This is a genomic window from Planococcus sp. YIM B11945, from assembly GCF_050864155.1.
In the GTDB taxonomy this organism is placed as follows: Bacteria; Bacillota; Bacilli; order Bacillales_A; family Planococcaceae; genus Planococcus.
The window spans coordinates 1-53,115 of the sequence record NZ_JBOZWR010000010.1 but is presented as its reverse complement, the minus strand read 5'-3'; the positions used below and the strand labels follow the sequence as shown (position 1 = coordinate 53,115).

Below are 53,115 nucleotides of genomic sequence, written 5' to 3'. Positions count from 1 at the left end.
TGCACACAAAAAAAGCCCTCTTCTCGTAATGAGAAAAGGGCTTTAAACATTGCTGTATTAGCGTTTTGAGAACTGAGGTGCGCGACGAGCTGAACGAAGACCTGGTTTTTTACGTTCTTTCATTCGTGGGTCACGTGTTAACAATCCTGCAGATTTCAATGCTGGACGGAAAGCAGGGTCTACTGTAAGTAGAGCGCGCGCGATTCCGTGGCGAACTGCTCCAGCTTGTCCTGTGAATCCACCACCGCGTACGTTTACTAGGACATCATAGCTTCCTAGAGTTTCAGTAGCAACTAGTGGTTGTTTGATGATTTGTTCAAGCGTTTCGTAAGGAACATAATCCGATACGTCACGGTTGTTAATTGTAATTGTGCCATCGCCAGGTACTAACCGTACGCGAGCTGTTGAGTTTTTACGGCGACCTGTACCTAAATATTGAACTTGTGCCAAAGGTGTATCCTCCTCTTATTTACTAATGATTATCCGCGAAGTGTGTATGCTTCCGGTTGTTGTGCTTGGTGGTTGTGTTCTGGTCCAGCGTAAACGTGAAGTTTTCTGAACGTTTGGCGGCCTAAAGAGTTTTTAGGAAGCATGCCTTTGATAGCCAATTCAAGCATTTTCGTCGGGTATTTTGTGCGCATTTCAAGTGCAGTACGCTGTTTCAATCCGCCGCTGAACTGAGTGTGGCGGTAGTAGATTTTGTCTGTAAGCTTTTTGCCTGTAAGGTGAATCTTGTCAGCGTTGATGATGATCACGTGATCTCCAGTGTCAACGTTTGGTGTGAATGTTGGTTTGTATTTCCCGCGTAAGATTGAAGCGACTTCAGAAGCTAAACGTCCAAGAGTTTGCCCTTCTGCATCGACAACTAACCATTTACGCTCTACTTCGTGACCTTTAGCCATGAATGTTGTACGCATGTATATTGTCCTCCTAATAAATCGTCTCTTTTTTTAAATCAAATCTCTTCGTTCCGTTGTTCCGTTTTTTCGTTATCCCTAGCACTAATAACCTTCCGGGGCATATCGTGGGGGTAATGAAAATACCATACATCATGTTATAACGCCAGCGCTAGAAAGTCAAGCGTTTTTCTTAAAACACCTGGAAAAGTTGTTTCAGTGGCTATAGGTCACTTTTTCCAAGTACAGGCCATGTGCAGCCGCCGTTTTTCCAGCAGTGCTCCGGTCAGCAGCTGCCACAATAGAAGCAAGCTCATCGGCCGTTCTTCTGCCAAGCCCAACTTCCATTAATGTGCCCGCGATGATTCGGACCATATTGTATAAAAACCCCGATCCTTCGATCACCATGTGCAGTTCTTCCCCGTGCTCTTCGAAATCCAATCGCCGAACCGTCCGGACTTTATCAACGACGCCTGTATTCGCTGCACAAAAACTGGAAAAATCATGCGTCCCTAAAACGGATGCTGCCGCTTTTTTCATTGCTATTACATCCACTTGCTGTTTCACATGCACCATGTAATTACGCGTGAACGGCGAAATGATTTTGCTTCGGTCCCATTTATAGCGGTAGGTTTTCCCGCTCGTATGGTAGCGCGCGTGAAAAGTGGCATCCGTTTCTCCAATCTCCAAAACGCGGATATCCTCCGGCAGCAAAACATTCAATGCCTTTAGCCATCCCTGCATCGGAATCGACAGCGGCGTGTCAAAATGGATCACTTGCCCTGTCGCATGGACTTTGGCATCTGTGCGCCCGCTTGCCACTACTTGAACCACTTGCCCTTTATGAATGGTCGCTAAGACTTTCATCAGCTCCTGTTGCACTGTGCGGGAGTCTGGCTGCACTTGGTAGCCTGCAAAGCCAGATCCGTCGTAGGCAATTGTCGCTTTCATTCGTTTCATACATTCTCTCCTTAAATCCGTAAATACCACAACAAAACAGCAAGTCCGCCGAGCAGCACCAAACTCAGCGTGTCAACAAACCGCCAGTTCAGCTGCCGGTAGCGCGTTCTTCCTTCGCCGCCTCGGTAGCCCCGGACTTCCATTGCCGTCGCCAAGTCTTCCGCACGTTTAAAGGCGCTGACAAACAGTGGAATCAATAAAGGCACAACTGCCTTCACCCGCTCTTTTACCGGGCCTGAGCTGATGTCCGACCCTCTAGCCATTTGCGCTTTCATGATTTTGCCCGTTTCATCCATCAAGGTAGGGATAAAGCGCAGCGAAATCGACATCATCAACGCTAATTCATGAACGGGCAGCTTCACTCGTTTGAATGGCCCAAGCAGCACTTCAATGCCATCCGTTATCGAGATGGGAGAAGTCGTCAGCGTCAAAATGCTTGTGATGAACACCAGCACCAAAAAGCGGATCGAAATGAAAATCCCTTGGCGCAGCCCTTCTTCATAAATTTCAATAAACCCAAAATTGAGGAGCAGATCCCCTTCTTTTGTAAAGAAAATATGCAATAAAAACGTAAAAACCACTAAAATAATGACGGGTTTTAAACCGGTAATCAAAAAATACAGCCGGATTCTCGATAAAAACACTACCATCAACGTAAAAGCCAATAAAATTCCGTATGTCACTGCGCTATTCGCGATAAAGACAATCGCAATAAACAAGAAGACAAACAAAATCTTCGTTCGCGGATCCATTCGATGAACAAAGGAATTTCCTGGAATAAATCGGCCGAATATCATTTTTTCCATCATTGAGAGCCACGCTCCTTCAAAAGCGCGAGCGCAATGTTTTTGGCCAAGGTTTCTTCGGTCAATGAAATTCCATCTAGTAGAAGACCGGTTTTTTCCTCGAATTTGCGTTGAAGCTGGATTGTGCGCGGTGGTTCCAGCCGATAATCCGCCAGCTGCTCATCGTTAGTAAAAATGTCTCTTGGTTCGCCTGCAGCTACACAGCGTCCGTTATGCATAATGGCGACTCGATCCGCATATCGCGCAGCATCTTCCATGCTATGTGTCACGAGAACAGTCGTCAATCCTTTTTGAATATGAAGCTGATGAAAGAGATCCATAATTTCCCGGCGCCCTTTTGGATCGAGTCCAGCAGTTGGCTCATCAAGCACCAACACATCCGGGTCCATGGCAAGCACTCCGGCAATTGCCACTCTTCGCATTTGCCCGCCCGACAAGTCGAACGGAGACTTGTCCAAGACATCCGCCGGCAAGCCCAATTGCTCCACGAGCTCATGCGCACGCCGGCTTGCTTCTTCCTCAGGGACCCCAAAGTTCAAGGGGCCGAACATGATATCTTTTAACACCGTCTCATCAAACAGCTGCTGCTCCGGGAATTGGAACACGATGCCGACTTGGCGGCGTACATCCCGCAGATTCTTCGCTTTCGTGCCTGACTGGATTTTGCGGTCGCCAATGACAACCGATCCTTCTGTCGGCTGCAGCAATGCGTTTAAATGCTGCAGCACAGTGGATTTGCCTGATCCGGTATGGCCGATAATCGCCGTGTACGATCCAGATGGAATATGCAGCGAAACATCATGCAGCGCTCTTTTTTCAAAAGGCGTATCTTGCGCATAGCTGTACCCTACTTCTTGAAGTAAGATGTCCATAACTCTTCCACCAACTCATCTTCTGACATATGTTCCTTGTGGATTTCCACTCCAGCCTCCTGCAGCAAATGCGTCATACGCATCGCAAAAGGCAAGTCGAGTCCAAGATCTGCTAAGGCATTGCTTGAGACAAATACCGCTTCCGGCGTGCCTTCTGCGTGCTTATGCCCGGTATTCATCACAATGATGCGATCTGCGAGTGCCGCTTCTTCCAAATCATGCGTAATCGAAATGACCGTCAGGCCCGTTTCTTTTCGCAGTTCCCGGATCGTTTCAATCACTTCCACTCGCCCTTGGGGATCGAGCATGGACGTTGCTTCATCCAAGATCAATAATCGCGGGCGCAAAGCCAAGGCGCCGGCAATCGCCACCCGCTGTTTTTGGCCGCCCGATAAATGATGAGGTTCCTGATCCAAAAACTCTTCCATCTTAACTTGGCGCAGCGACTCTTTGACACGCACTACCATGTCAGCGTGGGGCACGCCGTTATTCTCGAGCGCGAATGCCACGTCATCTTGTACGGTAGCTCCAACAAACTGGTTGTCTGGATTTTGGAACACCATCCCCATTTGAGAACGGATGTCCCATAAACTTTCTTCAGACATCGTCAAGCCCATCGCGTTTACGCTCCCGCTTTGCGGAAACAACAAGCCGTTCATCAATTTGGCTATGGTCGACTTGCCAGATCCATTATGGCCAACCAGCGCGATCCACTCTCCCGCATTGATTTCAAACGACAAGTTCTCCACGGCGGGCCGTACAGTTTCGTTATCTGGTGCATATGTAAATGTCACATTTTTAAATGACAATATGGTCGAATTCATCTCAACTAACCTCCTCTAACTCCTGCTAGCTCTACTCTACTCGGTACCCTGTAGGTATGTAAATATAACAAATTTCCAATCGGGAAATTTTTACGATTTCTCAAAAGCTCTGTAAATAAAAAAAGCGCGCACCTCATTCAGAGAAATGCGCTTTTCTGTCTCTATGGCTTCCCCGGTTGCTTAAGCCGGGGTTGAATGAGGTGCGTAGAGCTAGACAAGACGCCGCCTTTCGGCTCGCTCATCATAACACTCAGCTTTTCATATTGTCGTATAAATCATGATGCTAAAAGAAGAGGGCGCAAACCCTCTTCCACTGGATTAAACTAATTCAATAATTACGATTGGTGCGCCGTCTCCGCGACGAGGCCCCATTTTCATGATGCGAGTATATCCGCCTTGGCGTTCTGCGTAACGTGGTGCAACGTCATCAAATAGTTTTTGCAAAGCAAAAATTGTTGATTCGTTACCTTCCTCATCCGTAGATGTTACCAATTCACGACGCATCCATTCTGCTGCTTTACGGCGAGCATGAACGTCTCCGCGTTTCCCAAGAGTAATCATTTTTTCTACAGTTGAACGCACTTCTTTCGCACGAGCTTCAGTCGTTTGAATGCGCTCATGTACGATTAAGTCTGTTGTAAGGTCACGTAATAGTGCTTTACGTTGAGAACTTGTACGTTGAAGCTTTCTCATTGAAGTTTCCCTCCTTTGGTAAATAGTTCAGAACCTTAAGGCAATCAGTCTTCTTTACGAAGTCCTAGTCCTAAATCTTCCAACTTCACTTTTACTTCTTCAAGTGATTTGCGTCCAAGGTTGCGGACTTTCATCATATCGTCTTCCGACTTGCTTGCCAACTCGTGCACCGTGTTGATGCCCGCGCGTTTTAAGCAGTTGTAAGAACGGACCGAAAGATCTAATTCTTCGATAGTCATCTCAAGAACTTTTTCTTTTTGGTCTTCTTCTTTTTCAACCATGATTTCAGCCGTTTGTGCCTCGTCTGTCAATCCTACGAAGATGTTCAAGTGCTCAGTAAAAATTCTTGCGCCAAGCGCGATCGCCTCTTTTGGACCAATGCTGCCATCTGTCCATACATCAAGAGAGAGTTTATCAAAATGAGCCAGTTGACCCACCCGAGTATTTTCCACTTGGAAATTAACGCGTGAAACTGGAGTGTAAATAGAGTCAATCGGAATAACGCCGATCGGAAGATCTTCACGTTTGTTTTGATCTGCCCGGGCATATCCACGGCCTCTGTTCGCATACATGCGCATACGGAGATGGCCATTTTTTGCGATTGTTGCAATATAAAGATCCGGATTCAGAATTTCAACGTCACTATCGTGCGTGATATCTGCAGCCGTAACCGTTCCGTCACCTTTCACATCAATTTCAATGACTTTTTCTTCGTCAGAGTAAATTTTCAGCGCAAGTTTCTTAATGTTCAAAATGATGGATGCCACGTCTTCTTCAACACCTTCAACAGTGGAGAATTCGTGTAAAACACCGTCAATTTGAATCGAAGTAACTGCAGCGCCTGGTAAAGATGAAAGTAAGATTCGACGTAAGGAGTTTCCTAAAGTGGTTCCATATCCACGCTCAAGAGGTTCAATAACAAATTTTCCATATTTGGAACTGCTATCGATCTCAATCGTTTCAATCTTTGGTTTTTCTATTTCGAGCATTCATTTACCCTCCTTCAAAACGTCGGTGTTTATTTTCGCTTCATCAAGAACTCGAGAGTCTAAGACTTTCGCTACGATTCAGAACACATTCAGTAAGTCGTGATGTTCAAAAATCCGATTCAGATTAACGATTATACGCGACGGCGTTTTGGCGGACGGCAACCGTTATGAGGTACTGGAGTTACATCTTTGATAGCTGTAACTTCTAGTCCGGCAGCTTGAAGTGCACGGATAGCAGCCTCACGACCTGAACCAGGACCTTTAACTGTAACTTCTAAAGTTTTAAGGCCGTGTTCGATTGATGTTTTAGCAGCGGTTTCTGCAGCCATTTGAGCAGCGAAAGGTGTAGATTTACGTGAACCTCTAAATCCTAGAGCACCTGCGCTTGACCATGATACTGCATTTCCTTGCATATCTGTAATTGTAACAATTGTGTTGTTAAATGTTGAGCGGATGTGAGCAATACCAGATTCGATATTCTTTTTCACACGACGCTTACGAGTTTGTTGTTTACGTGCCATGTTAAGAAGAAACCTCCTTTACTGATTATTTTTTCTTGTTAGCTACAGTTTTACGAGGACCTTTACGCGTACGCGCATTGTTCTTCGTATTTTGACCGCGAACCGGTAGTCCACGACGATGGCGGATTCCTCGGAAGCTAGCAATTTCCATCAAGCGTTTGATGTTCATTGAAACTTCACGGCGAAGGTCACCTTCGATTTTGTATTGATCTAATTGTTCACGGATATTGTTCAACTCATCTTCTGTAAGATCACGAACTCGTGTTTCTTCAGAAATGCCAGCAGCAGAAAGAACTTTCTGTGCAGTTGTTTTACCAACACCGAAAATGTATGTTAATGAAATAACAACGCGTTTGTCGCGCGGAATGTCAACACCAGCAATACGTGCCATGTGTGCGATGCACCTCCTTCATTATTAGCCTTGTCTTTGTTTGTGTTTCGGATTTTCACAGATTACCATTACTTTACCGCTTCTGCGAATAACTTTACATTTTTCACAGATCGGTTTCACAGATGGTCTCACTTTCATCTAACCTAACCTCCTTAGTAGTCCGGAGTGCAAAAGATTATTTAAAACGGTATGTGATACGACCGCGAGTTAAATCGTAAGGAGAAAGTTCCACTGTTACTTTATCTCCTGGCAGAATGCGGATAAAGTGCATGCGGATCTTGCCAGATACATGCGCAAGAATCGTATGGCCATTTTCCAATTCTACTTTAAACATCGCGTTAGGCAAAGTCTCAACGACTGTTCCTTCGATTTCAATTACATCGTCTTTCGCCATCGACCCAGTCTCCCTTCTGTATACAAATCAGGTTCTCATCTTCAAACAGTATTTGCTGATTGAATAGTACTGCTACATTCATTCACCAGGATCGCATGAGTGACAGTTGAAGACAACTCCGAGTTCCGCTACCCGCGCTTTGTGCGGGTCGGGGGTAATCCGGTAAAGCCAGTCTGCCTCATGTATCCTCGGCCGCCCGGACTGCCTTGGATGAGTTCCAAACCCGTTACACAGATGCTTCCACGAAACCCATTATACAACGTCCGATGTTGAATTGCACGGCACAAAGACCAGAGACAATCTGCACCGAATGAAGTATAACCAGGCATTTTATGCTTTTGCAGCTCTCGAGAATTCATTTCTCCTGTGCCCCTTAAAGCCACATGGAGGCAACTAACTGCGCCCGGCGCCGAGTATTACCCTCGGTCGCCCTTTAGAAGAGCATCAATGTCAGCAAATACTTGTTGAATGTCCTGCTGTCCATTTATATTCCCCAGCACGCCTTTGCTTTCGTAGAAATCAAGAAGCGGCTGTGTTTGTTGCATGTTTACTTCTAAGCGTTTTATCACAGTTTCAGGTTTGTCGTCTTCGCGTTGGTAAAGCTCTCCGCCATCTTTGTCGCACACGCCTGCTGTTGCCGGCGGGTTAAACACAGTATGGTAAGCAGTTCCACAAACTTTGCAAATCCAACGGCCAGTCAACCGTGCAATCAACTCATTTTGTTCAACTTGAATATTTACGACATGCTCGATTCTTTTGCCGAGATCAGCAAGAAGAGATTCTAGCGCTTCAGCTTGAGGAACTGTACGTGGAAAGCCATCTAATAGAAAGCCTTCTTCACAATCTACTTTGCTAAGACGCTCACGGACGATACCGATAGTCACTTCATCAGGTACTAATGCACCTTGATCCATGAACGATTTTGCTTTCAAGCCTAGTTCCGTTCCACCTTTGATAGCGGCGCGAAACATATCACCTGTAGAAATATGAGGGATGTCGTACTTCTCAACAATTTTGTCTGCTTGAGTGCCTTTGCCGGCACCAGGAAGACCCATTAATACGATATTCATACGGTTTTGCCCCCTCAGACAAGTGGACAAGGAAACGCGCCAACGTTCCCCGGTTCGTCCATTGATTATTTCATAAAGCCTTTATAATGACGTTTTACAAGTTGTGATTCCAGTTGTTTCATCGTTTCAAGCGCTACCCCTACTACAATCAAAAGGCTTGTTCCGCCGATTTGTGCCGATTGAGGCAAACCTGCTAGGTTGATAAAGAAAATCGGCATAATAGCTACGATTGCAAGGAATAGTGCACCAACGATGGTCAATCGGTATAACACTCGCGTTAAGTAATCTTGTGTATTTTTACCCGGACGGATTCCTGGAATATAGGCGCCTTGCTTTTTCAAGTTATCCGACACGTTTTCAGGGTTTACCTGAATGAATGCGTAGAAATACGTGAATGCGACGATCAAAGCAACATAAATAATCATGCCGACAGGTTTCGTGTAATCAAACGTATTCTGGATCGCATCTGTAAACGCGTTGGCTCCAAAGAATGAAGCAATGGTTTGCGGCGTAATAAGGAACGCCACTGCAAAGATTACAGGAATAACTCCGGCCGCGTTCACTTTCAACGGTAAATGCGTTTGTTGCCCAGCGGTTGTTTGGCCACGGCCAGCAACACGCTTAGCATACTGAATTGGAATTTTACGCAGCGCTTGCTGAACATAAATAACCAAAACCGTAATCGCTAGAACTGCTAATGCAATCAACGCCAAGATGGCGATGTTGATTGGAAGCTGATCTCCAGCTCCTTCAATCTGTTGTGCATAAAGTTGGTTAATAGAACCAGGTATTGCAGCGACAATCCCTGCGAAGATGATAATCGAAATACCGTTCCCCACACCTTTTGCCGTAATCTGCTCACCAAGCCACAGTAAAAATGCTGTACCTCCGGTTAAAACGATGGCAATCACAACATACGTTGAGATTGTGTCATTCAGGATTAACGTTCCACCATACATTTGGTTGAACCCATAAGACATGCCGATCGCTTGAATGAAGGCAAGTACTATTGTGAAGTAGCGAGTGAATTGAGCAAGTTTCCGTCTTCCGACTTCGCCTTGTTTCGCCCACTCTGCAAATTTCGGTACAACATCCATCTGCAATAATTGCACGATGATTGATGCTGTAATGTAAGGCATGATTCCCATTGCTAGAATCGAGAAGTTAGCTAGGGCGCCTCCACCGAAAGTATTTAAGAATCCAATCAAACCCATTTGATCAGTAGCTTGCAATACTGATGCGTCAACGTTTGGTACTGGAATGAAAGTTCCGATACGGAAAACGACGAGCATCAATAGTGTAAAGATGATTTTATTTCGAATATCAGTCACGCGCATAAAATTGGAGATTGTCTGAAACATTATACCACCTCGGTTTGTCCACCGGCAGCTTCAATCGCTTCTTTAGCTGATCCAGAGAATTTGTGAGCTTTGACAGTAAGTTTTTTTTCTAAACTACCATTGCCAAGAATTTTAATTCCAGAACGTTCATTGCTCACAACACCTGTTTCAAGTAACAATGCAGGTGTGATTTCTGTGCCTTCTTCGAAACGGTTTAATACGTCTAAGTTAACTACTGCGTAGTCTTTACGGTTAATGTTCGTAAATCCACGTTTTGGCAAACGACGGAACAAAGGGTTTTGTCCACCTTCAAATCCAGGGCGAACACCGCCGCCTGAACGTGCGTTTTGACCTTTATGACCTTTACCTGATGTTTTACCAGTACCTGAACCGATACCGCGTCCGATACGCTTTCTTGAGCTGCGTGATCCTTCTGCTGGTTTTAATTCATGAAGTTTCATTTGGTTGGCACCTCCTTCTATAGAAATCAGAAATTAAACTTCTTTAATAGTAACTAAGTGAGCGACTTTATCAAGCATTCCGCGAACGGCTGCATTGTCTTGCTGCTCAACTGTTTGATGCATTTTGCGAAGGCCCAGAGCCTGAACAACTTTACGTTGGTTCGGTTTTGCGCCAATCACAGATTTTGTGAGGGTAATTTCTAGTTTAGTAGCCATGTAATTTTCCCTCCTTATCCTAATAGCTCTGCTGTAGTTTTACCGCGAAGTTTAGCCACTTCGTCAGCACTCTTCAGTTGAGTCAAGCCATCAATTGTTGCACGAACCATGTTGATTGGTGTGTTTGAACCTAGAGATTTAGACAAGATGTCTTGTACTCCTGCAAGTTCAAGTACCGCACGGACAGGTCCGCCAGCGATTACTCCAGTACCTGGAGAAGCAGGTTTGATGAGGATTTGACCTGCACCAAAACGGCCGATTACTAGGTGTGGAGTTGTACCTTTAACCATTGGCACTGCAATAAGGTTTTTCTTAGCATCTTCGATACCTTTACGGATCGCATCAGGAACTTCCTGTGCTTTACCAGTACCAAAGCCGACATTACCGTTTTTGTCTCCTACTACAACTAAAGCGGAGAAACGGAAACGACGTCCACCTTTTACAACTTTCGCTACGCGGTTAATCGTAACTACGCGTTCTTCAAGTTCAAGTTTGTTTGGATCAATACGACGCATGAAATGTGTCCCTCCTTCTTTTAAAATTGTAATCCATTCTCACGTGCAGCTTCAGCTAAAGCTTTAACACGTCCGTGATATAAATAACCACCGCGGTCAAAAACAATCGATGTCAATCCTTGTTCTACAGCGCGTTTAGCGATAGTTTCGCCAATTTTAGCTGCAGCTTCAAGATTTCCTGTCGAGCCTTCGAAATCTTTTTCCATTGATGATGCGCTAACAAGTGTTACACCGTTAGTATCGTCGATCAATTGAGCGTAAATGTATTTGTTAGAACGGAATACGTTTAAACGTGGGCGCATTGCTGTACCCGAAATTTTAGAACGTACACGTGCATGACGTTTTTTACGAGATGCGTTTTTATCGAGTTTCGTAATCACTGAGGTCACTCCTTTCAGCCTGCCTAAGCAGCATTATTTACCTGTTTTACCTTCTTTGCGGCGAACTGCTTCTCCCTCATAGCGAATCCCTTTGCCTTTATATGGCTCTGGTGGACGCACTTGGCGGATGTTAGAAGCAAGAGCTCCAACACGTTCTTTATCAATGCCTCTGATGATAACTCGTGTGTTTGCTGGCACTTCAACTTGAAGACCTTCTTCCGGAGTAAATTCTACCGGGTGAGAGTATCCAACGTTTAGAACCAATTTAGTTCCTTGTAATTGCGCACGGTAACCTACACCGACTAATTCAAGTGCACGTTCAAATCCTGCTGAAACTCCAGTAACCATGTTCGCAAGCAACGCACGGGTTGTACCGTGGATTGTGCGGTGTTCTTTCGAGTCAGTAGGGCGTGTCAATGTTAGAACGTTTTCTTCTAGAGCAATAACGATATCTTTGTTAAATGCGCGAGATAATTCGCCTTTAGGTCCTTTTACTGTAACGACGTTGTTTTCGCCGACAGTAACTGTAACTCCAGCGGGTACCTCGATTGGTTTTTTACCTACTCGTGACATTCTGTTGCACCTCCATTCGTTTGTGGTTTATTACCAAACGTATGCTATGATTTCTCCGCCGATTTGTTTCGCGCGGGCTTCTTTATCAGTAATTAGACCTTGTGATGTCGATACTAGAGCAATCCCTAGACCGTTCAGTACACGAGGTACCTCATTTGTTTTAGCGTATACACGCAATCCTGGTTTTGAAATACGTTTCAAGCCAGTAATAACGCGCTCGTTGTTAGCTCCGTATTTTAAGAAAATGCGGATCATACCTTGTTTGTCATCTTCAACATATTCAACGTCACGAACGAAACCTTCACGCTTTAAAATTTCAGCGATGTCTTTTTTCACGTTAGAAGCCGGAAGCTCTAATTTCTCGTGACGAACCATATTTGCATTACGAATGCGTGTCAGCATATCTGCAATCGGATCTGTCATTGTCATTACATTTACCTCCTTCCCAAATTAGGGGATTACCAGCTGGCTTTTTTGACACCAGGAATTTGTCCCACATATGCAAGTTCACGGAAACAAATACGGCAAAGTTTAAATTTGCGTATTACTGAATGCGGACGTCCGCAACGTTCACAGCGTGTGTATGCTTGTACATTAAACTTTGGCGTGCGTTTTTGTTTTGCGATCATAGATTTTTTAGCCACGTTTACGCCTCCCTCACGTTTACTTTTGGAACGGCATTCCGAATTGTGTTAATAACTCACGAGCTTCTTCATCAGAGTTCGCAGTTGTTACAATTACGATGTCCATACCGCGTACTTTAGAAACTTTATCATAATCGATTTCAGGGAAGATCAATTGTTCTTTCACGCCAAGTGTGTAGTTACCGCGTCCGTCGAAAGATTTTTTCGATACGCCACGGAAGTCACGTACACGTGGAAGTGAGATAGCAATCAATTTATCCAGGAAGTCGTACATACGCTCTCCGCGTAGTGTAACTTTACATCCGATCGGCATACCTTCACGAAGACGGAAGCCAGCGATAGATTTCTTAGCTTTAGTAATAACTGGTTTTTGACCAGTAATCGTTTGTAATTCTTCAACAGCCGCATCAAGCGACTTTGTGTTTTGTACAGCTTCACCAACACCCATGTTGATAACAATTTTATCTACTTGAGGTGTTTGCATAACTGACGTGTATTCAAACTTGCTCATTAGAGCAGGAGTGATTTCATTCACATATTTTTCTTTTAGGCGGTTCATGTGTGTACCTCCCTTCATTCAGGAATTTTATTTATTAAACTTGTCACCGGATTTTTTTGCAACACGAACTTTTTTGCCATCTTCAACCTTATATCCTACACGAGTCGGCTCGCCGGATTTAGGGTCAAGTAACATTACGTTAGAAACGTGAATCGCTGCTTCTTGGCTGACAATTCCGCCTTGCGGATTTGCCTGGTTCGGTTTTGTATGCTTTTTAACGATGTTGACACCTTCAACAAGCACACGTTCTTTCTTAGGTAAAGCAGTCAAAACAACGCCTGTTTTGCCTTTGTCTTTGCCTGAGATTACCTTAACTGTATCGCCTTTTTTAATATGCATTCTGTCGCACCTCCTTGGTATTGCACAATGATTTATTAAAGAACTTCAGGAGCAAGTGAAACGATTTTCATGAAATTGTTGTCGCGAAGTTCGCGTGCAACAGGTCCGAAAATACGTGTTCCGCGTGGACCTTTATCGTCACGAATAATGACACATGCATTTTCATCAAATTTGATGTAAGTACCGTCTTTACGGCGAGCTCCGCTTTTCGTGCGAACGATAACAGCCTTAACGACTTCACCCTTCTTAACAACGCCACCTGGTGTTGCTTTTTTCACGGTACAAACGATTACGTCACCGATGTTTGCAGTCTTGCGACCAGAACCACCAAGTACTTTAATCGTCAATACTTCACGAGCACCCGAGTTGTCTGCAACTTTTAAACGACTTTCCTGTTGGATCACTTAGGTAACCTCCCTCCGGAATTTCTTACGTTCCGAATTTATTTAAATTAAATGATAACCGCTTTTTCTACAACTTCCAATACGCGGAAACGTTTTGTAGCTGATAACGGACGAGTTTCCATGATGCGAACTACGTCGCCCATTTTCGCTTCGTTTAGCTCATCATGAGCTTTAAATTTCTTAGAGTATTTAACACGTTTGCCATAAAGTGCATGCTTCTTTTGAGTTTCAACCATTACTGTAACGGTTTTGTCCATTTTGTCAGACACAACACGGCCTGTGTATACTTTGCGTTGGTTACGCTCAGTCATACCTGCAAACCTCCTCTCGAATTATCAGTTATTTCCACTGATTTCTCTTTCATGAATCACAGTTTTCATACGGGCAATCGCTTTACGTACTTCGCGGATGCGAGCCGTGTTTTCTAATTGACCAGTAGCCAATTGGAAGCGAAGGTTGAAAAGCTCTTCTTTCAGTGATTTCACTTTTTGTTCGATTTCAGCAGTGGTTAAGTCACGGATTTCATTAGCTTTCATTCGATTCACCACCAATTTCTTCACGTTTTACGAACTTCGTTTTGATCGGAAGTTTGTGAGAGGCAAGGCGCAATGCTTCGCGTGCCACTTCTTCAGATACTCCTGCAAGTTCGAACATTATTTTGCCAGTTTTGACAACGGCTACCCAACCTTCAGGTGAACCTTTACCAGATCCCATACGAACCTCTAGAGGCTTTTTCGTATATGGCTTATGCGGGAAAATTTTGATCCAGACTTTACCGCCACGTTTCATGTAACGAGTCATGGAAATACGTGCAGCTTCGATTTGACGGTTAGTGATCCAAGAAGACTCTAATGCTTGAAGACCAAACTCGCCGAATGCGATTTCTTTGCCGCCTTTAGCTTCTCCGCGCATCTTGCCGCGGTGCTCTCTGCGATATTTAACGCGTTTAGGCAATAACATATTATTTGCCTCCTTCCTCAGATTTTCTCTTAGTCGGAAGGACTTCACCGCGATAGATCCATACTTTTACGCCAAGCTTGCCGTAAGTTGTATCGGCTTCAGCATGCGCATAATCGATATCAGCGCGAAGCGTATGGAGCGGAACAGTACCTTCACTGTAGTGTTCAGCACGCGCAATGTCAGCGCCGCCTAGACGTCCAGATACTTGTGTTTTGATCCCTTTAGCGCCAGAACGCATTGTGCGTTGGATTGCTTGTTTTTGTGCACGGCGGAAAGACACGCGGTTTTCCAATTGACGTGCTACGCTTTCAGCAACCAATCTTGCATCAAGGTCAGCTCTTTTGATTTCAATGATGTTGATGTGAACGCGTTTGTTAGTCATAGCAGTAAGTTGTTTGCGAAGTACTTCTACTTCAGAACCACCTTTACCGATTACCATACCTGGTTTCGCAGTGTGAATTGTCACATTTACGCGGTTTGCAGCGCGTTCAATTTCAATTTTGGATACAGAAGCTTCTTTTAAGCGAGCTTCGACGTATTCACGGATTTTAATATCTTCATGAAGAAGTGTCGCATAGTCTTTTTCAGCGTACCATTTTGACTCCCAGTCACGAATGATCCCGATACGCATCCCTATTGGATGTATTTTTTGTCCCACGAGTTACCCCTCCTTCTTTTCAGATACCACTAACGTGATGTGGCTTGTACGTTTGTTGATTGCACTTGCACGTCCCATTGCACGTGGACGGAAACGTTTCAATGTTGGTCCTTCGTCAACGAATACTTGGCTAACAACTAGGTTGTTAATATCCATTTCGTAATTATGTTCAGCGTTTGCAGCTGCAGATTTCAACAACTTCTCAACAACAATCGATGCTGCTTTCGGAGTATGGTTCAAAATCGCAACAGCTTCGCCAATTTGCTTGCCTCGGATTAAATCTACTACTAAACGGACTTTACGAGGAGCAATACGTACTGTTCTAGCGACAGCTTTTGCTTGCATGGGGAAATCCTCCTCTCAATTAACGTCTTGTTTTCTTATCGTCTGCGCCATGGCTAGCGTATTTGCGTGTTGGAGCAAATTCACCTAGTTTGTGGCCTACCATATCTTCAGTTACGTAGACAGGAATGTGTTTACGTCCATCATATACAGCGATTGTTTGTCCGATGAATGTCGGGAAAATTGTAGAACGGCGAGACCAAGTTTTGATCACTTGTTTTTTCTCAGAGTCCTTTTGTGCATCAACTTTTTTCATAAGATGATCATCAACAAAAGGTCCTTTTTTCAAGCTGCGACCCATTTGGGATCCTCCCTTCGTGATTGCACCACGGCTCTTTTGGCGAACCGCAGCGGAATCAAATTATTTTTTACGACGACGCACGATAAATTTATCGGATTTGTTGTTTTTCTTGCGTGTTTTGTATCCAAGAGTTGGTTTGCCCCATGGAGACATTGGTGATTTACGTCCGATTGGCGAACGTCCTTCACCACCACCGTGTGGGTGATCGTTAGGGTTCATTACAGATCCGCGGACTGTTGGGCGTTTGCCTAACCAGCGTGCACGTCCTGCTTTACCAATGTTGATCAATTCGTGTTGCTCGTTACCTACAGCACCGATAGTAGCGCGGCAAGTAGCAAGAATCATGCGAACTTCGCCTGATTGCAAACGAACTGTTACGTATTTGCCTTCTTTACCCAATACTTGAGCTGAAGTTCCTGCAGAGCGTACCAATTGTCCGCCGCCGCCTGGCTTCAATTCAATGTTGTGGATTGTAGAACCCATTGGGATGTTTGATAACGGAAGTGCGTTACCTGGTTTGATATCAGCTTCAATTCCTGACATGATTTGCGTTCCAACTTCGATTCCTTTAGGAGCCAAGATGTAACGTTTTTCCCCGTCAGCGTAATGAATTAATGCGATGTTTGCAGAACGGTTTGGATCGTACTCGATTGTAGCAACGCGTCCTGGAATGCCATCTTTGTTACGTTTGAAATCGATGACACGGTATTGGCGTTTATGTCCACCACCGTGATGGCGTACAGTTAACTTACCTTGGTTGTTACGGCCGCCTTTGCGCTTTACAGGTTGTAAAAGCGATTTTTCTGGCTTGTTCGTTGTGATTTCTGCGAAATCAGAACTCGTCATGTTACGACGACCGTTGGAGGTAGGTTTATATTTTTTAATCGCCATGTTGTTTCCCTCCTTCTTTGATTAGTTCCTTAAGAACTTATAGAGATTAAATTTCGAACAATTCGATGTCTTTTGAGTCAGCAGTCAATTTAACGATCGCTTTGCGGCGTTTGTTAGTGTATCCTGCGTGTTTGCCCATGCGCTTGAATTTGCCTTTGTAGTTCATGATGTTGACTTTCTCAACCTTCACGCCAAAGATTTCTTGCACGGCTTGTTTAACTTGAGTTTTGTTTGCGCGAGTGTCCACTTCAAAAGTGTACTTTTTCTCTGCCATTACTTCTGAAGATTGCTCAGTAATGACCGGACGCTTTAATACATCACGTGCTTCCATTAACTAAGCACCTCCTCTATTTTTTCTATTGCTGCTTTTGTCATAACAACTTTGTCATGTCCAAGCAAGTCTAAAACGTTGATGCCGCTTGCTGTTACTACTGTCATACCTTGAATGTTACGAGCAGACAATGCTACGTTTTCATCTAGGTCAGCAGTTACGAACAATGCTTTTTTACCGATTGAAAGGTCTTGCACTAATTTAGTGAATTCCTTTGTTTTCGGTGCATCAAATGATAAGCCTTCAAGCACCATCAAGTTCTGGCCTACTACAGTTGAAGAAAGAGCAGAACGAAGAGCTAAACGACGGACTTTTTTAGGCAATTTATAGCTATAGCTACGTGGTGTTGGTCCGAATACGATACCGCCTCCACGCCATTGTGGCGAACGGATCGACCCTTGACGAGCACGTCCAGTTCCTTTTTGCTTCCATGGTTTTTTACCACCACCAGCTACTTCAGAACGATTTTTTACTTTATGGTTACCTTGACGAAGTGAAGCACGTTGCATCACAACTGCGTCAAATAACACGGCTTCATTTGGTTCGATACCGAATACATAGTCGTTCAATTCGATGTCGCCAACTTGTGAACCTGTTTGATTTAATAAAGCTACTTTAGGCATTCTTATTTCCTCCTTTCTCTAAAAAAATATTATTTCGCTTTAATTGCTGATTTAACACGGATCAACGCTTTGCGTGAACCAGGAACATTCCCTTTAATAAGAAGCAAGTTACGTTCAGTATCAACTCTCACGATGTGAAGGTTTTGAATCGTAATTGTCGTGCCACCCATTTGACCAGGCAATTTCTTTTGTTTGAATACACGGTTTGGAGCAACCGGACCCATTGAACCAGGACGACGGTGGTAGCGTGAACCGTGAGCCATTGGTCCGCGTGATTGTCCGTGGCGTTTAATAACACCTTGGAAACCTTTACCTTTTGTTGTTCCTGTTACATCTACTACATCGCCTTCTGCGAATACATCTACTCTGACTTCCTGACCAATCTCGTAATCAGCTAAGTTTACATTGCGAAGTTCGCGAATGAAGCGCTTAGGAGCAGTGTTTGCTTTAGCTACATGTCCTTTAGCAGGTTTGTTAGAAAGCTTTTCGCGCTTGTCTTCAAAACCTAATTGGATTGCTTCGTAGCCGTCAACCTCAACTGTTTTCTTTTGAAGTACTACGTTTGGAGCAGCTTCAATTACAGTTACAGGGATTAAATCACCGTTCTCAGCAAAAACTTGCGTCATACCGATTTTTCTACCTAAGATTCCTTTGGTCATGTTGTCACACCTCCTGTAATTATTTGTGTTTTTATATTTCGTTTACCGATTAAAGTTTGATTTCAATGTCAACGCCAGATGGTAAATCTAATTTCATCAACGCATCCACAGTTTGTGGTGTCGGGTTAACGATATCGATTAGACGTTTGTGCGTGCGCATTTCAAATTGCTCACGTGAATCTTTGTAAATGTGGACTGAGCGTAAGATTGTGTAAACAGACTTTTCAGTCGGCAACGGGATTGGACCCGATACGCTTGCACCTGAACGTTTAGCTGTTTCGACAATTTTCTCAGCAGATTGATCAAGAATTCGGTGATCATATGCTTTTAAACGGATACGAATTTTTTGTTTTGCCATTATTTTCCCTCCTTTTCGCCTATTTTTGATAGACATTCTCCACGAAAATTTTCCAATCACTCGCCATGGCAAAGCGGCCGGGTGTATCGGTAACCTCTCGCTTCATCGCAGTCAAAGACCAACGTTCACTAGTATACAAAATTAAAAAGAATTCCGCAAGTGTTTTTACGAAATTCTTTTAATCACTTTTATTAGTATAGCAGGATTTATTTTATATTCAACCGATACGCTAATAGTTCGAACATTTTTATCTTAAGCGAGCCACATGACAGCAACCCAGCCAAAAACTAGCATCGGAATATTATAATGGATAAACGTCGGCACGCATGTGTCCCAAATGTGGTTATGCTGTCCATCTATGTTAAGCCCTGCTGTCGGGCCAAGCGTCGAGTCAGAAGCCGGAGACCCGGCATCCCCTAACACTGATGAGGTTCCGACTAACGCAATGATGGCTAGCGTAGAAAAACCAAACTCCACGCTCATTGGCACAAAGATGGCTGCGATGATCGGAATGGTTGCAAACGATGAACCAATGCCCATCGTCACCATTAATCCCGCCACCAACATAACGAAAGCGGCCATGCCTTTATTGCCAGCAAACACTTCGGACATGCTGGCCACGAGCGGCTCAATAGCTCCCGTAGCTTGAATGACTGCAGCAAAACCATTTCCTGCGATGATGACAAAACCAATGAACGCCATCATCCGCATCCCAGCATTCAAAACGTCATCTGCTTCCCGCCATTTCATAGCGCCTAAAAGATACAAGACCACAATTCCTGCAAGAGCCCCCATGATCATGGAGTCCGTTTGAATCTGCCCATAGAGCGCAGCAAGCAGCGCCAAGATGGTTACTACTATATCTTTCTTGGAAGCCGTCTTTTTCTGTGTTTCTTCTATATTAGTTGGAGCAATATGATACTCACGCGGCCGGCGGTAAGAAATGAATACCGCAATCACGAGACCAGCCAACAGCCCAAGAACAGGAATTAGCATCGCTTTTGGCACATCCGCCATATCAATCGGCAAACCGGCTAGTTTCATTTGAGTTGCGATGATGCCGTGGAAAATCAAACCAAAGCCGTAAGGCAACAACGCATAGGGCGCGACCAATCCAAATGTTAATACCGAAGCGATTAGACGACGATCGATACGCAATTCGTTCATGATGTGCAATATCGGCGGCAAGAGCAATGGAATAAAGGCAATGTGAATTGGAATCAAGTTCTGCGAGAAAATGGCCATGATCAATAAGGCAAAAATAATTAACGCCTTCGCCAAGGTTTCCCGCGTCGCTTCTCCTTCTTTATTGACAAGCTTCAAAACGCTCGAGACGAGAAGCTCTGGAATTCCGGTACGGGAAATTGCTACCGCAAATCCACCAAGCATGGCATAGCTAAGAGCAATGGTTGCACCTTCCCCTAAGCCATCCGTAAACGCCGTAACTGTGTCTGTAAATGATAAGCCACCACTTAAGCCGCCAGCCAGCGCTCCAATCAGTAATGCAAAGACCACATTGACTCGAAGCAAGCTCAAAATCAACATGACTAAAACTGCAACAACAACTGCATTCATACTATCTATCTCCTTTAGTTTGCTAAAGCATTAAAGCATACACTTAAAATTAACAAACTGCTATTTGGATGTCAACACGAAAGAGCGAAAGGTATTATAGCTAAAAAATTCCGAAAATAACGGCTCTCCTTTAATATAGAAGGAGCCTGCACGCAGTCCTTGTAAATGCAGAGCTTTTTCAAGGCTTTCCTTCTTTCCATAATTAATAAAATAGGAATTACAGAAGCTACAGTACAATGTTGATTCATTATTTACTGCAAACAGTTAAGTTATGGATTTTTGTGTCGCCGTGGTTTAAAAGAGATCTTTGCAGTTAAGTTGAGGAAGCAGAAAAACCATTAAGATTTATAATAATGGCGGTGAGGTGAAAGAAGAAAAATTTCGTTGCTAAAGAAAAAGAAAAACCCCGATCTCCTTTTGAGAGATCGGGGTTTGCACTTAACAGAAATTACTTCTGGATAGTAGCAACAACGCCAGCGCCTACAGTACGTCCACCCTCACGGATAGAGAACTTAGTTCCTTCTTCAAGCGCGATTGGAGAGATAAGCTCAACATTCATTTCGATGTTGTCGCCAGGCATAACCATTTCAACGCCTTCAGGAAGGTTGCAAACACCAGTTACGTCAGTTGTACGGAAGTAAAACTGAGGACGGTAGTTTGTGAAGAATGGAGTGTGACGTCCACCCTCTTCTTTTGAAAGAACGTATACTTCAGCTTTGAAAGTTGTGTGTGGTGTAATTGTGCCTGGTTTAGCCAATACTTGTCCACGTTGTACATCGTCACGAGAAACCCCGCGAAGAAGTGCACCAATGTTATCGCCAGCTTCTGCATAGTCAAGCAATTTACGGAACATTTCTACACCTGTTACAGTTGTAGATTTTGGTTCTTCAGTAAGACCGATGATGTCAACAGTATCACCGATTTTAACTTGTCCACGCTCAACGCGTCCAGTAGCAACTGTACCACGGCCAGTGATTGAGAAAACGTCCTCAACAGGCATCATGAATGGTTTTTCAGTGTCACGTGGTGGAGTTGGGATGTACTCGTCAACTGCGTTCATCAATTCAACGATTTTTTCTTCCCACTCTTCTTCGCCTTCAAGAGCTTTAAGAGCTGAACCTTTGATAACAGGAATGTCATCGCCAGGGAATTCATATTCAGAAAGAAGGTCGCGAACTTCCATTTCAACTAGTTCAAGAAGTTCTTCGTCGTCTACCATATCGCATTTGTTCATGAATACTACTAGGTAAGGAACACCAACTTGGCGTGAAAGAAGGATGTGCTCACGAGTTTGTGGCATTGGGCCGTCAGCAGCAGATACTACTAGGATCCCGCCGTCCATTTGTGCAGCACCAGTGATCATGTTTTTAACATAGTCAGCGTGTCCTGGGCAGTCAACGTGTGCATAGTGGCGTGAAGCAGTTTCGTATTCAACGTGAGAAGTGTTGATTGTGATTCCACGTTCTTTTTCTTCAGGTGCGTTGTCGATTTGAGCATAGCTCATTGCAGTACCACCAGAGCGTTTTGCAAGTACTGTAGCGATAGCAGCAGTCAAAGTTGTTTTACCATGGTCAACGTGACCAATTGTACCAATATTCGCATGTGTTTTAGAGCGATCAAATTTAGCTTTTCCCATTAGAAAAATCCTCCTCAAAATGTAAGTTATTCGGTAATTTGAAGTGCCAGAGCAATAGGGCCCTACTACTCTAGGCATACAAATTATTTATACTTTATTAAAGATCAAAATTCAATTATTGACCTTTATTTTTTTTGATGATTTCTTCAGAAATTGATTTAGGTACTTCTTCATAGTGATCGAAGTGCATTGAGAACACACCACGGCCTTGCGTATTAGAACGCAATGAAGTTGCATAACCAAACATTTCAGCAAGAGGAACCATTGCACGAACTACTTGCGCGTTTCCGCGAGCGTCCATACCTTCTACGCGGCCGCGGCGTGACGTAATGTCACCCATGATATCTCCAAGGTATTCCTCAGGGATAACAACCTCAACACGCATAATTGGTTCAAGAATAACTGGGTTAACTTTAGAAATTGCATTTTTAAGAGCCATTGAAGCAGCAACTTTAAATGCCATTTCGTTCGAGTCAACATCATGGTAAGATCCGTCGAACAAACGAGCTTTGATATCAATCAAAGGATATCCGGCGATAACACCGTTGTCTAATGAGTCGCGAAGACCCGCTTCAACTGCTGGGATGTATTCACGTGGAACAACACCACCAACGATACCATTTTCAAATTCAAAACCTGCTCCTTCTTCGTTTGGAGAGAATTCAATCCAAACGTGTCCGAATTGTCCGCGTCCACCAGATTGGCGTACGAATTTACCTTCAACTTGTGCAGAGCTGCGGAATGTCTCGCGGTAAGATACCTGAGGCGCACCCACGTTAGCTTCTACGTTGAATTCACGGCGCATACGGTCAACGAGGATATCTAGGTGAAGTTCACCCATACCAGCGATGATTGTTTGGCCAGTTTCCTGGTCAGTATGTGCACGGAAAGTTGGATCTTCTTCTTGCAATTTCGCAAGGGCTTGACCCATTTTGTCTTGATCCGCTTTTGATTTCGGCTCAACTGACAATGAAATAACTGGTTCCGGGAAGACCATGCGCTCTAGGATTACTTGGTTTTTCTCGTCACTCAATGTATCTCCAGTTGAAGTATCTTTAAGGCCGATTGCAGCAGCGATATCTCCACAATACACTTCAGAGATTTCTTCGCGAGAGTTGGCGTGCATTTGCAGGATACGTCCTACGCGTTCACGTTTGCCTTTTGAAGAGTTCTGAACGTATGATCCTGATTTAAGAGTACCAGAGTATACGCGGAAGAACGTTAGTTTCCCTACGTATGGATCTGTCATAACTTTAAACGCAAGTGCAGAGAATGGCTCGTCTTCACTAGGTTTACGAATTACCTCTTCATCTGAATCTGGAAGAACACCAGTCATAGGTGGTACATCCAAAGGAGATGGTAGGTAATCAATTACTGCATCAAGCATTAATTGAACACCTTTGTTTTTGAATGCAGTTCCGCAAACCACTGGATAAAACTCAACGTCAAGCGTTCCTTTACGGATTGCCGATTTAAGTTCTTCTTTAGTGATTTCTTCGCCGCCAAGGTATTTTTCCATCAAGTCTTCATCAAGCTCAGCAACAGCTTCCACTAATTTAGTGTGCCATTCCTCAGCAAGCTCTTTATGGGATTCAGGAATTTCACCAGTAGTGATTTCAGTTCCTAAGTCGTTTGCATAAAACACAGCATTCATTTCAACTAAATCGATAATTGCTTCGAATTCATCTTCAGCACCGATTGGCAATTGAATTGGATGAGCATTCGCTTGTAGGCGATCATGCAAAGTTCTAACAGAGTAAAGGAAATCAGCACCGATTTTATCCATTTTGTTGACAAATACAACACGTGGAACGCCATAAGTTGTAGCTTGGCGCCATACCGTTTCAGTTTGAGGCTCAACGCCTGATTGAGCGTCAAGAACTGTAACTGCACCATCAAGTACTCGCAATGAACGTTCAACTTCTACAGTGAAGTCTACGTGTCCAGGAGTGTCAATGATGTTAACACGGTGGTTTTTCCATGAAGCTGTTGTTGCAGCAGAAGTGATCGTGATTCCACGCTCTTGCTCTTGCTCCATCCAGTCCATTTGAGAAGCACCTTCATGCGTTTCACCAATTTTATGGATTTTACCTGTGTAGTATAAAATACGCTCCGTAGTAGTCGTTTTACCGGCATCGATGTGTGCCATGATTCCGATATTACGTGTTTTGTCTAAGGAGAACTCTCTTGCCATGTTGTTTTTCTCCTTCCGTCTCGGATTAAGATGTTGCCATCTTGAAAGAAATTACCAGCGATAGTGAGCAAACGCTTTGTTTGCTTCCGCCATTTTATGAATATCTTCACGTTTCTTAACCGCTGCTCCAGTATTGTTGGCAGCATCAAGAATTTCGTTAGCCAAACGCTCTTCCATTGTTTTTTCTCCACGAAGACGCGAATAGTTTACAAGGTAGCGAAGGCCTAGAGTCGTACGGCGTTCAGGGCGAACTTCAACCGGTACTTGATAGTTAGCTCCACCAACACGGCGGGCGCGAACTTCAAGAACTGGCATAACGTTTGTTAACGCTTGTTCGTATACTTCAATTGGATCTTTGCCGCTGCGTTCTTTAACTAGTTCGAACGCTCCGTATAAAATCTTTTGAGAAGTACCTCTTTTTCCGTCGACCATCATTTTGTTGATTAAGCGTGTCACCAATTTGGAATTATAAATCGGATCTGGCAACACGTCACGTTTAGCTACAGGACCTTTACGAGGCATGTGTGTTCCTCCTTTCAACGAAATCACTTCGTTAATTTAATTAGATTATTTTTTTTCTTTAGGGCGTTTAGTTCCGTATTTAGAACGACTTTGCATACGGCCGTTTACTCCAGCTGTATCAAGTGCTCCACGTACGATATGGTAACGTACACCCGGTAAATCTTTTACGCGTCCGCCGCGAAGAAGAATTACACTGTGCTCTTGAAGGTTGTGACCTTCTCCAGGGATGTAAGCATTGACCTCAATTTGGTTTGTCAAACGTACACGTGCGTATTTACGCAATGCAGAGTTTGGTTTTTTTGGTGTCATCGTACCAACACGAGTACATACTCCACGTTTTTGAGGTGAGCTTGCATTAGTCTGAGACTTTTTGAAGCTGTTGTACCCTCTGTTCAACGCTGGTGAGTTTGATTTCGTGCTTTTCGGTTTACGAGGTTTTGCAACTAATTGATTAATTGTAGGCATCGATTTTTTCCTCCTCTCAAAAGGTGTTCTAATACCACATATCCAGGTGGTTCATTTTTTGGGTAAAAACAAAGTCTTTGTGCTTTTGCACAAAAACTGGCATCCAGCAATCATTAAAACCGATGCTTCGAAATAAATTCCGGGCATTGCCGTTTTTTAATGCACTTGCTGTTGTTTTGTACCGATGATCGTTTTACTTATCTGTAACTACTTTAATAGACAATTTTTTTGATGTTAAATTGCATAGCAACAGACCGTCAAACATCAACCCTCAATATGTTATCATTCCTGCTTATATGTGTCAACTGAATTCTTGAAAAATCCCGGAAAGTTTAAGTAAACTTTCCGGAATCTACAAGATTAGAAATTATGATTCTGTACTTACAGTTTCTGTTTGCGCTTGTTTAGCACTTTGCGCAATTTTAATTTGGCGGTAACGCTGCATTCCTGTTCCTGCTGGAACAAGTTTACCGATGATAACATTTTCTTTCAATCCTAACAGTTCATCACGTTTCCCTTTAATGGCTGCATCTGTTAAGACGCGAGTCGTTTCTTGGAATGATGCGGCTGATAGGAATGATTCTGTTTCAAGCGAAGCTTTTGTGATCCCGAGAATAACCGGGCGGCTGGTTGCCGGCAAGTTGCCTTCCAACACAGCTTTTACATTCGCTTCTGTAAATTGGTGAATATCCAAAAGTGATCCTGGCAGCAAATCGGTATCGCCAGCTTCAATGACACGAACTTTACGGAACATTTGACGAACCATAACTTCAACGTGCTTATCGCCGATTTCTACCCCTTGCATACGGTATACTTTTTGAACTTCTTTCAATAAATACACTTGAACAGCTTGTACATCTTTCACTTGAAGCAATTGTTTCGGATCGATTGAACCGTCTGTCATTACTTCTCCGCGCACGATTGGATCGTTTACTTGCACTTTTAAGCGTGCATTGTATGGAGCCAAATATTTGCGGGTTTCGACGTCTCCTTGAATTGTAATTTCTTTCAAGCCTTCACGAATTTCATCAATTTCAGTAATTGTACCTGTAATTTCTGAAATAACTGCTTGCCCTTTAGGATTACGTGATTCAAAGATTTCTTGGATACGCGGAAGACCTTGTGTAATATCGTCTCCTGCAACGCCTCCTGTATGGAATGTACGCATCGTAAGCTGAGTTCCTGGTTCTCCAATTGATTGAGCTGCAATAATACCTACTGCTTCGCCCACTTCAACTTCGTCGCCAGTTGCCAAGTTCGTTCCGTAGCATTTCTTACAAACGCCGTGTTTTGTATTACATGTAAACGCTGAACGAATAGTCACTTCTTTGATTCCCGCTTCTACAATCAAGCGAGACAAGTCTTGGGTGATCAATTCATCTTTCGCTACAATAACGTCTTTTGTTTCCGGATGGCGGATCGTTTTCTTCGCATGACGTCCAACAATACGCTCGTCCAGCTCTTCAATTACTTCCGTTCCTTCCATCAACGCGCTGACCAACAACCCTCGGTCCGTGCCACAATCTGTTTCGCGGACAATTGCATCTTGTGCAACATCCACTAGACGACGAGTCAAGTAACCAGAGTCAGCCGTTTTCAATGCTGTATCGGCAAGACCTTTACGAGCACCGTGAGTCGAGATGAAGTATTCGAGTACGGTCAAACCTTCGCGGAATGAAGATTTGATAGGAAGTTCAATGATACGTCCAGCCGGGTTGGCCATCAATCCGCGCATACCAGCAAGCTGTGTAAAGTTAGACGCATTACCACGGGCACCAGAATCACTCATCATGTAAATTGGATTCGTTTTATCAAGAGAAGCCATCAATTTTTCTTGGATGATGTCTTTCGCTTTGCTCCAATAAGAAATAACTCGTGAATAACGTTCTTCTTCTGTAATTAGTCCGCGGCGGAACTGTTTCATGACTTTATCCACGTTTGCTTGAGCTTCGACCAAGATCTCGCCTTTATCTGGTAGTACTACGATATCCGCAACACCCACCGTGATGCCGGCTTGAGTCGAGTATTTGAATCCAAGGCTCTTCATGCGGTCAAGCATGCGCGACGTTTCAGTAATATGGAACCGAGTAAACACTTCTGCAATGATTTCACCAAGGATTTTCTTTTTAAACGGCGTTACAAGTTCCGCTTCTTCAATGTGCTTGCGGACATCAGTTGTCGTCGGCACAAAATATTTCGCTGGCGTTTCCACTTGCAAGTTATAGTTTGTCGGTTCGTTAATATACGGGAATGACTTCGGCAGAATTTCATTGAAAATGACTTTACCGACTGTTGTCAGCAATAGCATTTTGTTTTGTTCTTCTGTGAACGTCGGGTTTTTAACCGATCCCGCTAAAATAGCAATACGTGTATGGAGGTGGACGTGTCCTGTTTGATAAGCGATCATCACTTCTTCTGGTCCAGAGAAAGTGGCGCCTTCTCCAGTAGCACCTTGACGCTCAAGCGTTAAGTAATAGTTTCCTAAAACCATATCCTGAGATGGTGTTACTACAGGTTTTCCGTCTTTTGGATTCAAAATATTCTGCGCTGCAAGCATCAAAAGACGAGCTTCCGCTTGTGCTTCAGATGAAAGCGGTACGTGAACAGCCATTTGGTCACCATCGAAATCGGCATTGTATGCAGTACATACAAGCGGATGAAGACGGATCGCTTTACCTTCAACTAGTGTCGGTTCAAATGCCTGAATACCAAGTCTGTGAAGAGTCGGTGCTCGGTTCAAAAGAACCGGATGCTCCTTGATGACATCTTCTAATACATCCCAAACTTCAGAATGAAGACGTTCGATTTTGCGTTTAGCGCTCTTAATGTTGTGAGCCAATCCGCGTTCAACTAATTCTTTCATAACGAAAGGCTTGAACAATTCGATCGCCATTCCTTTTGGCAAGCCGCATTGATACATTTTCAAGTTCGGTCCAACAACGATAACGGAACGGCCTGAATAGTCAACTCGTTTACCAAGAAGGTTTTGGCGGAAACGTCCTTGTTTCCCTTTCAGCATATGAGAAAGAGATTTCAATGGACGGTTACCAGGTCCTGTAACAGGACGGCCACGGCGGCCATTGTCGATCAACGCATCTACAGCTTCTTGAAGCATGCGTTTTTCGTTTTGAACGATGATGCTAGGAGCACCAAGGTCCAACAAGCGCTTCAAACGGTTGTTCCGGTTGATTACGCGGCGATAAAGATCGTTTAAATCGGAAGTCGCAAAACGGCCACCGTCTAATTGAACCATTGGGCGAAGCTCCGGCGGAATTACCGGAAGAACATCTAAAATCATCCAATCAGGGTTGTTTCCTGAGTTACGGAAAGATTCTACTACCTCAAGGCGTTTAATCGCACGCGTGCGGCGCTGGCCTTGTGCTGTTTTTAGTTCTTCTTTCAACGAATCCGTTTCGCGCTCAAGATCGATTTCTTGTAGAAGTCGTTTGATTGCTTCTGCTCCCATTGCAGCTTGGAATTTCTTGCCAAACTTATCACGGTATGCACGGTATTCTTTTTCAGAAAGAAGCTGTTTCTTTTCTAGAGGCGTATCGGCAGGATCGATTACTACGTAAGAAGCAAAATAAATCACTTCTTCAAGTGAGCGTGGGGACATATCTAAGATAAGGCCCATACGGCTCGGAATTCCTTTGAAATACCAAATATGTGAAACAGGTGCTGCTAGTTCAATGTGGCCCATGCGTTCACGTCTTACTTTCGAACGTGTAACTTCAACGCCGCAGCGATCACAGACAACGCCTTTATAACGAACGCGTTTGTATTTTCCGCAATGGCATTCCCAGTCTTTTGTAGGACCGAAAATACGTTCACAGAACAAACCATCTTTTTCAGGTTTTAATGTACGGTAGTTAATTGTTTCTGGCTTTTTGACTTCTCCATAAGACCATGAGCGAATTTTATCGGGTGACGCTAATCCGATTTTCATATACTCAAAATTGTTAACATCTATCAAGGAGCCTACCTCCCTTTTGTCTCGAGTTTCTGTACGGCTCTTCCTCGTTTATGACCCAATGAATGGATCCGAACGGCTGTTGTCAACCGTTCGGTTCCTCTAAAAATTAATCGATTGTTCCAACAGGAGCTTCTTTGTCCGCGATTGGCAAAATGTTCAACGAATCGGCTGGTTGAAGATCTTCTTCTTCATCCAAATCACGCAATTCAATTTCTTCATCATCAATCGTCAACATCTTAACATCCATACCTAAACTTTGAAGTTCTTTGATCAATACTTTAAATGATTCCGGCACACTAGGTTCCGGTACACTTTCGCCTTTGACAATCGCTTCATACGTCTTCACGCGTCCGACGACATCATCCGATTTAACCGTTAAGATTTCTTGAAGTGTATGAGCGGCACCATATGCTTCAAGTGCCCATACTTCCATTTCACCAAAGCGCTGTCCACCAAATTGAGCTTTACCGCCAAGAGGCTGTTGAGTAACCAATGAATAAGGACCCGTTGAACGAGCATGCAGCTTATCGTCAACCATGTGCGCAAGTTTGATCATGTACATGATTCCTACCGACACGCGGTTATCAAATGCTTCACCAGAACGTCCGTCATAAAGAACGGTTTTCCCGTCGCGAGACATCCCCGCTTCTTCCATTGTTTCCCAAACATCTTCTTCATTGGCGCCATCAAATACAGACGAAGCCATATGAATGCCAAGTGAACGGGCAGCCATGCCTAAGTGTAATTCCAAAACTTGCCCGATATTCATCCGTGATGGTACACCAAGCGGGTTAAGCATGATATCAACCGGAGTTCCATCCGGCATAAACGGCATATCTTCTTCTGGTAGAATGCGCGAAATAACACCTTTGTTACCGTGGCGGCCGGCCATTTTATCGCCGACTTGGATTTTACGTTTTTGAACGATATAAGCGCGCACCAATTGGTTTACACCAGGCGGCAGCTCATCGCCGTCTTCACGGTTGAAAATTTTCACATCAAGCACGATACCGCCGGCGCCGTGAGGCACTCGTAGTGAAGTATCGCGGACTTCACGTGCTTTTTCACCGAAAATAGCATGCAATAGACGTTCTTCCGCTGTCAGTTCCGTAACCCCTTTAGGAGTAACTTTACCAACTAGGATGTCACCATCTTTCACTTCTGCTCCGACCCGGATAATTCCGCGGTCGTCCAAGTTGCGAAGCGCATCTTCACCGACATTCGGGATGTCGCGTGTAATTTCTTCTGGCCCAAGTTTTGTATCGCGCGAGTCTGATTCATATTCTTCGATATGGACAGATGTATAAACATCGTCTTTAACCAAACGTTCACTCATGATGATCGCATCTTCATAGTTGAAGCCGTCCCAAGTCATGAACGCAACCAATACGTTACGGCCTAGCGCCATTTCGCCGCGTTCCATTGAAGGTCCATCTGCTAAAATATCGCGTTTTGACACACGGTCGCCAACTTTTACAATTGGGCGTTGGTTATAGCTGGTTCCTTGGTTAGAACGGACAAATTTTTGCAATCTATATGTGGTCACATCGCCTTTGACTTCTTGGCCGTCGATTTCTTCAATGCGGCGAACCTTGATTTCTTTAGCTTCTACTGATTCCACGATTCCTTCAAATTTAGCGATTACCGCTGCACCTGAATCGCGCGCTGCAAGATGCTCCATTCCTGTACCTACGAAAGGCGCTTCAGGATTTAACAACGGAACAGCTTGACGCTGCATGTTCGCACCCATCAATGCCCGGTTGGAGTCATCGTTTTCAAGGAACGGAATACACGCTGTCGCTACTGATACAACTTGCTTAGGAGAAACGTCCATATAGTCAATGCTGCCGCGTTTATAAACGGTGTTTTCCCCGCGGAAACGTGCAACAACTTCCTCTTCAACAAATGAACCATCTGGATTCAATTTCGAGTTGGCTTGAGCGACTACATAGTTGTCTTCTTCATCAGCAGTTAAATAATCGATGTGCTCTGTTACAATGCCGGTTTCAGGATCCACGCGACGATACGGTGTTTCAATAAAACCGAATTTATTCACTTTCGCAAAAGTGGAAAGTGTGTTGATCAAACCGATGTTCGGGCCCTCAGGCGTTTCAATCGGACACATGCGGCCATAGTGGGAATAGTGAACGTCACGCACTTCAAATCCTGCGCGCTCACGCGTCAAACCACCGGGTCCAAGCGCCGATAGACGGCGTTTATGCGTCAATTCAGCCAATGGATTTGTTTGGTCCATAAACTGAGAAAGCTGCGAACTGCCGAAAAACTCTTTAATCGATGCAATAACCGGACGGATATTGATCAATTGCTGCGGCACGATTGCTTGTGTGTCGTTGATCGACATACGCTCACGCACTACGCGTTCCATACGGGATAGTCCGATGCGGAATTGGTTTTGCAAAAGCTCCCCTACTGAACGAAGGCGGCGGTTACCAAGATGATCGATATCATCCGTGTTTCCAACACCGTAAAGCAGGTTAAAGAAGTAACTAATAGATGCAATGATGTCAGCTGGCGTTACATGTTTGATCTTGTCTTCCACATAAGCGTTGCTGATGACAGTGATTTCTTTTTGGTTTTCATCATTTGGAGCAAAGATTTTAACCGATTGCAGTGTAACTTCATCTTCTAGAACGCCGTTTACCGGATTCACTGTGTGGAAACCAACTCCACTTTCCAAATTCGGGATCAAACGGTCCAAGACGCGGCGATCGATCAACGTGCCAGCTTCCACCAAAATCTCGCCTGTTTCAGGGTCAACCAAAGTTTCAGCGATGGTTTGATTGAATAGACGGTTTTTAATATGAAGTTTTTTGTTCATTTTATAGCGGCCGACATTTGCTAAATCATAGCGTTTTGGGTCGAAGAAACGCGAGTACAACAAGCTTTTTGCGCTTTCAACTGTTGGCGGCTCGCCCGGGCGCAAGCGCTCGTAAATTTCCAGAAGCGCTTTTTCAGTGCTTTCTGTGTTGTCTTTTTCAAGTGTGTTTTGAAGGAATTCGTTATCACCAAGCAAATCGATGATTTCTTGATCGGATCCAAAACCAAGAGCCCGCAAAAGAACAGTTACAGGCAATTTACGCGTGCGATCAATTCTGACATACACGACGTCTTTAGCGTCTGTTTCATATTCAAGCCATGCTCCACGGTTCGGAATGACTGTAGCGCCAAACCCTTTTTTACCGTTCTTGTCTGTTTTGTCATGGAAATAAACACTTGGCGAACGGACCAATTGAGAAACGATAACGCGTTCCGCACCATTGATCACAAAAGTTCCGGTTTCCGTCATTAGCGGGAAATCTCCCATAAAGACGTCTTGTTCCTTTACTTCGTCCGTTTCTTTGTTATGAAGACGCACTTTCACGCGAAGCGGAGCCGCGTAAGTTACATCTCGTTCCTTCGACTCATCGACTGGATATTTTGGTTCTGCGAGACTGTAATCAACAAACTCGAGCGAGAGATTTCCTGTGAAATCCTCAATCGGCGAGATATCCCGGAACATTTCACGCAGCCCTTCTTCAAGGAACCACTCATAAGACGATGATTGAATTTCAATCAAGTTCGGAAGATCCAGTACTTCACTGATTCTCGAAAAACTTCTGCGTTGACGATGCTGACCGTACTGAACTAGTTGACCTGCCAACTTATTCACCCCTCAATAAAACGATTATAGGTCTTTGCGATTTCCACTAAATAGTGTATGATATCGAAAAGACAAAAAGAAAACGAGACTAAAGTTAGCTCATTTTCGGTTAACACGTGATTCATACTGCCGCTATGCCATGCCCGAAAAAGGGCAAACGACCTCAAAATAATAAATTTTGCATTTTATTATAATATCATAGCCGTTTTGTCAAGTCAAACTTTTCTGGCCTGAAAAATAAAGTAACCCTTTTTCTTGTCAGCTACCCGCACTTCCCCGAAAAGTTTTTCCAATTTCTCCTGAGTTGAAGGAGCCCCTTGCTTTTTCTGAATCACTACCCACATCGATCCACCTGCAGCCAATTTTTCATAAGCCTCTTCGTAAAAACGAAAAACGGTGTCTTTCCCTGCTCGAATCGGAGGATTGGTAACGATGGCCGAAAAATTCATGGTTCCTACAGACGCCAGTCCATCGCTTTCATAAACCAGGACGTTTTGAATGCCGTTTTTTTCTGCATTTTTTTTTGCCAATTCAATTGCGCGTGTATTTACATCCACCATATGGACTTCTTTTTGAGGAAATGCTTTTGCGATCGCCATTCCGATCGGTCCATAACCACATCCAACATCCAATACAGGCCCATCTATTTCTGCATCTTCATAAGCTTCAATCAAAAGACGCGATCCAAAATCCACTTCACTTTTGCTGAAAACGCCTGTGTCTGTTTGGAAATGGAACTTCTCGCCTCGCAACGTATAAGACCACTCTCGAGGATTGCTTGTTGTTTGAGGATTTTTGGAATAGTAATGTTGCGACATATGAAGGCCCCCTTACATTAATCCATTTTGACCATGATGGTTTTCCTAAATGAATTTAAAAAGAACAAAAAGCCCGTCGGTAAATTACTGACGAGCTTTTCTGCCTTTTATCAATTCTGGAATTACTTAACTTCTACTCCAGCGCCAACTTCTTCAAGTTTGCCTTTGATTTCTTCTGCTTCTTCTTTAGTAACGCCATCTTTAAGTGATTTAGGAGCTTCGTCAACTAGACCTTTTGCTTCTTTCAAGCCAAGACCAGTGATTTCGCGTACCACTTTGATTACTTTGATTTTTTGATCTCCAGCAGATGTCAAGATTACTTCGAATTCTGTTTGCTCTTCAGCAACAGCACCGCCAGCAGCAGCTGCAGCAACTGGAGCAGCAGCAGTTACGCCGAACTCTTCTTCGATTGCTTTTACTAGGTCGTTAAGTTGAAGAACTGTCATTTCTTTGATTGCGTCCAAGATTTGTTCTTGTGTCATTATAATTTCCTCCTATGATAGGTGATTTTTTTGTAAAGCTTAGGCGATTAACTGATTAAGCGCCTTGTTCTTCTTTCGAATCTGCAACTGCTTTTGTAATAGCAGCAAAGTTGCGGACTGGAGCTTGAAGTACGCTGAGTAGCATAGAAAGCAAGCCTTCGCGTGACGGAAGTTCTGCCAACGCTTTTACTTGGTCTGCTGATGCAATCGTGCCTTCGATAATACCCGCTTTAATTTCAAGCGCTTCGTTCTTTTTAGCGAAATCGTTGATGATTCTCGCTGGCGCTACTACATCTTCGTTTGAAAATGCAATTGCGTTTGGACCTACAAAGTGTTCGTTGATCGCTTCAAGTCCATGCATTTCTGTCGCACGGCGAGTCATTGAGTTTTTGTATACTTTAAACTCAACGCCTGCTTCACGAAGCTGTTTGCGAAGTTCTGTAAGTTGTGCAACATTCAATCCGCGGTAATCAACAACTACAACCGAAGCTGCAGAACCGAATTTATCGGCGATCGTTTGTACAACAACTTTTTTCGTTTCAACTGCTTTGCTCATTTTGGCACCTCCTGTAGATTTGTTCACTTATACCGCCTTAAGAATAAGAAAAGCCTCTGTGTCTGCTAGCAGACACAGAGGCATAAAGTCAGCATCAAAAGATGTTACCTGAATTTATCATGTCCTCGGCAGGGATAAGATTTAAGCGGCTAGCGCCCCTGCTGTCTGCGGTACAAATGGGTATTTCACAACTCCGCTATTGTAGCAAAGAAGAAAATGGATGTCAATAGTGAAATTATTTAGCGATTACAGTGTTAGTGTCCACTTTTACAGCCGGACCCATTGTAGTTGTAACGTTCAATGATTTCATGTAAGTTCCTTTAGCTGCCGATGGCTTCGCTTTTTGAACTACATCGAAAATTGCCGCTAAGTTTTCAGCCAGTTTGCTGTCATCGAAAGAAACTTTTCCGATTGGCGCGTGGATGATACCTGTTTTGTCAGCGCGGTATTCTACTTTACCAGCTTTGATTTCTTGAACAGCTTTAGTTACATCAAATGTAACTGTGCCTGTTTTCGGGTTCGGCATTAAGCCTTTTGGCCCTAAAACGCGTCCAAGTTTACCAACTTCACCCATCATGTCAGGAGTTGCTACGATCACGTCGAAGTCAAACCATCCTTGTTGGATTTTTTGGATGTATTCAGCATCGCCGACAAAGTCAGCGCCCGCAGCTTCAGCTTCTTTAAGTTTTTCGCCTTTAGCGAAAACCAATACGCTTTGAGTTTTACCAGTACCGTTTGGAAGCACTACTGCTCCACGGATTTGCTGGTCGTTCTTACGTGTATCGATTCCAAGACGGAAAGCCACTTCTACTGTTGCGTCAAAGTTAACTGTGCTAGCTTTTTTCGCAAGTTCGATCGCTTCTGTAGCGTTGTAAAGTTTTGTACGGTCGATAAGTTTTGCTGCTTCTTGCAGCTTTTTGCCTGATTTAGCCATTATAAACGTCCTCCTTGTTGTGGTCTAACGGTATTAACCTCCCACGATTAAAGGCTGCGCGGCTCGTTATGAACTGCGCAACCCATCCAAAAACAACTACTAATTAGTCTTCGATTGTAATGCCCATGCTGCGAGCAGTACCTTCAACCATCAACATTGCAGCTTCAACTGAAGCAGCATTTAGATCTGGCATTTTAGTTTCTGCGATTTCGCGAACTTGATCGCGTTTCACAGTCGCTACTTTATTGCGGTTTGGTTCACCTGAACCTGACTCAATACCAGCTGCCTTTTTCAAAAGAACAGCAGCGGGTGGAGTTTTCGTAATGAATGTAAATGAACGGTCTTCAAATACCGAAATCTCAACCGGAATAATAAGTCCTGCTTGTTCTGCAGTACGTGCGTTGAACTCTTTACAAAAGCCCATGATGTTAACACCTGCTTGACCCAATGCTGGACCAACTGGTGGCGCTGGGTTTGCTTTTGCTGCAGGAATCTGCAATTTTACAACTTTAATAACTTTTTTAGCCACGAAACACACCTCCTTAAGTCCGTGATGTGGTAATAGGGTTTCCCCTCCCACTCAAATATCAGTCTATCAACCTTATTGATAGAATTAGTTAAAATGTACAGATGGTACTCTGACAGTCTGACCTATGAAATAATACCACTGATGAAACAGAATAGCAAGCGGTTTTTATCCTTCTTCTAAAATGGAAGATCAAGTTCCCGATCAGGTCAACTTTACTCTGCAGAAATAAAGCTCCCGCCGAGCAAATTTTGTCGTTATACTTTTTGAACTTGCTCGAAATCCAATTCCATTTTCGTTTCCCGGCCAAAGATGTCGATCGACACTTTGACTTTGCCTTTTGTTTCGTCGATTTCTTCCACTTTCCCTTGGAAGTTCGCAAACGGCCCTTCCATAACCTCTACCGTGTCGCTGACAGCAAAATCGATGTCGAGCTTGCGCCCAGCCATGCCCATTTGCTTCAAAATAAACTCAACTTCCTCATCCAATAGCGGAGTCGGTTTGGCGCCGCCGCCTGATGAACCGATAAAGCCGGTAACGCCTGGAGTGTTGCGCACTACATACCAAGATTCATCGGTCATGATCAATTCGACCAAGACATATCCTGGGAAGGTTTTGCGCATGACTGTGCGTTTTTTGCCGTCTTTAAAATCCGTTTCCTGTTCTTCAGGAATGATGACGCGGAAGATAAGATCTTCCATACCCATTGTTTCAACACGTTTTTCCAGGTTTGCTTTCACTTTGTTCTCGTATCCGGAATACGTGTGGACTACATACCAATTTTTTTCCATAATCGAGCGGACTAAGCGTCCATCCCTCCTTTTTTCCAAATGAAAAAACCCGTTCGTTTAGAATGACGGGCTATTTTTTATGCGTTATTCTTGTTGACGGCATTAAAGAGCTAAGAACCAGCGGACCAATTCCGAAATGCCTGTATCGATCAATGCGAAAAAGAGTGCCATAAAAATACATGTTGATAGAACAACGATCGTGTAACGTGTCAATTCTTTGCGTTTTGGCCAGCTGACTTTTCTCATTTCTGATAGAACGTTACTGAAGAAACCACCAATGTTACCCATTGTTTAAAAAACCTCCGAATTTCAAAATCACTCTATATCGTCCGGCATTCAAGTAAAATTCATATCGTCTGTTTATGCACGGTATGCTCATTGCAGCGAGCACAGAATTTTTTGAGTTCCAAACGGGTGCTAGGATCCGCTTTCGCAGGAACCGTATAATTGCGGGATGCACATTTCGAGCAGCTTAAAACGATTTTTTTAGCCATTTTCCTCACCCTATTCGAGTTTGCAGCTTTTTCAAGGTTATCACCTTCAAACTAAGCTGTCAATAACCCCCTCAAGAGGTTCCGCTCTCATTGGTTTGCAGGTGCCGCTCCAATTTCCGCTTGACCCGCTGCAGCGCATTGTCAATGGATTTGACATGGCGGCCCAATTTTCCGGATATTTCCAGGTAAGACTGGCCATCTAAATACAAGGTTAATACTTCGCGTTCAAAATCACTCAGGACTTCTCCCATTTTTTCTTCCATATACAGAAACTCTTCATTATTGATCATCAATTCTTCCGGGTCATCCACTCCATTGCCGGTCAACACGTCCATTAACGTGCGGTCCGATTCCTCGTCGTAAATCGGCTTGTCGAGCGAGACGTACGAATTTAACGGAATGTGCTTTTGTCTGGTGGCCGTTTTAATGGCCGTGATGATTTGCCGGATGATGCACAATTCGGCAAATGCCCGAAAAGAAGAGAGCTTATCGCTTTTAAAATCACGGATGGCTTTGTACAAACCGATCATGCCTTCTTGGATGATGTCTTCTTTATCGGCGCCAATCAAGAAATACGAACGGGCTTTCATGCGAACAAAATGCCGAAACTTCGTGATTAAAAAATCCAAGGCTTCAGTGTTTCCGCTGTGGACCAGTTGGACAAGTTCTTCATCTGTCATTTCCGTAAAACGTTGGGGTTGAACTTGCTCATGATTTCCCACGGGTATCCCTCCGGTTGCGCGAGCCTCTTAAACATCAGTATACAGGATGAAAATTTTAAGCGTCAACCGTTCATTTCTTCCCTCGCCGCCATTTTTCGAAAATTTCTTCAATTTCTTCGGTTAAAGGGATTTTTGATGATGCTCGCTGCTCTTGAATTTCCTTCACGCGTTTGGTGATTTTCTTCTGAATATCTTCCATTTCAATCTCCAGTTCGCGCGCTGAAATGCGAAGTGCGCCTTTTGCAAAAATAACCGATTGTTCCGTTGAATCAGAAGTTGCAACATAGATTTGGTCGCGGCGCGTCTTTAAACTGGTTGCCAGCTTTTCAATCCGCTCATCCGCTGTTTCACTTTCACGCGTATAAATGATTTCCACGTCATGATGCTTGTTTTTTGCTTCGATTCCCGGGACCAGGTGCGCATCAAACACAATGATGACGCGCCAGCCCTTATAACTCCGATACTCCGCCATCCGTTCGATCAAACGGTCTCTCGCATCCGCTAATTTATCCTTCTTCAATTCTTTTAGCTCCAGCCAATCACCAATGATGTTGTAGCCATCAACCAGCAGAATGTCCATGGCATCAACCGAGCGGATTGCGTTTTCTATAAACTTCGTACATCAACAAACTAGCAGCTACTGAAGCGTTAAGCGAAGTAACGTGGCCGACCATCGGCAATTGGTAAAGAAAATCGCATTTATCCCGCAGCACGCGGCTCATGCCTTTTCCTTCACTGCCAATAATAATGGCAAGCGGCAAAGCGGCGTCCATCTGCCGATAATCCACCGACTCTTTAGCATCGGTTCCCGCAATCCACACACCGCGTTTTTTTAATTCGTCCAAAGTTTGGGATAAATTTGTCACCCGGACAACCGGAATGTGTTCAATCGCTCCTGTTGAAGACTTTGCGACTACTGCCGTCAAACCGACTGCCCGGCGCTTCGGAATAATCAACCCGTGGGCGCCGATGGCATCCGCGGTTCTCATGATCGATCCAAGGTTATGCGGGTCTTCCAGTTCATCCAAAATCAAAAAGAACGGATCTTCCGAACGAGATGCCGCCCGTTCAAACAAATCATTCAATTCGGCGTAATTATAAGCAGCGACCGCTGCCGCAATTCCTTGGTGGTTCGAGTCGGTCAAACCATCGATTTTTTTCTTCGGCACAAATTGCACGAGCACGCCTCGGTCTTTCGCCAATTGCAAAAGTTCCGCAATGCCTTTTTTCTGGACGCCTTCTGCAATCCAGATTTTATTGATATCCCGTTCGGCCCTCAGCGCTTCAAGCACTGGGTTTTTGCCGCCAATGATTTCCGGTGTCAGTTCCTCAGTCATTTGATCACTCCTTTCAGTTCTTCGACAATATTAATGGCATAGGACACGATTTGGTCCAGCCGCTCTTGCTGTTCTTTTAAATACAGCCAGCCGAGCACCGCTTCGAACGCCGTACTGAAATTGTACGTTTGGACATCGGTGTTTTTCGGCACCGATCCTGATTTCGCGTTGCGGCCTCTTCTCATGATGGCCAGTTCTTCTTCGGTTAAAAATCCTTCTTCCGTCAGCCGCTTCAGCACCATCGCTTGCGCTTTCGCAGAAACGAACGTGGTGGATTGGCGGTGCAATAAATTCGGTTTGACATGGCCCGAGCGCAGCAAGTGCTCACGGACTGCCCGTTCGTATACCGCATCTCCCATATAGGCGAGGGCCAGCGCATTCAGCTGGTCAACGTCCCGGTTTCGTAAAACGTTCACCTTGCTTACCCCCTCTTCCAACGCGTGCCTTGTGCGGTGTCTTCCAAAATGATGTTTTTCTCTTTGAATAAATCACGGATTTCGTCCGCTCTCGCAAAGTCCCGGTTTTTGCGCGCTTCGATGCGTTCTTCAAGCAAAGCTTCCACTTCGGCATCCAGCAGTTCTTCGTCTTGTTTGAACGGCACGCCCAAAATGCTCACCAGTTCATCAAACGTTTGAATAAATGCTTGCAGCACTTCAGCCGACGTTTGCTTTTCGAGCAAATACGTATTCGACAAGCGTGAAAGGTCAAACACTTTTGAAATGCCGTTTGCTGTATTGAAATCGTCGTCCATCGTTTCAATAAATTCATTTTTGATGCCATCGATTTTCGCAAGCCAAATATCCGAATGGTCGCCAAGATCGGCAGATGTTTCCAAGCGGTGCTTCAAATTCGTATAGGCTGTCCGCAAACGCTCCAAGCCTGCCGCTGCGTCTTCCACCAAGCTCCGCGAATAGTTAATCGGATGACGGTAATGAACCGACAGCATGAAGAACCGCAGCACTTGAGGATCGAGCTCTTTTAAAATGTCGTTGACCAACACAAAGTTGTTTAACGACTTCGACATTTTTTCGTTATCAATATTTATATACCCATTATGCATCCAATAGCGCGCAAAAGTTTTGCCTGTCATCGCTTCGGATTGCGCAATTTCGTTTTCGTGATGAGGGAACGTCAAATCCTGCCCGCCGGCGTGGATATCAATTGTGTCGCCCAAATGCTCGCGCGCCATGACCGAGCATTCGATATGCCAGCCCGGACGCCCTTTGCCCCATGGGCTTTCCCAGAAAATCTCGCCCGGTTTTGCCGCTTTCCACAAGGCAAAGTCCAGCTCGTCTTCTTTTTTGTCGCCGGTTTCAATGCGTGCGCCAATTTTCAATTCATCGACCGATTGGTGTGACAATTTGCCGTAGCCTTCAAACTTGCGCGTCCGGTAGTAGACGTCTCCTTGCGATTCATAGGCAAAGCCTTTTTCGACCAATGCCTCGATAAAGTCGATGATTTGCGGCATATGGTCCATTACCCGCGGATGGACATCCGCTTCTTCGCAGCCAAGCGCTTTCGTATCTTCAAAATACGCTTGGATAAACCGCTCGGCAATTTGTGGCACTTCTTCACCGAGTTCATTTGCCGCTTTGATCAATTTATCGTCCACATCCGTAAAATTCGACACAAACGTTACGTCATAGCCGCGGTATTCAAAATAGCGGCGCACTGTATCATAGACGATGACCGGACGGGCATTGCCGATATGAATGTAGTTGTAAACGGTCGGACCGCACACATACATTTTGATTTTTCCTTCTTCTAATGGTACAAATGGTTCTTTTTGGCGTGATAGCGAATTAAACACTTGAATGCTCATGGCCGATTCCCTTCTTCCTGTTTCACTTTTTTCAATCTATCAATTTCCCGTTGCAAGTCAGCTAGCTTTAATTCCATTGCTTCCACTTTATCCATCATCGGATCCGGCATGTCTTGGTGGTTCAAATCCGGCTTCACTCGGACCCCGTTTTGAATGACCACTTTTCCTGGAATTCCAACCACTGTCGAGTTGGCCGGCACGTTTTTCAAAACCACCGATCCCGCACCAACTTTGGAATTGGCGCCGACCGTAATCGACCCTAATACTTTCGCTCCGGTCGCAACCAAAACATTGTCTTCAAGCGTCGGATGGCGTTTGCCTTTTTCTTTGCCGGTGCCGCCAAGCGTGACGCCTTGGTACAACGTGACGTTGTTGCCGATTTCACACGTCTCTCCGATGACTACTCCCATGCCGTGGTCAATAAAAAACCGGCGGCCGATCACTGCTCCCGGATGAATCTCGATGCCGGTAAAAAAGCGGCTGATTTGCGAAATGACCCGTGCTATAAAGAACAGGTTTTTCTTAAAAAAGAAATGCGCCAGGCGGTGCGCCCAAATGGCATGCAATCCGGAATATGTCAATACGACTTCGATATAGCTGCGCGCTGCCGGGTCTTGTTCAAAAATGACGTCGACGTCATCCTTTAGAAATTTCCACACACTTTCCAACTCCTTTCTGCTGCAAAATAAAAAGCGCCCCTGTCACGTTAATGACAGAGACGCATAGTTGCGCGGTTCCACTCTGATTAAAAGGCGTAGTGCTCCCTTTTCTCTCGAACGCCTTTAACGCAGGCAATACGTCTGGTCTACTTGATTCGACTCAGCACTCAGAGAGGCATTTCCATTCAGCAGCGGCCCGGATCCTTTTCAGCCGGTGAAGATCCTCTCTTTGGAGCTTGCTGGATGTACTTCTTCTCGTCAACGATTTCGTAATGGTAAATTTTATTCTACACGTTTCATTTTATAAGTCAATCTTACGCCTTCGCGAATCCCGCTACACGTGCAATCGTCTTTTCTTTCCCTAACAAGGCAATTGAATCCGGCAGTTCCGGTCCGTGTGTTTGGCCCGTTGTCACGACACGTATCGGCATGAACAAGTTCTTGCCTTTATGTCCCGTCGCTTTTTGGACAGCTTTGATGGCAGCTTTAATGGCAGCCGGCTCAAAAGCTTCAAGCGCTTCAAGCTGCTCTTTAAACGAAGCCATCACTTCCGGCACTTGTTCGCCTGCAAGCACTTCTTGCTCCGCTTCGCCGTAAGCAAGGTCATCGGCAAAGAACAAATCAGACAGCTCGGTGATTTCCGCACCGAAGCTCATTTGGTCGTGGTACAAAGCGATCAATTTTTCCGCCCATACAGCTTGTTCTTCGGTCAAAGTTTCCGGCAATTTCCCTGCTTGTTGCAAATGAGGAAGCGCCAGTTCTACCACTTCGTCCAGTGGCATTTGCTTGATGTATTGATTGTTCATCCACGTCAATTTTTGCTTATCGAACATCGACGGCGATTTCGACAGGCGATTGACGTCAAAAATACGGATCAATTCTTCTTTCGAGAAGATCTCCTCTTCCCCTTCCGGCGACCAGCCTAACAGCGCAAAGAAATTGAATAGCGCTTCCGGAATATAGCCCAGGTCTTTGTATTGGGAGATGAATTGAAGAATCGATTCATCTCGTTTTGATAATTTTTTGCGGTCTTCGTTAATAATCAGCGTCATGTGGCCATAAGTAGGATAGCTCCAGCCAAATGCATCAAAGACCATTTGCTGTTTCGGGGTGTTCGACAAATGCTCTTCCCCGCGGAATACGTGGGAAATTTCCATCAGGTGGTCATCGATGACAACAGCAAAGTTGTACGTCGGAATGCCGTTTGTTTTCACCAATACCCAGTCGCCGACATCTTTTGATTCAAATGAAACCGGACCGCGCACCAAGTCTTCAAACTTGTACGTTACGTCAGCCGGCACTTTCATGCGGATTGTATACGGCATGCCAGCCGCTTCTTTTTCCGCAACTTCTTCAGCCGTCAAATTGCGGCACGTTCCGCTGTATTGAGGAGCGGCGATACCCGATGCTTTTTGCGCATCGCGTTCCGCTTCTAATTTCTCCGGCGTGCAGAAACATTTATAAGCCGAGCCTTGCTCCAGCATTTCCTGCGCATAGCCGCTGTAAATGTCTAAACGCTCCATTTGGCGGTACGGGCCGTAATCGCCGCCGATATCAACAGATTCATCATACTCGATGCCAAGCCACTTCAAGTTGTTGAGCTGCGACAATTCGCCGGCTTCAATATTGCGTTCAATGTCTGTGTCTTCGATCCGGACGATAAATTTCCCGTTGTTGTGGCGGGCGAATAAATAATTAAATAGCGCTGTTCGGGCTCCGCCGATATGTAAATGTCCAGTCGGGCTCGGCGCATAGCGTACGCGTACTTCTTGTGTCATATCATTTCCTCCTAGTAAATACCGTTATCCTTTTGCTATTCTATCACTCTCGCCCGTCAAGCGGAAGCGGACGATTTCACCAATAAAATTACAGCAAGCGCAGCAATGCCTTCTTCGCGTCCCGTAAACCCTAGTTTTTCCGAAGTGGTCGCTTTAACGTTTACTTGCGACACATCCGCTTCTAAAAGTCCTGCGATCGATTCGCGCATTTGTTCAATGTAAGAAGCAAGTTTCGGCTTTTGCGCAATCACGGTGCAATCCACATTGCCAAGTTCATAGCCCGCTTCTTTGACAATTTGCCAAATATGCGTCAGCAGTTTTTTCGAGTCTGCATCTTTGAATTCCGGATCGGTATCCGGAAAATGCTTGCCGATGTCCCCTCCGCCAATCGCGCCAAGCGCCGCATCGGTGATAGTATGAAGCAACACATCCGCATCCGAATGCCCAAGCAGTCCCCGGTCATGCGGAATCTCAATGCCGCCTAAAATAAACGGCCGCCCTTCCACTAATTCATGCACATCGTATCCTTGTCCAATTCGCATCATTGCTGTTCCTCCTGTTTCCGGCTTTCCAAAATGGCTTGGCCATAAATCAAGTCGTCCGGTGTGGTCATTTTTACATTCTCATACGTGCTCTCGACAATTTGGACGGGGTGATTCAAACGCTCCACGAGCATTGCCTCGTCAGTGCCAAGAAACCCGTCTTCTTTTGCTTTTCTTGCTGCATTCAAAATCAATTCGTACTGAAACGCTTGCGGGGTTTGGATCATCCACAATTGTTCGCGGTCGACTGTTTCGGAAATAACGCCATGAGCCGCTTTTTTGATGGTGTCTTTTACCGGCACTCCAGCAATCGCTGCCCCGTCCGTTTTAGCTGTTTGCACAAGGCGCGCTATTACGCTGCGGGCAATAAATGGCCTCGCGGCGTCATGTACGAGCACAACGTCGCAAGGCGGAATGGCTTCAAGACAAGCTCTCACACTGTCTTGCCGCTCGATTCCGCCTTCTGCATAGCCTTGGACTTTCGTAATGCCGTGCTTCTTAACATAGCCTTCGATCACCGGGCGTTCCTCTGATTTCACGGCGAGCCAAATGGCCTCGCAATTCGGATCTCTCTGGAACACTTCAAGGGTATGAAGAAAAATCGGCTTATCAAAAAGCTCCAATAACAGTTTGTTTTTATTCGCTTTCATCCGTTTCCCGCTTCCTGCAGCAGGCAAGACGACTGTATAGTTCATGTGCGACATCCTTTATCCATTCATTGTGGCCGGGCGCCCGTCTCTCGGCTTGGCGAAAATCATCCGCCCTGCCGAAGTCTGCAAGACGCTCGTGACCGTAACATCGATAGCTTGGCCAATATACCCTTTGCCGTCTTCAATGACAATCATCGTGCCGTCATCCAAATAAGCGACTCCTTGGTTTTGCTCTTTGCCGTCTTTGATAACCACGACATGCATATCTTCTCCTGGAATCACGACCGGCTTTACTGCATTCGCCAAATCGTTGATGTTCAATACGGGCACATTATGCAGTTCACAGACTTTATTCAAATTGAAATCGTTCGTTACGACTTGGCCGCCCATTTTCTTCGCGGCGCGCATCAGCTTCAAATCCACTTCGCTGACTTCATCAAAACTTTCTTCGGTGATCATGATCGCCCCTTCGCGTTCGCTTTGCAGGCGTTTTAAAATATCCAAGCCACGGCGTCCGCGCGTGCGCTTTAACGTATCGGAAGAGTCTGCAATATGCTGCAGCTCCGACAACACGAATTGTGGAACGACAAATGTCCCTTCCATGAAGCCGGTCGCTGAAATATCGGCAATGCGGCCATCAATGATGACGCTTGTATCAAGCAGCTTGTATGCGACTTTTAGCGCCGGTTCTTCCACTTCGACTTCGGCTTTTTTCGAAGCACCCAACCGCGGCGGCGTCAGCATGGCAATCATTTCTTCCCGCTTCTGGAACCCGACTTGGAAACCTAAATAACCGAGCACCACGGACAACACAATTGGAGCTGCCGTTGCAACGAGCGGAATGTCGATCGTGCTGAGTGCAAAACCGATCAAAAATGCCACCACTAGTCCCAAAATCATTCCCACCGTACCGAACAACAAATCGGGAGTCGGGGCATGAAGCAATTTTTCTTCCATCCACTTCATAAACTTGATGATTGAATCCGTAAACAATAGCGACAAGAAGAAGAAAATAACGGCTCCTACTAAAGCTTCCACTATCGCATTATTGACCCAAGGGCTGTCAAGAAAAGGAATGAGTTCAAAAACATAAGGCAAAAATATAATTCCGACAGTAGCACCAATCAGCAAAAATAAAATCTGGATAATTCTCCTTAACATGTAGTCCACCTCCTTTATTTTAATTATACACGGTTTATACAAGAAACGCTTTGATGACCCTTATTGGAGCCTGAACAATAGAAAAAGGAGGCACAATCGCCTCCTTACTGTGGAAAAATTTCTTTTAAGGCGTCGTTAACACTTTCGACGCCGACTACTCGAATGCCTTCTGGATAATCCCAACCGCCTAAATTAGATGCAGGCACGATCACTCGCTTAAAGCCAAGTTTCGCCGCTTCTTGGACGCGCTGCTCAATTCGGGAAACACGGCGGATTTCGCCGGTCAGCCCCACTTCGCCGATGATGCAGTCGTATACATTCGGCGCTTTATCACGGAAACTCGAGACAATGCTCGCAAGCACTGCCAAATCAATCGCTGGCTCGTCCAGCTTTACGCCGCCAGCCACTTTGATGTAGGCATCTTGCGCTTGCAGCATCATGCCGACGCGTTTTTCCAGTACCGCCATTAACAGCGACACCCGGTTTTGGTCAATTCCCGTCGCCATCCGCTTTGGATAGTTAAAGCTTGATGGCGTCACAAGCGCTTGGATTTCGACAAGTATCGGGCGTGTGCCTTCCATCGATGCCACTACCGTTGAACCGGCCGCACCGCTCGAACGCTCCTGCAAGAAAAGTTCCGATGGATTCAGCACTTCTTTCAAACCGCTTTGCAGCATTTCAAAAATGGCAATTTCATTGGTCGAACCGAAGCGATTTTTAACGCTGCGCAAAATCCGGTACGTATGGTGGCGTTCGCCTTCAAAATACAACACCGTATCTACCATATGCTCCAAAATCCGCGGCCCGGCAATTTGCCCTTCTTTCGTTACGTGCCCTACGAGGAAAATCGCGATATTTTTCGTTTTTGCAATGCGCATAAGTTCCGCTGTGCTTTCGCGTACTTGCGTGACGCTCCCCGGAGCCGATGTCACTTCCGGATGATGAACCGTTTGGATCGAGTCGATGATGACAAAATCCGGCGCCACTTCTTCAATCGTATGGTGAATCAATTCCAGGTTCGTTTCTGCATAAATGTACAGTTCAGAAGAAGATGCGTCCAACCGCTCCGCACGCAGTTTGGTTTGCCGGATCGATTCCTCTCCTGAAATATACAAGACCCTGCTGCCGCTATTGGCAAGCATCGCCGACACTTGCAGCAACAGCGTCGATTTCCCGATTCCCGGATCTCCTCCGATTAAGACGAGCGAACCCGGTACAATACCGCCGCCAAGCACGCGGTTTAATTCGCCCAGTTCTGTTTCCACACGCGGTTCGTCCTGCGTTTCAATGGAGTTGATCGGCGTCGCTTTTTGCGCAACCGATGCCGAATGCTGGAAAGCCCCGCGCGGCCCTTTTGGAGCTGCCACTTCCACTTCTTCCACCATTGTATTCCAGCCGCCGCATCCCGGGCATTTCCCCATCCACTTAGCCGATTCATAACCGCATGACTGGCACATGAATTTCGTTTTCTTTTTAGCCATAGGTACCTCCTCATTTCAATAAAAAAACCGCTCGCCGAATCTCCGGCGAGCGGAACGCCCTCACTTACTTTTTCTGCAATTCTACAGCAGCTTGGCCAGTGCGGACAATAAATTCTCCATCTTCTACATCAAACACAATGTGCTGGCCAGCGAGTGCTGTACCTTTCAACAATTCTTCAGACAAGCGGTCTTCCACGTGTTTTTGAAGAGCTCGGCGTAGAGGGCGTGCTCCGTATTCCGGATCATAGCCTTCATTTGCCACTTTTTCAAGCGCCGCTTCTGTCAATTCCAAATCAATGTCCTGCTCTTTCAAGCGATCAGTCAATTGTTTCGTCATCAACGTCACAATTTCGCGCAAGTTTTCTCTTTCAAGTGAATGGAAGACGATCATATCGTCAATCCGGTTTAAGAATTCCGGACGGAACGCTTTTTTCAACTCGCCAAGCATTTTGTCTTTCATGTCTTTGTAGTCGGTCTTCGCATCTTCCAAATTGAAGCCAACGTATTTATTGTATTTCAATTCTTCTGCCCCGACGTTTGAAGTCATGATGATGACCGTATTGCGGAAATCGACGCGGCGTCCTTTGGAATCCGTCAAGCGGCCGTCTTCAAGTACTTGCAAAAGAATGTTGAAAACATCCGGATGTGCTTTTTCAATTTCGTCAAGAAGTACAACAGAATATGGTTTTCTGCGGACTTTCTCTGTTAACTGCCCGCCTTCTTCGTAACCTACATACCCTGGAGGGGAACCAACTAGGCGTGAAGTCGAATGTCTTTCCATGTACTCAGACATATCGATGCGGATCATTGCATCTTCATCGCCGAACATTGATTCAGCAAGGGCACGGGCCAATTCCGTTTTCCCGACACCAGTTGGTCCAAGGAAAATGAATGAACCAATTGGGCGTTTTGGATCTTTCAATCCAGCGCGCGCACGGCGTATCGCTTTGGATATCGACGTTACCGCTTCGTTTTGTCCGATAACACGGCCATGCAAAATTTGTTCTAAGTTCAGCAATTTATCCGTTTCTGTCTGAGCCAGTTTCGAAACAGGAATTCCTGTCCACATTGACACAACTTTCGCAATGTCTTCCACTGTCACTTCAGATTCTTCTTTGCCTTGCTTTTCTTTCCATTCTTTTTTCGTTTTATCCAATTGATCTTTTAATTTTTGCTCAACGTCGCGAAGAGAAGCCGCTTTTTCAAACTCTTGGCTTTGCACCGCTTCGTTTTTCTCGTGGCGAGCTGCTTCAAGTTTCGCTTCCAACTCTTTCAAATCAGGCGGAGTTGTGTACGACCGAAGTCTTACTTTTGAACCCGCTTCGTCAATCAAGTCAATCGCTTTATCCGGCAAGAACCGGTCAGAAATGTAACGGTCAGACATTTTCGCTGCCGCGTCAATCGCTTCATCGGTAATTTTTACCCGGTGATGCGCTTCGTAGCGATCGCGTAAGCCTTTAATAATCAAAATCGACTCTTCAACAGTCGGCTCATCTACTTGGATCGGTTGGAAACGGCGTTCAAGAGCTGCATCTTTTTCAATGTATTTGCGGTACTCATCTAATGTAGTAGCACCGATACATTGCAATTCACCGCGGGCTAATGAAGGTTTCAAGATGTTTGATGCATCAATCGCCCCTTCAGCCCCGCCAGCTCCGATCAATGTATGAAGCTCATCGATAAAGAGAATGATGTTGCCTGCTTGGCGAATTTCATCCATCACTTTTTTCAAGCGATCTTCAAATTCACCGCGGTATTTCGTACCCGCAACAACCGTACCCATATCAAGCACCATAACGCGTTTGTCGCGCAATGTTTCGGGTACTTCATTGTTAATGATTTGCTGGGCCAATCCTTCAGCGATCGCTGTTTTACCGACACCAGGCTCACCGATCAAGACCGGGTTGTTTTTCGTTCTGCGGCTCAATACTTCAATCACACGAGTGATTTCGTCGCTGCGGCCAATAACTGGGTCTAAGCTGCCTTCACGGGCAACTTGAGTCAAGTCGCGCGCCAAGCCGTCTAGTGTTGGTGTATTGGCTGAAGCATTTGGATTGCTGCCTGTAGAAGCTTGTTCGTTGCTTCCTAGAAGCTGCAGCACTTGCTGGCGGGCTTTATTCAAGCTAACGCCGGCATTGCCCAGCACACGTGCTGCTACGCCTTCACCTTCGCGGATCAGTGCAAGCAATAAATGCTCGGTGCCAATATACGAATGGCCCAACTTACGTGATTCGTCTACAGACAATTCAATGACTTTTTTCGCTCTTGGCGTATAGTGGACAATCGGCCCAACGTTTTTCTCGCCGACGCCGACAAGTTCTTTTACGCCTTCTTCGATCAACTGAGTATTCACTTCAATGGCTTCAAGAGCTTTTGCGGCAATCCCGCCGCCTTCACGGATCAGGCCGAGCAAAATATGCTCAGTGCCGATAGACTCGTGTTTCATGCGAATAGCCTCTTCTTGAGCTAACTGAAGAACTTTTTGTGCGCGTTGTGTAAATCGATTAAACATCATACGAAATCCTCTCCTTCATCATTTGAGCTTTCCTTCTTATTTAAACGTTCACGAAATAATTGTGCTCGAGCATAGTCTCGTTCTTTTGGCTGCAGGGGCTTGTTGGAATACTGCTGCAGAAAAGCCGGCTGCATAAAAATCATCAATTCATTCAATATGGACATGTCCATACCTTTGATCATTTTTAAATCAATACCCAAACGAACGTCCGACAAACACGTCGCTGCTTCTTCTGTTGTTAAAAGCCGGGAATGAGTAAGTGTACCAAGCGACCGGTAAATGCGGTCTTCGAGCATAACGGGTGAATTTTCCAAGATGGCTTCGCGGGCTCTGCGTTCCTGCTGAATAATTTGTTCCGTCATATTTTCCAATTCCTGGAGAATCTCGTATTCCGACTTTCCAAGCGTCAATTGATTGGAAATCTGGTAAACATTTCCCAACGCTTCGCTGCCTTCTCCATAACTCCCTCTCACAACCATGCCGAGCCGTGATATAGCGGGAATAATGCGGTTGATTTGATGCGACATCGTCAATGCCGGCAAATGCAGCATCACCGACGCCCGCATGCCCGTTCCTGTATTTGTCGGGCAGCTGGTTAAATAGCCAAATTTCTCATGAAATGCATAAGACAAATGCTTCTCTAACAGCTTATCCAGCTGATTAGCCATTTGATAAGCTTCTTGCAAATGAAAGCCCGATTGCAAACTTTGAATCCGCAAATGGTCTTCTTCATTTATCATAATGCTCAATTCTTCATTAGTTGAAATCAAAACAGAACCGGAATGCTGGACTTGAGCCAAATAAGGGCTGATCAAGTGCTTTTCAACTAATACTTGGCGTTCCAGTTGCGGCGTCTCTTGTATGTCGATATGAGTAAAGTCGCTACCCAACTCTTGGCCCTTATCTAGTAAAACCGCTGAAATGGCTTTATCTACTTTTAATGCCTCATCTTCTGAAAAAGCGTAAGGAAATTGATAATCGCTTAAATTTCGGGCTAAGCGAATCCGGGTACTCATCGCAATATCGACATTTCCACCATCATTCGCCATCCAGCTGCTTGCCCTTGGCTGGAGAAAACGATCAATCGCCACCAGAAACACCTCCTTCAAGCTGCAAGTTTAATACTTTGATTTCGTCTCGCAAACTAGCAGCTTGTTCGAAGTCCTCTTCATCTATGGATGACTTCATTTGCTTGCGCAATTCTTCTATTTCTTTTTTAATTTTTAATGTATTGCCATAAGAAGCCGGGATTTTTCCGGTATGTTCTGTATTTCCGTTATGGAGTCTTTTGAAAATCTCATCGAGCTGCGGCTCAAAAGCTTCATAACAAGACGCACAACCGAATTTTCCAAGCTTCAAAAATTTTGAGAAGGTAAATCCGCAAGATGGGCAAACCGCCACTTCTTTGCGAATCGGACTAACCGATGTTTGCTTTTGAGTCGGAAACCAATTAGACAATAATTGATGAATAGCCAACGGGTCCTGTTCAAAAGCAATGTTAATGCTTTGATTTCCAGCTGCACAGACGTGGCATAAATGCCGCTCTATCGTTTGTCCTTGTTGAGTTTGTTTGACTATTACAGAAGCAGGACGTTCTCCACATTGATCACAAATCATCTTATCACCTCTTATGTGTTCGACTGAAATTTTACTGAGAAAAGCATGGCCACAAGAATTCGTGCCCTTACTTCGTCTCGAAGAGGCAAAGGCAAAAGCAACGTTGAACGGTCAACTGCACTTAACATCAACTTTGCCTCGCGCTTAGAAACAATTTCTTCATCCAGCAGGCGGAACACAATGTCTTCTGCCATGCCTTGTGTGGCTCCATGCTCTAAGCGGTCGATGATTTCTGTTAATACATCTGACTTTTTGTGAAGCCGTATCCGTCTGATCCGGATATATCCTCCGCCGCCTCGTTTGCTTTCTACCAAGTACCCTCGGTCAGCGGTGAACCTTGTATTAATGACATAATTTATTTGAGAAGGCACACACTGAAATTTTTCGGCAACTTCACTGCGTTTAATTTCAATATGGTCTCTCTCGCTTAATTCGATGACTTGCTTTAAATACCCTTCAATCACATCTGAAATATTCCGCATCGCCTTCACCTCTTCGATACATAATACGTCAAAAGTTGACTTTGACTATATTTGACTTAATTATACAACATGTATTTTAGAGATTTCAAATAGTATGTTTCGATAAAGGTGAATCAAAAAAACTCGAGATGGGATATCTCGAGGCAATCGACTATTTTATTCCTCTTCCAACATGCGTTTCATAAAATCTTTTGCATGGCTGGATATGGATTTTGTTTCTTCTTCTCTGTATTTCGTTTTCCAATTCGTACCTTCTCGCCAGACTTCTACTACATCCCCTTCACTTGCATTGTGGGTAAAATCTGCCACCGGAAATGTATATTGCTCGTTTTGCTGGTCTATCGAAGTCAACAAAGCCGTTCTTTTATCAATGGTCTCTACTTTATACAAACCTGCCTTCATTGTCCTCACCTCTTCTTTGCTTTTCCCTTAATAAATAAATTTCAATCATCAGAAAACAAGTGTGATCAAAAAACTTCTAGCATTTTTTCACACCTTTATTTTTATACAAGCCATTTTATCGAGCGATAAATGAATTTTCTGCTGTTAAGCAGGGGCTTCTAAACGTGCCGTGTTTATAGATTTTTCCTGCTAAACGCAAAGAAGCCGCTACCGGGAACCGGTAACGGCTTTTTTGACTGGTTGCCCAGCGACGTCCTACTCTCACAGGGGGAAACCCCCAACTACCATCGGCGCAAAAGAGCTTAACTGCCGTGTTCGGGATGGGAACGGGTGTGGCCTCTTTGCCATCA

The 53,115-nt window shown here is 44.8% G+C and carries 66 protein-coding genes, 1 rRNA gene and 2 other annotated features; all 67 genes read right to left on the bottom strand.

What is annotated here, in order from left to right; all coding sequences use genetic code 11:
* Positions 1–57 precede the first annotated feature (57 nt).
* Positions 58–450 (bottom strand): 30S ribosomal protein S9, encoded by a 393-nt coding sequence (gene rpsI, locus ACRRQV_RS17325; RefSeq protein WP_033542771.1) that lies wholly within the window; start codon positions 448–450, stop codon positions 58–60.
* A gap of 29 nt (positions 451–479) precedes the next feature.
* Positions 480–917, bottom strand: coding sequence for a 50S ribosomal protein L13 (gene rplM, locus ACRRQV_RS17320; protein ID WP_432533283.1), 438 nt, complete (start codon positions 915–917; stop codon positions 480–482).
* A gap of 195 nt (positions 918–1,112) precedes the next feature.
* A complete protein-coding gene (gene truA, locus ACRRQV_RS17315; RefSeq protein ID WP_432533280.1) occupies positions 1,113–1,856 on the bottom strand; it encodes a tRNA pseudouridine(38-40) synthase TruA in 744 nt (247 codons plus the stop codon).
* 11 nt (positions 1,857–1,867) lie between these two features.
* The gene (locus ACRRQV_RS17310) at positions 1,868–2,665 is read right to left on the bottom strand and encodes an energy-coupling factor transporter transmembrane component T family protein (protein WP_432533277.1); all 798 of its coding nucleotides are present in this window, start codon (positions 2,663–2,665) and stop codon (positions 1,868–1,870) included.
* Positions 2,662–3,534: an energy-coupling factor ABC transporter ATP-binding protein gene (locus tag ACRRQV_RS17305; protein ID WP_432533274.1), complete on the bottom strand. Its 873-nt coding sequence runs from the start codon at positions 3,532–3,534 to the stop codon at positions 2,662–2,664. The genes ACRRQV_RS17310 and ACRRQV_RS17305 overlap by 4 nt, the downstream gene beginning before the upstream one ends.
* Positions 3,510–4,358 carry an energy-coupling factor ABC transporter ATP-binding protein gene (locus tag ACRRQV_RS17300; RefSeq protein ID WP_432533271.1) on the bottom strand — a complete coding sequence of 283 codons (849 nt, stop codon included), beginning with the start codon at positions 4,356–4,358 and terminating at the stop codon, positions 3,510–3,512. Before ACRRQV_RS17300 ends, ACRRQV_RS17305 begins: the two co-directional genes overlap by 25 nt.
* A 318-nt stretch (positions 4,359–4,676) precedes the next feature.
* Positions 4,677–5,051: a 50S ribosomal protein L17 gene (gene rplQ, locus ACRRQV_RS17295; RefSeq protein ID WP_300986753.1), complete on the bottom strand. Its 375-nt coding sequence runs from the start codon at positions 5,049–5,051 to the stop codon at positions 4,677–4,679.
* Positions 5,052–5,095: 44 nt separating this feature from the next.
* Positions 5,096–6,040, bottom strand: coding sequence for a DNA-directed RNA polymerase subunit alpha (locus ACRRQV_RS17290; RefSeq protein WP_432533267.1), 945 nt, complete (start codon positions 6,038–6,040; stop codon positions 5,096–5,098).
* 131 nt (positions 6,041–6,171) lie between these two features.
* Positions 6,172–6,561 carry a 30S ribosomal protein S11 gene (gene rpsK, locus ACRRQV_RS17285; protein ID WP_006828953.1) on the bottom strand — a complete coding sequence of 130 codons (390 nt, stop codon included), beginning with the start codon at positions 6,559–6,561 and terminating at the stop codon, positions 6,172–6,174.
* A 25-nt stretch (positions 6,562–6,586) separates the two neighbouring features.
* Positions 6,587–6,952, bottom strand: coding sequence for a 30S ribosomal protein S13 (gene rpsM, locus ACRRQV_RS17280; protein ID WP_006828952.1), 366 nt, complete (start codon positions 6,950–6,952; stop codon positions 6,587–6,589).
* A 24-nt stretch (positions 6,953–6,976) separates the two neighbouring features.
* Positions 6,977–7,090 (bottom strand): 50S ribosomal protein L36, encoded by a 114-nt coding sequence (gene rpmJ / locus ACRRQV_RS17275; RefSeq protein ID WP_058386714.1) that lies wholly within the window; start codon positions 7,088–7,090, stop codon positions 6,977–6,979.
* Positions 7,091–7,127: 37 nt separating this feature from the next.
* Positions 7,128–7,346 carry a translation initiation factor IF-1 gene (gene infA, locus ACRRQV_RS17270; RefSeq protein WP_006828950.1) on the bottom strand — a complete coding sequence of 73 codons (219 nt, stop codon included), beginning with the start codon at positions 7,344–7,346 and terminating at the stop codon, positions 7,128–7,130.
* Between the two features lie 416 nt (positions 7,347–7,762).
* Positions 7,763–8,416, bottom strand: a complete 654-nt coding sequence (locus ACRRQV_RS17265) for an adenylate kinase (RefSeq protein WP_432533260.1) — start codon at positions 8,414–8,416, stop codon at positions 7,763–7,765.
* Positions 8,417–8,481: 65 nt separating this feature from the next.
* Entirely contained in the window at positions 8,482–9,777 is a 1,296-nt protein-coding gene (gene secY, locus ACRRQV_RS17260) for a preprotein translocase subunit SecY (RefSeq protein WP_432533257.1), read from the bottom strand.
* Positions 9,777–10,217, bottom strand: a complete 441-nt coding sequence (rplO, locus tag ACRRQV_RS17255; protein ID WP_432533254.1) for a 50S ribosomal protein L15 — start codon at positions 10,215–10,217, stop codon at positions 9,777–9,779. The genes secY and rplO overlap by 1 nt, the downstream gene beginning before the upstream one ends.
* Before the next feature lie 33 nt (positions 10,218–10,250).
* A complete protein-coding gene (rpmD, locus tag ACRRQV_RS17250) occupies positions 10,251–10,433 on the bottom strand; it encodes a 50S ribosomal protein L30 (protein WP_432533251.1) in 183 nt (60 codons plus the stop codon).
* Between the two features lie 14 nt (positions 10,434–10,447).
* Complete coding sequence (gene rpsE, locus ACRRQV_RS17245; RefSeq protein ID WP_106534456.1) at positions 10,448–10,948, bottom strand: 30S ribosomal protein S5; 501 nt, start codon at positions 10,946–10,948, stop codon at positions 10,448–10,450.
* 20 nt (positions 10,949–10,968) lie between these two features.
* The gene (rplR, locus tag ACRRQV_RS17240) at positions 10,969–11,328 is read right to left on the bottom strand and encodes a 50S ribosomal protein L18 (protein WP_432533247.1); all 360 of its coding nucleotides are present in this window, start codon (positions 11,326–11,328) and stop codon (positions 10,969–10,971) included.
* 33 nt (positions 11,329–11,361) lie between these two features.
* Positions 11,362–11,901, bottom strand: a complete 540-nt coding sequence (rplF, locus tag ACRRQV_RS17235; protein ID WP_432533244.1) for a 50S ribosomal protein L6 — start codon at positions 11,899–11,901, stop codon at positions 11,362–11,364.
* Between the two features lie 30 nt (positions 11,902–11,931).
* On the bottom strand, positions 11,932–12,330 hold the full coding sequence (rpsH, locus tag ACRRQV_RS17230; RefSeq protein ID WP_300990964.1) for a 30S ribosomal protein S8: 399 nt from the start codon (positions 12,328–12,330) through the stop codon (positions 11,932–11,934).
* Positions 12,331–12,359: 29 nt separating this feature from the next.
* A complete protein-coding gene (locus ACRRQV_RS17225) occupies positions 12,360–12,545 on the bottom strand; it encodes a type Z 30S ribosomal protein S14 (RefSeq protein ID WP_106534460.1) in 186 nt (61 codons plus the stop codon).
* 19 nt (positions 12,546–12,564) lie between these two features.
* On the bottom strand, positions 12,565–13,104 hold the full coding sequence (rplE, locus tag ACRRQV_RS17220; RefSeq protein ID WP_432533239.1) for a 50S ribosomal protein L5: 540 nt from the start codon (positions 13,102–13,104) through the stop codon (positions 12,565–12,567).
* A 27-nt stretch (positions 13,105–13,131) separates the two neighbouring features.
* Positions 13,132–13,443, bottom strand: coding sequence for a 50S ribosomal protein L24 (rplX, locus tag ACRRQV_RS17215; RefSeq protein WP_432533236.1), 312 nt, complete (start codon positions 13,441–13,443; stop codon positions 13,132–13,134).
* 35 nt (positions 13,444–13,478) lie between these two features.
* Entirely contained in the window at positions 13,479–13,847 is a 369-nt protein-coding gene (gene rplN, locus ACRRQV_RS17210) for a 50S ribosomal protein L14 (RefSeq protein WP_033542790.1), read from the bottom strand.
* A 47-nt stretch (positions 13,848–13,894) separates the two neighbouring features.
* Entirely contained in the window at positions 13,895–14,158 is a 264-nt protein-coding gene (rpsQ, locus tag ACRRQV_RS17205) for a 30S ribosomal protein S17 (protein ID WP_432533232.1), read from the bottom strand.
* A 24-nt stretch (positions 14,159–14,182) separates the two neighbouring features.
* Positions 14,183–14,383: a 50S ribosomal protein L29 gene (rpmC, locus tag ACRRQV_RS17200; RefSeq protein ID WP_036803912.1), complete on the bottom strand. Its 201-nt coding sequence runs from the start codon at positions 14,381–14,383 to the stop codon at positions 14,183–14,185.
* Positions 14,373–14,807, bottom strand: coding sequence for a 50S ribosomal protein L16 (rplP, locus tag ACRRQV_RS17195; protein WP_432533227.1), 435 nt, complete (start codon positions 14,805–14,807; stop codon positions 14,373–14,375). Before rplP ends, rpmC begins: the two co-directional genes overlap by 11 nt.
* A gap of 1 nt (position 14,808) precedes the next feature.
* Positions 14,809–15,465, bottom strand: a complete 657-nt coding sequence (gene rpsC / locus ACRRQV_RS17190; RefSeq protein WP_432533224.1) for a 30S ribosomal protein S3 — start codon at positions 15,463–15,465, stop codon at positions 14,809–14,811.
* A gap of 3 nt (positions 15,466–15,468) precedes the next feature.
* Positions 15,469–15,810, bottom strand: coding sequence for a 50S ribosomal protein L22 (gene rplV, locus ACRRQV_RS17185; RefSeq protein ID WP_432533221.1), 342 nt, complete (start codon positions 15,808–15,810; stop codon positions 15,469–15,471).
* A gap of 19 nt (positions 15,811–15,829) precedes the next feature.
* Positions 15,830–16,108, bottom strand: coding sequence for a 30S ribosomal protein S19 (gene rpsS / locus ACRRQV_RS17180; RefSeq protein ID WP_106534466.1), 279 nt, complete (start codon positions 16,106–16,108; stop codon positions 15,830–15,832).
* A gap of 60 nt (positions 16,109–16,168) precedes the next feature.
* Positions 16,169–16,999 carry a 50S ribosomal protein L2 gene (gene rplB, locus ACRRQV_RS17175; RefSeq protein WP_432533217.1) on the bottom strand — a complete coding sequence of 277 codons (831 nt, stop codon included), beginning with the start codon at positions 16,997–16,999 and terminating at the stop codon, positions 16,169–16,171.
* A gap of 46 nt (positions 17,000–17,045) precedes the next feature.
* Positions 17,046–17,330, bottom strand: coding sequence for a 50S ribosomal protein L23 (rplW, locus tag ACRRQV_RS17170; protein ID WP_146494299.1), 285 nt, complete (start codon positions 17,328–17,330; stop codon positions 17,046–17,048).
* A complete protein-coding gene (rplD, locus tag ACRRQV_RS17165) occupies positions 17,330–17,953 on the bottom strand; it encodes a 50S ribosomal protein L4 (protein WP_432533213.1) in 624 nt (207 codons plus the stop codon). The genes rplW and rplD overlap by 1 nt, the downstream gene beginning before the upstream one ends.
* A 29-nt stretch (positions 17,954–17,982) precedes the next feature.
* Complete coding sequence (gene rplC / locus ACRRQV_RS17160) at positions 17,983–18,612, bottom strand: 50S ribosomal protein L3 (RefSeq protein WP_432533210.1); 630 nt, start codon at positions 18,610–18,612, stop codon at positions 17,983–17,985.
* 49 nt (positions 18,613–18,661) lie between these two features.
* Positions 18,662–18,970: a 30S ribosomal protein S10 gene (gene rpsJ, locus ACRRQV_RS17155; RefSeq protein WP_033542800.1), complete on the bottom strand. Its 309-nt coding sequence runs from the start codon at positions 18,968–18,970 to the stop codon at positions 18,662–18,664.
* A 252-nt stretch (positions 18,971–19,222) separates the two neighbouring features.
* The gene (locus ACRRQV_RS17150) at positions 19,223–20,545 is read right to left on the bottom strand and encodes a Na+/H+ antiporter family protein (protein WP_432533207.1); all 1,323 of its coding nucleotides are present in this window, start codon (positions 20,543–20,545) and stop codon (positions 19,223–19,225) included.
* A gap of 448 nt (positions 20,546–20,993) precedes the next feature.
* On the bottom strand, positions 20,994–22,181 hold the full coding sequence (tuf, locus tag ACRRQV_RS17145; protein ID WP_432533204.1) for an elongation factor Tu: 1,188 nt from the start codon (positions 22,179–22,181) through the stop codon (positions 20,994–20,996).
* A gap of 115 nt (positions 22,182–22,296) precedes the next feature.
* Positions 22,297–24,375 carry an elongation factor G gene (fusA, locus tag ACRRQV_RS17140; RefSeq protein ID WP_432533201.1) on the bottom strand — a complete coding sequence of 693 codons (2,079 nt, stop codon included), beginning with the start codon at positions 24,373–24,375 and terminating at the stop codon, positions 22,297–22,299.
* 51 nt (positions 24,376–24,426) lie between these two features.
* On the bottom strand, positions 24,427–24,897 hold the full coding sequence (rpsG, locus tag ACRRQV_RS17135; protein WP_008432480.1) for a 30S ribosomal protein S7: 471 nt from the start codon (positions 24,895–24,897) through the stop codon (positions 24,427–24,429).
* 45 nt (positions 24,898–24,942) lie between these two features.
* Positions 24,943–25,362 (bottom strand): 30S ribosomal protein S12, encoded by a 420-nt coding sequence (rpsL, locus tag ACRRQV_RS17130; RefSeq protein WP_432533197.1) that lies wholly within the window; start codon positions 25,360–25,362, stop codon positions 24,943–24,945.
* Positions 25,363–25,729: 367 nt separating this feature from the next.
* The gene (rpoC, locus tag ACRRQV_RS17125) at positions 25,730–29,335 is read right to left on the bottom strand and encodes a DNA-directed RNA polymerase subunit beta' (protein ID WP_432533194.1); all 3,606 of its coding nucleotides are present in this window, start codon (positions 29,333–29,335) and stop codon (positions 25,730–25,732) included.
* Positions 29,336–29,441: 106 nt separating this feature from the next.
* Complete coding sequence (gene rpoB, locus ACRRQV_RS17120) at positions 29,442–32,996, bottom strand: DNA-directed RNA polymerase subunit beta (RefSeq protein ID WP_432533191.1); 3,555 nt, start codon at positions 32,994–32,996, stop codon at positions 29,442–29,444.
* Between the two features lie 215 nt (positions 32,997–33,211).
* Positions 33,212–33,814, bottom strand: a complete 603-nt coding sequence (locus tag ACRRQV_RS17115; protein WP_432533188.1) for a class I SAM-dependent methyltransferase — start codon at positions 33,812–33,814, stop codon at positions 33,212–33,214.
* Between the two features lie 122 nt (positions 33,815–33,936).
* Positions 33,937–34,296, bottom strand: coding sequence for a 50S ribosomal protein L7/L12 (gene rplL / locus ACRRQV_RS17110; protein WP_432533185.1), 360 nt, complete (start codon positions 34,294–34,296; stop codon positions 33,937–33,939).
* A 55-nt stretch (positions 34,297–34,351) separates the two neighbouring features.
* Positions 34,352–34,852, bottom strand: a complete 501-nt coding sequence (gene rplJ, locus ACRRQV_RS17105; protein ID WP_432533182.1) for a 50S ribosomal protein L10 — start codon at positions 34,850–34,852, stop codon at positions 34,352–34,354.
* Positions 34,853–34,889: 37 nt separating this feature from the next.
* Positions 34,890–35,041 (bottom strand) — a sequence feature (ribosomal protein L10 leader region).
* Between the two features lie 46 nt (positions 35,042–35,087).
* Positions 35,088–35,786 (bottom strand): 50S ribosomal protein L1, encoded by a 699-nt coding sequence (gene rplA / locus ACRRQV_RS17100; protein ID WP_432533179.1) that lies wholly within the window; start codon positions 35,784–35,786, stop codon positions 35,088–35,090.
* A 103-nt stretch (positions 35,787–35,889) separates the two neighbouring features.
* Positions 35,890–36,315, bottom strand: coding sequence for a 50S ribosomal protein L11 (rplK, locus tag ACRRQV_RS17095; protein WP_052654209.1), 426 nt, complete (start codon positions 36,313–36,315; stop codon positions 35,890–35,892).
* Between the two features lie 254 nt (positions 36,316–36,569).
* Complete coding sequence (gene nusG, locus ACRRQV_RS17090; RefSeq protein ID WP_300986718.1) at positions 36,570–37,103, bottom strand: transcription termination/antitermination protein NusG; 534 nt, start codon at positions 37,101–37,103, stop codon at positions 36,570–36,572.
* Positions 37,104–37,205: 102 nt separating this feature from the next.
* Positions 37,206–37,391, bottom strand: a complete 186-nt coding sequence (secE, locus tag ACRRQV_RS17085) for a preprotein translocase subunit SecE (protein WP_432533174.1) — start codon at positions 37,389–37,391, stop codon at positions 37,206–37,208.
* Between the two features lie 59 nt (positions 37,392–37,450).
* Positions 37,451–37,597 carry a 50S ribosomal protein L33 gene (gene rpmG, locus ACRRQV_RS17080; protein WP_432533171.1) on the bottom strand — a complete coding sequence of 49 codons (147 nt, stop codon included), beginning with the start codon at positions 37,595–37,597 and terminating at the stop codon, positions 37,451–37,453.
* 71 nt (positions 37,598–37,668) lie between these two features.
* A complete protein-coding gene (sigH, locus tag ACRRQV_RS17075; protein ID WP_432533168.1) occupies positions 37,669–38,319 on the bottom strand; it encodes an RNA polymerase sporulation sigma factor SigH in 651 nt (216 codons plus the stop codon).
* A 70-nt stretch (positions 38,320–38,389) separates the two neighbouring features.
* Positions 38,390–38,899, bottom strand: a complete 510-nt coding sequence (locus tag ACRRQV_RS17070; protein WP_432533165.1) for an NYN domain-containing protein — start codon at positions 38,897–38,899, stop codon at positions 38,390–38,392.
* Between the two features lie 4 nt (positions 38,900–38,903).
* Positions 38,904–39,656, bottom strand: coding sequence for a 23S rRNA (guanosine(2251)-2'-O)-methyltransferase RlmB (rlmB, locus tag ACRRQV_RS17065; protein WP_432533162.1), 753 nt, complete (start codon positions 39,654–39,656; stop codon positions 38,904–38,906).
* Entirely contained in the window at positions 39,653–40,072 is a 420-nt protein-coding gene (locus ACRRQV_RS17060; protein WP_432533159.1) for a Mini-ribonuclease 3, read from the bottom strand. The genes rlmB and ACRRQV_RS17060 overlap by 4 nt, the downstream gene beginning before the upstream one ends.
* A 5-nt stretch (positions 40,073–40,077) precedes the next feature.
* Positions 40,078–41,478, bottom strand: coding sequence for a cysteine--tRNA ligase (gene cysS / locus ACRRQV_RS17055; RefSeq protein ID WP_432533156.1), 1,401 nt, complete (start codon positions 41,476–41,478; stop codon positions 40,078–40,080).
* Complete coding sequence (gene cysE, locus ACRRQV_RS17050; protein WP_432533153.1) at positions 41,475–42,137, bottom strand: serine O-acetyltransferase; 663 nt, start codon at positions 42,135–42,137, stop codon at positions 41,475–41,477. The genes cysS and cysE overlap by 4 nt, the downstream gene beginning before the upstream one ends.
* 52 nt (positions 42,138–42,189) lie before the next feature.
* Positions 42,190–42,408: a binding site (T-box leader), on the bottom strand.
* Positions 42,409–42,451: 43 nt separating this feature from the next.
* On the bottom strand, positions 42,452–43,915 hold the full coding sequence (gene gltX, locus ACRRQV_RS17045; protein WP_432533150.1) for a glutamate--tRNA ligase: 1,464 nt from the start codon (positions 43,913–43,915) through the stop codon (positions 42,452–42,454).
* Positions 43,916–43,971: 56 nt separating this feature from the next.
* Positions 43,972–44,460: a 2-C-methyl-D-erythritol 2,4-cyclodiphosphate synthase gene (gene ispF / locus ACRRQV_RS17040; protein ID WP_432533147.1), complete on the bottom strand. Its 489-nt coding sequence runs from the start codon at positions 44,458–44,460 to the stop codon at positions 43,972–43,974.
* Entirely contained in the window at positions 44,457–45,152 is a 696-nt protein-coding gene (gene ispD / locus ACRRQV_RS17035; protein WP_432533144.1) for a 2-C-methyl-D-erythritol 4-phosphate cytidylyltransferase, read from the bottom strand. The genes ispF and ispD overlap by 4 nt, the downstream gene beginning before the upstream one ends.
* Before the next feature lie 12 nt (positions 45,153–45,164).
* Positions 45,165–46,268, bottom strand: a complete 1,104-nt coding sequence (locus ACRRQV_RS17030) for a PIN/TRAM domain-containing protein (protein WP_432533141.1) — start codon at positions 46,266–46,268, stop codon at positions 45,165–45,167.
* A gap of 104 nt (positions 46,269–46,372) precedes the next feature.
* Positions 46,373–47,749 (bottom strand): DNA repair protein RadA, encoded by a 1,377-nt coding sequence (radA, locus tag ACRRQV_RS17025; RefSeq protein ID WP_432533138.1) that lies wholly within the window; start codon positions 47,747–47,749, stop codon positions 46,373–46,375.
* 64 nt (positions 47,750–47,813) lie between these two features.
* Entirely contained in the window at positions 47,814–50,264 is a 2,451-nt protein-coding gene (clpC, locus tag ACRRQV_RS17020) for an ATP-dependent protease ATP-binding subunit ClpC (protein ID WP_432533135.1), read from the bottom strand.
* Positions 50,261–51,355: a protein arginine kinase gene (locus tag ACRRQV_RS17015; RefSeq protein ID WP_432533132.1), complete on the bottom strand. Its 1,095-nt coding sequence runs from the start codon at positions 51,353–51,355 to the stop codon at positions 50,261–50,263. Before ACRRQV_RS17015 ends, clpC begins: the two co-directional genes overlap by 4 nt.
* Positions 51,345–51,881, bottom strand: a complete 537-nt coding sequence (locus ACRRQV_RS17010) for a UvrB/UvrC motif-containing protein (protein WP_432533129.1) — start codon at positions 51,879–51,881, stop codon at positions 51,345–51,347. The genes ACRRQV_RS17015 and ACRRQV_RS17010 overlap by 11 nt, the downstream gene beginning before the upstream one ends.
* Before the next feature lie 11 nt (positions 51,882–51,892).
* Positions 51,893–52,363 (bottom strand): CtsR family transcriptional regulator, encoded by a 471-nt coding sequence (locus ACRRQV_RS17005; protein ID WP_432533126.1) that lies wholly within the window; start codon positions 52,361–52,363, stop codon positions 51,893–51,895.
* 156 nt (positions 52,364–52,519) lie between these two features.
* Complete coding sequence (locus ACRRQV_RS17000; protein WP_432533123.1) at positions 52,520–52,765, bottom strand: hypothetical protein; 246 nt, start codon at positions 52,763–52,765, stop codon at positions 52,520–52,522.
* A gap of 242 nt (positions 52,766–53,007) precedes the next feature.
* Positions 53,008–53,115, bottom strand: a 5S ribosomal RNA gene (gene rrf / locus ACRRQV_RS16995); the annotation flags it as partial.

What these genes read in the sequence shown, in the direction of transcription:
- rplM (WP_432533283.1), bottom strand. Translation starts at nt 917, where the DNA reads ATGCGTACAACATTCATGGCTAAAGGTCACGAAGTAGAGCGTAAATGG.
- truA (WP_432533280.1), bottom strand. Translation starts at nt 1,856, where the DNA reads ATGAAACGAATGAAAGCGACAATTGCCTACGACGGATCTGGCTTTGCA.
- ACRRQV_RS17310 (WP_432533277.1), bottom strand. Translation starts at nt 2,665, where the DNA reads ATGATGGAAAAAATGATATTCGGCCGATTTATTCCAGGAAATTCCTTT.
- ACRRQV_RS17305 (WP_432533274.1), bottom strand. Translation starts at nt 3,534, where the DNA reads ATGGACATCTTACTTCAAGAAGTAGGGTACAGCTATGCGCAAGATACG.
- ACRRQV_RS17300 (WP_432533271.1), bottom strand. Translation starts at nt 4,358, where the DNA reads ATGAATTCGACCATATTGTCATTTAAAAATGTGACATTTACATATGCA.
- rplQ (WP_300986753.1), bottom strand. Translation starts at nt 5,051, where the DNA reads ATGAGAAAGCTTCAACGTACAAGTTCTCAACGTAAAGCACTATTACGT.
- ACRRQV_RS17290 (WP_432533267.1), bottom strand. Translation starts at nt 6,040, where the DNA reads ATGCTCGAAATAGAAAAACCAAAGATTGAAACGATTGAGATCGATAGC.
- rpsK (WP_006828953.1), bottom strand. Translation starts at nt 6,561, where the DNA reads ATGGCACGTAAACAACAAACTCGTAAGCGTCGTGTGAAAAAGAATATC.
- rpsM (WP_006828952.1), bottom strand. Translation starts at nt 6,952, where the DNA reads ATGGCACGTATTGCTGGTGTTGACATTCCGCGCGACAAACGCGTTGTT.
- rpmJ (WP_058386714.1), bottom strand. Translation starts at nt 7,090, where the DNA reads ATGAAAGTGAGACCATCTGTGAAACCGATCTGTGAAAAATGTAAAGTT.
- infA (WP_006828950.1), bottom strand. Translation starts at nt 7,346, where the DNA reads ATGGCGAAAGACGATGTAATTGAAATCGAAGGAACAGTCGTTGAGACT.
- ACRRQV_RS17265 (WP_432533260.1), bottom strand. Translation starts at nt 8,416, where the DNA reads ATGAATATCGTATTAATGGGTCTTCCTGGTGCCGGCAAAGGCACTCAA.
- secY (WP_432533257.1), bottom strand. Translation starts at nt 9,777, where the DNA reads ATGTTTCAGACAATCTCCAATTTTATGCGCGTGACTGATATTCGAAAT.
- rplO (WP_432533254.1), bottom strand. Translation starts at nt 10,217, where the DNA reads ATGAAACTTCATGAATTAAAACCAGCAGAAGGATCACGCAGCTCAAGA.
- rpmD (WP_432533251.1), bottom strand. Translation starts at nt 10,433, where the DNA reads ATGGCTACTAAACTAGAAATTACCCTCACAAAATCTGTGATTGGCGCA.
- rpsE (WP_106534456.1), bottom strand. Translation starts at nt 10,948, where the DNA reads ATGCGTCGTATTGATCCAAACAAACTTGAACTTGAAGAACGCGTAGTT.
- rplF (WP_432533244.1), bottom strand. Translation starts at nt 11,901, where the DNA reads ATGTCACGAGTAGGTAAAAAACCAATCGAGGTACCCGCTGGAGTTACA.
- rpsH (WP_300990964.1), bottom strand. Translation starts at nt 12,330, where the DNA reads ATGACAATGACAGATCCGATTGCAGATATGCTGACACGCATTCGTAAT.
- rplE (WP_432533239.1), bottom strand. Translation starts at nt 13,104, where the DNA reads ATGAACCGCCTAAAAGAAAAATATGTGAATGAAATCACTCCTGCTCTA.
- rplX (WP_432533236.1), bottom strand. Translation starts at nt 13,443, where the DNA reads ATGCATATTAAAAAAGGCGATACAGTTAAGGTAATCTCAGGCAAAGAC.
- rpsQ (WP_432533232.1), bottom strand. Translation starts at nt 14,158, where the DNA reads ATGACTGAGCGTAACCAACGCAAAGTATACACAGGCCGTGTTGTGTCT.
- rpmC (WP_036803912.1), bottom strand. Translation starts at nt 14,383, where the DNA reads ATGAAAGCTAATGAAATCCGTGACTTAACCACTGCTGAAATCGAACAA.
- rplP (WP_432533227.1), bottom strand. Translation starts at nt 14,807, where the DNA reads ATGTTATTGCCTAAACGCGTTAAATATCGCAGAGAGCACCGCGGCAAG.
- rplV (WP_432533221.1), bottom strand. Translation starts at nt 15,810, where the DNA reads ATGCAAGCAAAAGCTGTCGCTAGAACAGTACGTATTGCTCCTCGTAAA.
- rpsS (WP_106534466.1), bottom strand. Translation starts at nt 16,108, where the DNA reads ATGGGTCGCAGCTTGAAAAAAGGACCTTTTGTTGATGATCATCTTATG.
- rplB (WP_432533217.1), bottom strand. Translation starts at nt 16,999, where the DNA reads ATGGCGATTAAAAAATATAAACCTACCTCCAACGGTCGTCGTAACATG.
- rplW (WP_146494299.1), bottom strand. Translation starts at nt 17,330, where the DNA reads ATGGAAGCACGTGATGTATTAAAGCGTCCGGTCATTACTGAGCAATCT.
- rplD (WP_432533213.1), bottom strand. Translation starts at nt 17,953, where the DNA reads ATGCCTAAAGTAGCTTTATTAAATCAAACAGGTTCACAAGTTGGCGAC.
- rplC (WP_432533210.1), bottom strand. Translation starts at nt 18,612, where the DNA reads ATGACCAAAGGAATCTTAGGTAGAAAAATCGGTATGACGCAAGTTTTT.
- rpsJ (WP_033542800.1), bottom strand. Translation starts at nt 18,970, where the DNA reads ATGGCAAAACAAAAAATTCGTATCCGTTTAAAAGCATATGATCACCGA.
- ACRRQV_RS17150 (WP_432533207.1), bottom strand. Translation starts at nt 20,545, where the DNA reads ATGAATGCAGTTGTTGTTGCAGTTTTAGTCATGTTGATTTTGAGCTTG.
- tuf (WP_432533204.1), bottom strand. Translation starts at nt 22,181, where the DNA reads ATGGGAAAAGCTAAATTTGATCGCTCTAAAACACATGCGAATATTGGT.
- fusA (WP_432533201.1), bottom strand. Translation starts at nt 24,375, where the DNA reads ATGGCAAGAGAGTTCTCCTTAGACAAAACACGTAATATCGGAATCATG.
- rpsG (WP_008432480.1), bottom strand. Translation starts at nt 24,897, where the DNA reads ATGCCTCGTAAAGGTCCTGTAGCTAAACGTGACGTGTTGCCAGATCCG.
- rpsL (WP_432533197.1), bottom strand. Translation starts at nt 25,362, where the DNA reads ATGCCTACAATTAATCAATTAGTTGCAAAACCTCGTAAACCGAAAAGC.
- ACRRQV_RS17115 (WP_432533188.1), bottom strand. Translation starts at nt 33,814, where the DNA reads ATGTCGCAACATTACTATTCCAAAAATCCTCAAACAACAAGCAATCCT.
- rplL (WP_432533185.1), bottom strand. Translation starts at nt 34,296, where the DNA reads ATGACACAAGAACAAATCTTGGACGCAATCAAAGAAATGACAGTTCTT.
- rplJ (WP_432533182.1), bottom strand. Translation starts at nt 34,852, where the DNA reads ATGAGCAAAGCAGTTGAAACGAAAAAAGTTGTTGTACAAACGATCGCC.
- rplA (WP_432533179.1), bottom strand. Translation starts at nt 35,786, where the DNA reads ATGGCTAAATCAGGCAAAAAGCTGCAAGAAGCAGCAAAACTTATCGAC.
- nusG (WP_300986718.1), bottom strand. Translation starts at nt 37,103, where the DNA reads ATGGAAAAAAATTGGTATGTAGTCCACACGTATTCCGGATACGAGAAC.
- secE (WP_432533174.1), bottom strand. Translation starts at nt 37,391, where the DNA reads ATGGGTAACATTGGTGGTTTCTTCAGTAACGTTCTATCAGAAATGAGA.
- rpmG (WP_432533171.1), bottom strand. Translation starts at nt 37,597, where the DNA reads ATGGCTAAAAAAATCGTTTTAAGCTGCTCGAAATGTGCATCCCGCAAT.
- ACRRQV_RS17070 (WP_432533165.1), bottom strand. Translation starts at nt 38,899, where the DNA reads ATGGACATTCTGCTGGTTGATGGCTACAACATCATTGGTGATTGGCTG.
- rlmB (WP_432533162.1), bottom strand. Translation starts at nt 39,656, where the DNA reads ATGACTGAGGAACTGACACCGGAAATCATTGGCGGCAAAAACCCAGTG.
- cysS (WP_432533156.1), bottom strand. Translation starts at nt 41,478, where the DNA reads ATGAGCATTCAAGTGTTTAATTCGCTATCACGCCAAAAAGAACCATTT.
- gltX (WP_432533150.1), bottom strand. Translation starts at nt 43,915, where the DNA reads ATGACACAAGAAGTACGCGTACGCTATGCGCCGAGCCCGACTGGACAT.
- ispF (WP_432533147.1), bottom strand. Translation starts at nt 44,460, where the DNA reads ATGATGCGAATTGGACAAGGATACGATGTGCATGAATTAGTGGAAGGG.
- ispD (WP_432533144.1), bottom strand. Translation starts at nt 45,152, where the DNA reads ATGAACTATACAGTCGTCTTGCCTGCTGCAGGAAGCGGGAAACGGATG.
- ACRRQV_RS17030 (WP_432533141.1), bottom strand. Translation starts at nt 46,268, where the DNA reads ATGTTAAGGAGAATTATCCAGATTTTATTTTTGCTGATTGGTGCTACT.
- radA (WP_432533138.1), bottom strand. Translation starts at nt 47,749, where the DNA reads ATGGCTAAAAAGAAAACGAAATTCATGTGCCAGTCATGCGGTTATGAA.
- clpC (WP_432533135.1), bottom strand. Translation starts at nt 50,264, where the DNA reads ATGATGTTTAATCGATTTACACAACGCGCACAAAAAGTTCTTCAGTTA.
- ACRRQV_RS17010 (WP_432533129.1), bottom strand. Translation starts at nt 51,881, where the DNA reads ATGATTTGTGATCAATGTGGAGAACGTCCTGCTTCTGTAATAGTCAAA.
- ACRRQV_RS17005 (WP_432533126.1), bottom strand. Translation starts at nt 52,363, where the DNA reads ATGCGGAATATTTCAGATGTGATTGAAGGGTATTTAAAGCAAGTCATC.
- ACRRQV_RS17000 (WP_432533123.1), bottom strand. Translation starts at nt 52,765, where the DNA reads ATGAAGGCAGGTTTGTATAAAGTAGAGACCATTGATAAAAGAACGGCT.